The organism is Sphingobium sp. LMA1-1-1.1 (genome assembly GCF_040676365.1).
GTDB lineage: Bacteria > Pseudomonadota > Alphaproteobacteria > Sphingomonadales > Sphingomonadaceae > Sphingobium.
The window spans coordinates 686327-743997 of record NZ_JBEGHS010000012.1 but is presented as its reverse complement, the minus strand read 5'-3'; the positions used below and the strand labels follow the sequence as shown (position 1 = coordinate 743997).

Annotated in this window: 51 protein-coding genes (2 of these 51 running past the window's edge); 23 read left to right on the top strand and 28 right to left on the bottom strand. The window is 62.4% G+C overall.

What is annotated here, in order from left to right:
• Window positions 1-362 carry the end of a beta-glucosidase gene (locus MRBLMA1_RS10790; RefSeq protein WP_363736722.1) on the top strand. The gene continues 1798 nt to the left of window position 1, outside the view, so the window shows 362 of its 2160 coding nt (coding positions 1799-2160); its start codon lies off the left edge, out of view; its stop codon occupies window positions 360-362.
• Window positions 363-1009: 647 nt separating this feature from the next.
• Here MRBLMA1_RS10790 and MRBLMA1_RS10780 read toward each other — a convergent pair.
• The 4 genes from MRBLMA1_RS10780 to MRBLMA1_RS10765 form a co-directional block, all read right to left on the bottom strand.
• Window positions 1010-2233, bottom strand: a complete 1224-nt coding sequence (locus tag MRBLMA1_RS10780; protein WP_363736720.1) for a dipeptidase — start codon at window positions 2231-2233, stop codon at window positions 1010-1012.
• Complete coding sequence (locus tag MRBLMA1_RS10775; protein ID WP_363736719.1) at window positions 2233-4611, bottom strand: TonB-dependent receptor; 2379 nt, start codon at window positions 4609-4611, stop codon at window positions 2233-2235. Before MRBLMA1_RS10775 ends, MRBLMA1_RS10780 begins: the two co-directional genes overlap by 1 nt.
• Before the next feature lie 314 nt (window positions 4612-4925).
• Window positions 4926-5336, bottom strand: coding sequence for a VOC family protein (locus MRBLMA1_RS10770; RefSeq protein WP_363736717.1), 411 nt, complete (start codon window positions 5334-5336; stop codon window positions 4926-4928).
• A complete protein-coding gene (locus MRBLMA1_RS10765) occupies window positions 5333-5941 on the bottom strand; it encodes a pyridoxamine 5'-phosphate oxidase family protein (RefSeq protein WP_363736716.1) in 609 nt (202 codons plus the stop codon). Before MRBLMA1_RS10765 ends, MRBLMA1_RS10770 begins: the two co-directional genes overlap by 4 nt.
• Before the next feature lie 75 nt (window positions 5942-6016).
• Here MRBLMA1_RS10765 and MRBLMA1_RS10760 point away from each other — a divergent pair, with 75 nt between their 5' ends.
• On the top strand, window positions 6017-6910 hold the full coding sequence (locus MRBLMA1_RS10760) for a LysR family transcriptional regulator (protein WP_363736714.1): 894 nt from the start codon (window positions 6017-6019) through the stop codon (window positions 6908-6910).
• Between the two features lie 249 nt (window positions 6911-7159).
• Here MRBLMA1_RS10760 and MRBLMA1_RS10755 read toward each other — a convergent pair whose 3' ends face one another.
• The 4 genes from MRBLMA1_RS10755 to MRBLMA1_RS10740 all read right to left on the bottom strand — a co-directional run bounded on the left by MRBLMA1_RS10755 (window position 7160) and on the right by MRBLMA1_RS10740 (window position 14601).
• Window positions 7160-7669: a PepSY-associated TM helix domain-containing protein gene (locus MRBLMA1_RS10755; RefSeq protein ID WP_363736713.1), complete on the bottom strand. Its 510-nt coding sequence runs from the start codon at window positions 7667-7669 to the stop codon at window positions 7160-7162.
• A 148-nt stretch (window positions 7670-7817) separates the two neighbouring features.
• Complete coding sequence (locus MRBLMA1_RS10750) at window positions 7818-9434, bottom strand: GMC family oxidoreductase (protein WP_363736711.1); 1617 nt, start codon at window positions 9432-9434, stop codon at window positions 7818-7820.
• Window positions 9435-9463: 29 nt separating this feature from the next.
• On the bottom strand, window positions 9464-11056 hold the full coding sequence (locus tag MRBLMA1_RS10745) for a flavin-containing monooxygenase (RefSeq protein ID WP_363736709.1): 1593 nt from the start codon (window positions 11054-11056) through the stop codon (window positions 9464-9466).
• 20 nt (window positions 11057-11076) lie between these two features.
• Window positions 11077-14601, bottom strand: a complete 3525-nt coding sequence (locus MRBLMA1_RS10740; protein WP_363736708.1) for a thioester reductase domain-containing protein — start codon at window positions 14599-14601, stop codon at window positions 11077-11079.
• Window positions 14602-14806: 205 nt separating this feature from the next.
• Between MRBLMA1_RS10740 and MRBLMA1_RS10735 the strand changes: the two genes are divergently transcribed.
• From MRBLMA1_RS10735 to MRBLMA1_RS10715, 5 genes are all read left to right on the top strand, one after another.
• On the top strand, window positions 14807-15442 hold the full coding sequence (locus tag MRBLMA1_RS10735; protein ID WP_133654896.1) for a TetR/AcrR family transcriptional regulator: 636 nt from the start codon (window positions 14807-14809) through the stop codon (window positions 15440-15442).
• Between the two features lie 223 nt (window positions 15443-15665).
• Window positions 15666-15965 carry a hypothetical protein gene (locus MRBLMA1_RS10730; RefSeq protein ID WP_363736706.1) on the top strand — a complete coding sequence of 100 codons (300 nt, stop codon included), beginning with the start codon at window positions 15666-15668 and terminating at the stop codon, window positions 15963-15965.
• Between the two features lie 72 nt (window positions 15966-16037).
• A complete protein-coding gene (locus MRBLMA1_RS10725) occupies window positions 16038-16418 on the top strand; it encodes a tetratricopeptide repeat protein (RefSeq protein ID WP_363736704.1) in 381 nt (126 codons plus the stop codon).
• A gap of 247 nt (window positions 16419-16665) precedes the next feature.
• Window positions 16666-18321 (top strand): hypothetical protein, encoded by a 1656-nt coding sequence (locus MRBLMA1_RS10720; RefSeq protein WP_363736702.1) that lies wholly within the window; start codon window positions 16666-16668, stop codon window positions 18319-18321.
• 91 nt (window positions 18322-18412) lie between these two features.
• On the top strand, window positions 18413-21103 hold the full coding sequence (locus tag MRBLMA1_RS10715) for a TonB-dependent receptor domain-containing protein (RefSeq protein WP_363736701.1): 2691 nt from the start codon (window positions 18413-18415) through the stop codon (window positions 21101-21103).
• A 232-nt stretch (window positions 21104-21335) separates the two neighbouring features.
• Here MRBLMA1_RS10715 and MRBLMA1_RS10710 read toward each other — a convergent pair whose 3' ends face one another.
• Together MRBLMA1_RS10710 and MRBLMA1_RS10705 are read right to left on the bottom strand one after the other, a co-directional pair.
• Window positions 21336-21983 (bottom strand): prolyl hydroxylase family protein, encoded by a 648-nt coding sequence (locus MRBLMA1_RS10710; RefSeq protein WP_363736699.1) that lies wholly within the window; start codon window positions 21981-21983, stop codon window positions 21336-21338.
• 686 nt (window positions 21984-22669) lie between these two features.
• Window positions 22670-23164, bottom strand: coding sequence for a DUF983 domain-containing protein (locus tag MRBLMA1_RS10705; protein ID WP_363736697.1), 495 nt, complete (start codon window positions 23162-23164; stop codon window positions 22670-22672).
• A gap of 132 nt (window positions 23165-23296) precedes the next feature.
• Here MRBLMA1_RS10705 and MRBLMA1_RS10700 point away from each other — a divergent pair, with 132 nt between their 5' ends.
• From MRBLMA1_RS10700 to MRBLMA1_RS10670, 7 genes are all read left to right on the top strand, one after another.
• Window positions 23297-23617, top strand: coding sequence for a helix-turn-helix domain-containing protein (locus MRBLMA1_RS10700; protein WP_133655018.1), 321 nt, complete (start codon window positions 23297-23299; stop codon window positions 23615-23617).
• Window positions 23614-25275, top strand: a complete 1662-nt coding sequence (locus tag MRBLMA1_RS10695) for a SulP family inorganic anion transporter (protein WP_363736696.1) — start codon at window positions 23614-23616, stop codon at window positions 25273-25275. Before MRBLMA1_RS10700 ends, MRBLMA1_RS10695 begins: the two co-directional genes overlap by 4 nt.
• A gap of 109 nt (window positions 25276-25384) precedes the next feature.
• Window positions 25385-25690 (top strand): alkylphosphonate utilization protein, encoded by a 306-nt coding sequence (locus MRBLMA1_RS10690; protein ID WP_363736695.1) that lies wholly within the window; start codon window positions 25385-25387, stop codon window positions 25688-25690.
• 900 nt (window positions 25691-26590) lie between these two features.
• Window positions 26591-27508: a molybdopterin-dependent oxidoreductase gene (locus MRBLMA1_RS10685; RefSeq protein ID WP_363736694.1), complete on the top strand. Its 918-nt coding sequence runs from the start codon at window positions 26591-26593 to the stop codon at window positions 27506-27508.
• A gap of 19 nt (window positions 27509-27527) precedes the next feature.
• Window positions 27528-28949, top strand: coding sequence for a phospholipase D-like domain-containing protein (locus tag MRBLMA1_RS10680; RefSeq protein ID WP_363736693.1), 1422 nt, complete (start codon window positions 27528-27530; stop codon window positions 28947-28949).
• Window positions 28950-29016: 67 nt separating this feature from the next.
• Window positions 29017-29691: an FABP family protein gene (locus tag MRBLMA1_RS10675; protein WP_363736692.1), complete on the top strand. Its 675-nt coding sequence runs from the start codon at window positions 29017-29019 to the stop codon at window positions 29689-29691.
• On the top strand, window positions 29691-30254 hold the full coding sequence (locus tag MRBLMA1_RS10670; protein WP_363736691.1) for a mechanosensitive ion channel domain-containing protein: 564 nt from the start codon (window positions 29691-29693) through the stop codon (window positions 30252-30254). The genes MRBLMA1_RS10675 and MRBLMA1_RS10670 overlap by 1 nt, the downstream gene beginning before the upstream one ends.
• Window positions 30255-30603: 349 nt before the next feature.
• Here the strand turns inward: MRBLMA1_RS10670 and MRBLMA1_RS10665 are convergent, their stop codons facing one another.
• Genes MRBLMA1_RS10665 through MRBLMA1_RS10630 form a run of 8 tightly spaced genes read right to left on the bottom strand, consistent with a single transcriptional unit; the run spans window position 30604 to window position 37285 of the window.
• Complete coding sequence (locus MRBLMA1_RS10665; protein WP_363736689.1) at window positions 30604-30708, bottom strand: DUF2474 family protein; 105 nt, start codon at window positions 30706-30708, stop codon at window positions 30604-30606.
• Complete coding sequence (gene cydB, locus MRBLMA1_RS10660; protein ID WP_363736688.1) at window positions 30708-31706, bottom strand: cytochrome d ubiquinol oxidase subunit II; 999 nt, start codon at window positions 31704-31706, stop codon at window positions 30708-30710. Before cydB ends, MRBLMA1_RS10665 begins: the two co-directional genes overlap by 1 nt.
• On the bottom strand, window positions 31703-33097 hold the full coding sequence (locus tag MRBLMA1_RS10655; protein WP_363736687.1) for a cytochrome ubiquinol oxidase subunit I: 1395 nt from the start codon (window positions 33095-33097) through the stop codon (window positions 31703-31705). Before MRBLMA1_RS10655 ends, cydB begins: the two co-directional genes overlap by 4 nt.
• A 12-nt stretch (window positions 33098-33109) precedes the next feature.
• A complete protein-coding gene (locus MRBLMA1_RS10650) occupies window positions 33110-33895 on the bottom strand; it encodes a sulfite exporter TauE/SafE family protein (RefSeq protein WP_363736685.1) in 786 nt (261 codons plus the stop codon).
• Window positions 33896-33898: 3 nt separating this feature from the next.
• On the bottom strand, window positions 33899-35482 hold the full coding sequence (locus tag MRBLMA1_RS10645; protein WP_363736684.1) for a TIGR01244 family sulfur transferase: 1584 nt from the start codon (window positions 35480-35482) through the stop codon (window positions 33899-33901).
• Between the two features lie 41 nt (window positions 35483-35523).
• Window positions 35524-35931, bottom strand: coding sequence for a DUF6691 family protein (locus tag MRBLMA1_RS10640; protein ID WP_363736683.1), 408 nt, complete (start codon window positions 35929-35931; stop codon window positions 35524-35526).
• Entirely contained in the window at window positions 35928-36371 is a 444-nt protein-coding gene (locus MRBLMA1_RS10635) for a YeeE/YedE family protein (RefSeq protein WP_363736682.1), read from the bottom strand. The genes MRBLMA1_RS10640 and MRBLMA1_RS10635 overlap by 4 nt, the downstream gene beginning before the upstream one ends.
• Window positions 36368-37285, bottom strand: a complete 918-nt coding sequence (locus MRBLMA1_RS10630; protein ID WP_363736681.1) for an MBL fold metallo-hydrolase — start codon at window positions 37283-37285, stop codon at window positions 36368-36370. Before MRBLMA1_RS10630 ends, MRBLMA1_RS10635 begins: the two co-directional genes overlap by 4 nt.
• An 87-nt stretch (window positions 37286-37372) precedes the next feature.
• Between MRBLMA1_RS10630 and MRBLMA1_RS10625 the strand changes: the two genes are divergently transcribed.
• On the top strand, window positions 37373-37996 hold the full coding sequence (locus MRBLMA1_RS10625) for a peroxiredoxin (RefSeq protein WP_363736680.1): 624 nt from the start codon (window positions 37373-37375) through the stop codon (window positions 37994-37996).
• Window positions 37993-38385, top strand: coding sequence for an ArsR/SmtB family transcription factor (locus MRBLMA1_RS10620; protein ID WP_363736679.1), 393 nt, complete (start codon window positions 37993-37995; stop codon window positions 38383-38385). Before MRBLMA1_RS10625 ends, MRBLMA1_RS10620 begins: the two co-directional genes overlap by 4 nt.
• Before the next feature lie 641 nt (window positions 38386-39026).
• Here MRBLMA1_RS10620 and MRBLMA1_RS10615 read toward each other — a convergent pair.
• From MRBLMA1_RS10615 to MRBLMA1_RS10605, 3 genes are all read right to left on the bottom strand, one after another.
• Window positions 39027-40031 (bottom strand): oxidoreductase, encoded by a 1005-nt coding sequence (locus MRBLMA1_RS10615; RefSeq protein ID WP_363736678.1) that lies wholly within the window; start codon window positions 40029-40031, stop codon window positions 39027-39029.
• Between the two features lie 11 nt (window positions 40032-40042).
• A complete protein-coding gene (locus MRBLMA1_RS10610) occupies window positions 40043-41539 on the bottom strand; it encodes a TonB-dependent receptor (RefSeq protein ID WP_363736677.1) in 1497 nt (498 codons plus the stop codon).
• A gap of 159 nt (window positions 41540-41698) precedes the next feature.
• A complete protein-coding gene (locus tag MRBLMA1_RS10605; protein ID WP_363736676.1) occupies window positions 41699-41902 on the bottom strand; it encodes a type II toxin-antitoxin system ParD family antitoxin in 204 nt (67 codons plus the stop codon).
• 139 nt (window positions 41903-42041) lie between these two features.
• Between MRBLMA1_RS10605 and adh the strand changes: the two genes are divergently transcribed.
• From adh to MRBLMA1_RS10585, 4 genes are all read left to right on the top strand, one after another.
• A complete protein-coding gene (gene adh / locus MRBLMA1_RS10600; RefSeq protein WP_363736674.1) occupies window positions 42042-43562 on the top strand; it encodes an aldehyde dehydrogenase in 1521 nt (506 codons plus the stop codon).
• A gap of 130 nt (window positions 43563-43692) precedes the next feature.
• A complete protein-coding gene (locus tag MRBLMA1_RS10595; protein WP_414714708.1) occupies window positions 43693-44094 on the top strand; it encodes a DUF779 domain-containing protein in 402 nt (133 codons plus the stop codon).
• A gap of 45 nt (window positions 44095-44139) precedes the next feature.
• Window positions 44140-45282, top strand: coding sequence for an FIST N-terminal domain-containing protein (locus MRBLMA1_RS10590; RefSeq protein WP_363736670.1), 1143 nt, complete (start codon window positions 44140-44142; stop codon window positions 45280-45282).
• Window positions 45279-47501: a hybrid sensor histidine kinase/response regulator gene (locus MRBLMA1_RS10585; protein ID WP_363736668.1), complete on the top strand. Its 2223-nt coding sequence runs from the start codon at window positions 45279-45281 to the stop codon at window positions 47499-47501. Before MRBLMA1_RS10590 ends, MRBLMA1_RS10585 begins: the two co-directional genes overlap by 4 nt.
• 32 nt (window positions 47502-47533) lie before the next feature.
• Here the strand turns inward: MRBLMA1_RS10585 and MRBLMA1_RS10580 are convergent, their stop codons facing one another.
• The 7 genes from MRBLMA1_RS10580 to pedF all read right to left on the bottom strand — a co-directional run bounded on the left by MRBLMA1_RS10580 (window position 47534) and on the right by pedF (window position 54814).
• Window positions 47534-47689, bottom strand: coding sequence for a hypothetical protein (locus MRBLMA1_RS10580; RefSeq protein ID WP_363736666.1), 156 nt, complete (start codon window positions 47687-47689; stop codon window positions 47534-47536).
• Between the two features lie 129 nt (window positions 47690-47818).
• The gene (gene katG / locus MRBLMA1_RS10575; protein ID WP_363736661.1) at window positions 47819-50041 is read right to left on the bottom strand and encodes a catalase/peroxidase HPI; all 2223 of its coding nucleotides are present in this window, start codon (window positions 50039-50041) and stop codon (window positions 47819-47821) included.
• A 179-nt stretch (window positions 50042-50220) separates the two neighbouring features.
• Entirely contained in the window at window positions 50221-50685 is a 465-nt protein-coding gene (locus tag MRBLMA1_RS10570; protein WP_363736659.1) for an aminoacyl-tRNA deacylase, read from the bottom strand.
• Window positions 50686-50848: 163 nt separating this feature from the next.
• Window positions 50849-51625, bottom strand: a complete 777-nt coding sequence (locus MRBLMA1_RS10565) for a response regulator transcription factor (protein WP_363736657.1) — start codon at window positions 51623-51625, stop codon at window positions 50849-50851.
• Window positions 51626-51637: 12 nt separating this feature from the next.
• Window positions 51638-53380 carry a methanol/ethanol family PQQ-dependent dehydrogenase gene (locus MRBLMA1_RS10560; RefSeq protein ID WP_363736655.1) on the bottom strand — a complete coding sequence of 581 codons (1743 nt, stop codon included), beginning with the start codon at window positions 53378-53380 and terminating at the stop codon, window positions 51638-51640.
• A gap of 140 nt (window positions 53381-53520) precedes the next feature.
• Complete coding sequence (locus tag MRBLMA1_RS10555; RefSeq protein WP_363736653.1) at window positions 53521-54384, bottom strand: substrate-binding periplasmic protein; 864 nt, start codon at window positions 54382-54384, stop codon at window positions 53521-53523.
• Window positions 54385-54388: 4 nt separating this feature from the next.
• Window positions 54389-54814 (bottom strand): cytochrome c-550 PedF, encoded by a 426-nt coding sequence (gene pedF, locus MRBLMA1_RS10550; RefSeq protein WP_363736652.1) that lies wholly within the window; start codon window positions 54812-54814, stop codon window positions 54389-54391.
• 165 nt (window positions 54815-54979) lie between these two features.
• Between pedF and MRBLMA1_RS10545 the strand changes: the two genes are divergently transcribed.
• The 3 genes from MRBLMA1_RS10545 to MRBLMA1_RS10535 all read left to right on the top strand — a co-directional run.
• Entirely contained in the window at window positions 54980-55951 is a 972-nt protein-coding gene (locus MRBLMA1_RS10545) for a PQQ-dependent catabolism-associated beta-propeller protein (protein ID WP_363736650.1), read from the top strand.
• A gap of 126 nt (window positions 55952-56077) precedes the next feature.
• The gene (locus tag MRBLMA1_RS10540) at window positions 56078-57469 is read left to right on the top strand and encodes a porin (protein WP_363736648.1); all 1392 of its coding nucleotides are present in this window, start codon (window positions 56078-56080) and stop codon (window positions 57467-57469) included.
• A gap of 119 nt (window positions 57470-57588) precedes the next feature.
• Window positions 57589-57671 carry the 5' end (the start) of a TonB-dependent receptor gene (locus MRBLMA1_RS10535; RefSeq protein ID WP_363736646.1) on the top strand. 2233 nt of this gene lie beyond the right edge of the window, so only the first 83 of its 2316 coding nucleotides appear in the window; it begins with the start codon at window positions 57589-57591; its stop codon lies off the right edge, out of view.

Sequence of the window (57671 nt, the reverse complement as noted above, 5' to 3'; positions counted from 1 at the left end):
AAGGTTTGAGCTACACCAGATTTGCGCATTCCGGCCTGAAGATATCGGGCGGCTCCGATCCCAGTGTGACGCTCACGGTCAAGAATATCGGCGAGCGTAGCGGCTTTGACGTGCCCCAGGCCTATTTGGTGTCGATTAACGGCAAGCCCGTGCGACGACTGATCGGTTTCTCGCGCGTCGAACTGGCGCCGGGGCAAAGCCGCACCGTAACGATGAAGGTCGATCGCCGTCTCCTTGCCGACTGGACCGACAAGGGCTGGGCCATCGCCGGGGGCCAATACGACATCGCGACAGGGCAATCTGCACTTGATCTGGATGAGGTCATGAGCGTCAAACTCGCTGCGCAGATGGTTTCTCGCTGATAGCTCTATGATCCCGAGGCACCAGGAGCCTCATGGTCTTCATCTTGGACATCGCAAAAGCCGGGAATGGCTGAGAAGAGCAGGGGGCAGATTTTCGATCAGGGGACCCGACCGGCTGCCCTTGTCGCGATCGGTCGTTCAACCAGTGATGCGTGAATGGCCGGCTCTGGTCCGCTTTTGAGCGTTCTTCCTCCGGGCTATCGTGGCCCGAGGAGAAGTGTCATGGGATTATCGGAATTTGATCCCGCTGCACGCGAGCGAGTATCATGGAACGCGGGATGCAAAGTCGGTGCGAAACGCGCGCTAGAGCCCCGTCAGATATGGGCAATCCGCTTCTTTCTTGATCAGCATGGGTAAACCCTGGACCGGCGCTTTTTGCCCTTGCCATCGACAGCGAACTTCGCGGCTGTGACCTGGTGAAGATCAAGATCGGCGACATCCTTTGTGACCGAAAAGTTCGGACGCGGGCGATTGTCGTTCAGCAAAAAGCCGGGCGTCCTGTTCAGTTCGAATTGATGGACGATGCTTGCGCCAGCCTGCTCCGGTGGTTGGAGTTGCGGGGCGGATCACTGGAGGATTATGCCTTCGCGAGCCGCACTGATCATTCGGCCCACATGGGTAGCCCATGGGACAGGCGGAGCCTTCGGTCATTTTACCTTGCCGTCCTCCGCCGCCTTCAGCACGCGCAGCACATTGCCGGACCAGATTTTCTGGATATCCGCCTCCGAATAGCCCGCCTTCAGTAAGGCGTTGGTGATCTTCGGCAGGTCTACCACATCCTCAAGGCCGACCACCCCGCCGCCGCCGTCCCAATCGAGGCCGATGCCGACATGGTCCGGTCCCACCACCTTGAGCGCATGGAGCATATGCGCCATGAAATCATCGAAGGTCGCCTTATCCTTTTCAGGATAGAGCCGGTCGATCTCCTGCCGCTTGGACAGCAATTCGGCGCGCTTTTCGGGCGAGAGTTTCGCGTCTTCGCGCATCTGACCCATCAGCGCGGCCATCGCCTTCTGTCGTTCGGGATTGGGCTTGGATGCGCGCAGATAGGCGCCATAGGCGTTCATCTGGATGACCCCGCCCTGCGCCGCCAGCGCTTTCAGATGCGCGTCATCGATGTTGCGCGGATGATCATAGATCGCCTTGCAGCCAGAGTGAGTCAGCAGCACCGGCGTCTTGGACAGGGCCAACAGATCGTCCAGTACCTGATCCGAACTGTGCGACGCGTCGGGCACGATGCCGAGCCGGTTCATCTCCGCCAGCAATTGCTTGCCCAGTGGGCTGAGGCCGCCATAGCGCGGCCTTTTTGAAGGATCGGTGGAACTGTCGGCAAACTGGTTATGCGCGAAATGGGCAAAGCCCGACACCCGCACGCCGATGTCGTAGAAGGTTTTGAGCAGCGACACATCCTCGCCCAGCGGATAGGCGTTCTCGATCGAGATATAGACGATCCGCTTGCCCTTCGCCGCGATCGGCGCGGCGTCCTTCGCCGCCAGCGCAAGCTGGAAGTTGGCGGGATCGGCGGCCACCATCGACCGGATCGACATGCCGCGCAGCAGCGCGAAGTCACGCGCCTTGCGGAACCCCTCGACCGTCAGCGGTCCCTGCGGTGTGTAGATCGCCCAGAATCCGCCATCCAGGCCGCCCTTCTTCATCCGGGGCAGGTCGACCTGGGTATAGTCACCATGCACATCATGCTCCTCCTCGATCGACCAGCCGGGCAGGTCGAGCGAAGCGGGCGTGTCGAGGTGGCTGTCCAGTGTCAGCATCTTCTGGTGCAATTGATAGACTTTTTTCGGCACAGCCTGCGCTGATGCTGCGGTGGGGAGCAGCGCGATCAGCGCTGCTCCGGCAAGAAGGCAAACTCGCATCAAATCTCCCCGGAAATGGTGAACTGGAAGGTGCGCGGCGACAGCGGCCGGAACGCGCCGTCACCCGATACCGCGGAGGATATGAAGGACAGCCTGTCCTTGTCGAAGATATTGTCGACATTGAAACGCGCCTTCAGGCTCTTCAACGGGCCGACGCTGAAACCATCGCCAATGTCGACATAGGCGCTGAATACCGTATAGCCCGGCACGCTCGACCCCGCGCTGTTGGTGAAGGTCGACCAGCGCCGCGACGTATATTTGCCCGAGACATTGGCCACCAGCCAGCTGGCCGGTTCCACCGTCACGCCGCCGCCGACGATCCATTTCGCGCTGTCGGGCAGGAACTTGCCCGCGATCGGGATCACGGTCGATGCGATGATGTCGTCCTTGAACTTGGCGTTGTTATAGGTGACGTTCAGGTTGCCATAGGCAAGGCCGTTCAGGAAAGAGGGCTTGTAGGTGCCCGCAAATTCCACGCCATAGGCGCGAACGCGTCCGACATTCTGGTAGAATGTCTCGGTCGACGCGCCGCCGCCCGGGACAAAGGTGGTGATCGACTGAATGCGGTTGGCGAATTTGGTATAGAAGGCCGCGATGGAGGCATAAAGCTGCCCCTGATTGGTGCGGAAGCCCAATTCCATATTCTTCGACCGTTCAGGCTTGGGCTGCGGCACCAGAGCCGAAGTTCCGGGGCGGGTGACGGCATAGATGTCGTCCATCCCCTTGGGCAGTGCCATATTCTCGGCATAGGAGGCGAAGATCTGCGATCGGCCGTCCAGCTTGTAGAGCAGGCCCGCCATGGGCAGGAACATGTCGTTATAATGCGCGCTGTTGATCGACGGCCCCCAACCCGGCACGCCGACGCCATTCACAACGCGATAATAATCGTCGAAGTCGCGATACCCGCTCAGCCGGTAATCCAGCATCAGCCCCTTGAAGCCCAGATCGAGCACCAGCCTGTCATCGGCCAGCTTGATCGTGTCTTTCAGGAAGAGCTGCAAGGTGTCGCGCTGCGACCGATAGTCGCGGCGCAGATAGACCAGTTCGTCCAGATTGGGCGCGCCGTCGGGCGCGCCGTCGGTGGTGTTGTAGCGCGCCTGGGTGCGGTGATATTTGTCGACCTCTGCCCAGATGCCTGCTTCCAGCGCGTTGCTGCCAATCTCCCAGTGCAGCTTGCTGGTGATGCCATAGCGGTCGCCGCCAACGCCGGACTTGCCATATTGCACGCCCCTGGGGGCGGTGACGGCCAGCCCGGCCTGCAACTGCGGCCTGTAGCGGCCGAGCGAATTGGCGTAGCTGTCGGGCGACACGCCATAGCCGTCCTTATCCTCCCAATATAGGGTGGATTCCGCCCATACTCCGTCCGCAATCCCGGCATGGACGGTCGCGCCATAGAGCCGATCCTTGCGAACGTTGATGGCAAGGTTATAAACGGACGTGTAAGCGCTGTTGGAATAGTAGACGCCCGGTACTGTGGGATTGAATCCGGGGGTCGTGTTCGGCACATTTTCGATATAGGCATAGTCGCGCCCACACTGGCCCAGTGCATTTTTCACGGTGCAGTTATATTGGGCGCGGGTGATGGTGGGCGAGTCATAGTCGAGGAAATCGTTCGACACGAATTTCAACCGCGCCCAGCTGTCGCCACCCAGATCGGCGTGGATCTGTCCTTCCCAATGTTCGCGGTCGACGGTGCCGGGGCCGCGCCACAGGTCGCTGTTGAGCTTGGTGCGGCTGACATAGGCCTTGAACGGCCCGATCTGCCCGGTGCTGGCGCGGATGAAGGTGCGCTTCATGTCGAAATCGCCGAAGCTCTGCGACACGAACAGGCCCATCTCGTCCTGCGGGGCGATGCTGTTATACTGCACTACGGGACCAAGGGAGGAATAGCTGGGCAGGCCGACATCGCCCGCCCCGACCGAGGCGACGACCGCGCCCAGATTTTCATTGTCGACATAACGGAACACCGGGCTGCCGCCAAAGGCATCGCTGCGCCCGGTGGGGATGCCGTCGACCACGAAGCCGATCTGGTCGAGGTTGAAAGCGCGGGTCTGGACGCTGTTGCCGAATTCGTAAAGGCCTAGCGCGCCGTCGGTCTGCACGTTGAAGCCGGGTAGCTGCTCCAGCATCTTGAGGCCCGAAATGCCCGAAGGCGCCGATAGCAGCGCCTCCCGCGTCACCGCCACGACATTGCTGATCTTGTCCTCGCCAATCGCTTCGGACGATTGCGAGACGCGGCGCCCTGTGACGGTGATCGCGTTGCTCTCGTCGGCCGAAGCGGGATCCTGTGACCAGGCGGCGGAGGGCAGGCCTGCCACGCAACAGGAGAGTAGGAGTGCCGCATGAGATGCGCGGCGGAAAGCAGGAATCGAAGGCATATTGGCTCCCTGTTGGCCCGTCTGGGGGCGTCACGAGCCTCTCAGGAGCGCGTTCCCAAGGATGCGCCTTTCCACTCCAGTCGCTTCCCTGCTGGCGAACGCTCGGCCTGCCGGACGGGTCTATTGCATAGTTGCAATTTGAAACGAAGCGATGGGGAAAATCCGCTACTCGCTTATGCCTAATCCGAGGATACGGCCATCAGAACAGATCCGTCGGCAGGCAGAGCAATGACGGGTCGTCGCCTGACGAAGTGCGCATCATGCAGTGTACGACGATCATGGGCGACTGGTGGTCGCGACATCGTCGGGTCCTTTCAGGCAAAAGGCGTGGCGAACTCAAGACGAATGCCACCGGGAATGAAGATGAGGAAGTGGCGCGTCGAGGAAGTCGGGCTGATGGGGCCGGGCGCGGCATCGACCACCACTTCGGGATGCGCCGTTACTGCGTTCCACGCCGCATCCAGCGCGGCATCGTCGGCGACTGACAGCGAGAGATGATGGAGGCCGATATTGGCGCGCCGGTCGAAGGCCCGGGCGGTGAGCGGGTCAGCCGCGCGCCACAGCGTCAGCAGGATCGCGCCGTCGGACACGAAGATGGACGGATAGTCCGGAACGCCGCCCGTCTCCGCGAAGCCCAGCGTGCCGCAGAAGAAGGCGCGCGCCTGATCGAGATCGGGTACGGTGAGGCCGATGTGATGGACACCCTGGGTGAGCTTGCCGGTCATGATTCCTGTCCTTCCAGTTGGGTAATGCGGGCACGCAGCGCCGCGATTTCGTCGATGAGGGGTTGGGAAGCCCGCCGGACCTCTACCCCGGTGAAGCGCGGGGTGATGTGCTGCGGACAGTTCCAGTCGAAGCCGATGACATCGATCAGGAAGGCGCGCTCGGGCTCTGCCGCATAATCAGGCGGCATCAGCGCGGCGATGTCCGCCGGGTCTTCGCTGGCACGGGCATGTCCAATCATCTTGAGCCGACGGCGGTTTGGATAATCCATCAGGAACAGCGCGACGCGGTCGTCGGCGGCGACATGGGCGGTGGAGAGATATTGCCGATTACCGCGATAGTCCGCGAAACCGATACGATTGCCCGTCACATGCCGCAGGAAACCCGCCGGGCCGCCGCGATGCTGGACATAAGGCCATCCATCCTCGGAGACGCTCGCCATGTAGAAGCTGTCGCGGGCCGAGATGAAGTCCAGTTCGCGGTCGGTCAGCCTGTCGACCGGACCGGCACCGGCTTCCATACGGGCATAGGAAGCACGTGATCCGGCAGCCGCCTGCAAGGCTCGGGCGCCGGGATCGAAGAGGGTATGGAGGAAAGTCTGTGCCATGGGCTGGAAATAGCGCGTTGCTACAATGGCGATAATCCGCGATGATTGGTCTGCACTATTTCAATTTGAGGAATAATGGATCGTTTCGAGAGCCTTTCCGCCTTTGTCGCGGTGGCAGACCAGCGCGGCTTTGCAGCGGCAGCGCGGGCGCTGGAAATGTCGCCGCCGGCCGTCACCCGTGCGATCGCGGCGCTCGAACGTCATCTTGGTGTCACTCTGTTCCATCGCTCGACGCGGGCGGTGTCGCTGACGGACGAGGGGGCCGCCTTTCTCGACCGGGCACGGCGCATATTGTCCGAATTGCGCGAGGCGGAGCAGATCGCGATGGGAGGGCGGTCCGTGCCGCGTGGGCAGCTCTATGTGACCGCGCCGGTCATGTTCGGGCGTCTGCATGTGCTGCCTGTCATCAACGCGCTGCTGGCGACCCATGCCGGACTGACAGCACGCATGATGCTGCTCGACCGCAATGTCCGCATCATCGAAGAGGGGATCGACGTGGCGGTGCGGATCGGCGCGTTGACCGACAGCGCGCTGCGGGTGGTGACGATAGGATCGGTGCGGCAGACCATCGTGGCAAGTCCGGCCTATCTTGCCGAGCATGGTGTGCCCAAGGACCCTGCCGATCTCTCGAGGCATCGCTGCGTTGCGGGCAGCGGGGTGCGCGTCGGCAGCGCCTGGCCTTTTGGACCGCGAGGCGAGACAATCGCGGAGGCGGTTCCCCGGCTGACCGTCAATAGTATTGACGCGACCATCGCCGCGGCGGAGGCGGGCGTGGGGCTTGCCAATGTGCTGAGTTACCAGTCCGCAGCGAACATCGCGAGCGGGCGGCTGGCCGAGGTGCTGGCGGATCATGCGCCGCCGCCCATACCGGTGAGCCTGCTCTACGACCCCGGAAGGGCCGCCATGCCTGCGGTTCGCGCCTTCATCGAGGCGATGCGGGAGCAGGCAAGGCAGATGGCGTGGCGTTGATGAAGAATCGCTGTTGAAGCGCGGTTGAATCCCGCCAAAGTTGAGCGCTGCTAAATCCAGCTCATCGATGAAGGCCTCGAACACTCGCACCGAGTTATCCTCGGCGACATAATCATCAAGCGATACAGGCAGAAAACTATCCTGCCGCCGATCTTGCCCGTCGACGAAACGCCTCATGACCAAGTCTCCCGAAACGCCAGGAAACCCAATCACAAGCAGGCGTTTTTACAGAGCATCGGTCGATGTCCTTCAGCTTGCTCCCCCAATCGCCCCCGGCGTCAGGATCAGGGTGAGGAGAATGAGGGCGATGCCAATATATCCCCAGGCGCCCATGCCTTGCCAGGCGATCTTCATGCTGCCAGCGTTGGAGCGTGACGACCTGGCCAGCCGCATCGCGCAGATCATCGTGCCGGTGACGGCCATCGCCGTCAGCAATGCGCCGAAGAGGAACCAGACGGCTTTCGTCCACAGGCCGCCGAACGTGCCGAAATGCAGCGGATCGGCCATTTCGGAAAGGCGCTGATGCGCTCTCAGTGCGCGTCCATCCAGCCGCGCGACAACCCGCGACATCGCCGGATCGACCACCACCGCATTGGCGCGGTCGCGTACCAGCCAGGCGGATGATTGGCCCAGAAAGATGACGCCATTGTCGGGTGTGATGCGGATTTCCCGAATATCGAGCGCAGGATCGGCTCTGCGCGCAATGGCAACCAGCCGGTCCAGCGCGACACTGGTCGGCATCGCACGAGCCGCGATCACGCTTGCTCCCTCAGCCGACATGGCCCGGGCGGTGGCCCCCCATCCCTCGGGCGCCACCCGTGATGATGGCTACTTTTCCTTGCATCCGGCCCATTTCGACCACTCCCAATCTGCTCGGACGCGAGGGTCCACTCGTTGATGTCCCCGATCAGGCGTCGGCCAGGATCAGGTCCGACGCCTTTTCGCCGATCATGATCGCGGCGGCGTTGGTGTTCCCCGAGACGATGCGCGGCATGATCGAGGCGTCCGCCACCCGCAGACCCGCGATGCCCCGTACGCGCAGGCGCGGATCGACGACAGCATGCTCGTCGGCGCCCATCGCGCATGTGCCCACGCCGTGGAAGATGCCGTAACCGAAAGTGCGGGCATGTTCGAGCAGTGACGCCTCTTCATTCTCGTCCGGATGGTCGCCGGCAGGCCCTTCGATTATTGATGCGAGCGCAGGCTGGCGGGATATCTCACAGCTGATGCGAAGACCCGCGGCGATCTTCCGGCGATCCTCGGCAGCGTCGAGGAAGTTGAGCAGGATGCGCGGCTGACGGGTCGCGTCGGCGCTGGCGACATGGATCGAGCCGCGGCTTGCCGGACGCAATTGGCAAGCAGCGATGGTGACGCCGGGAAAGCTGTCGATCTCGCCCGTGGCGGGATCGGCCGAGGCGCTCACCATATTGACCTGTATGTCCGGGATGTCGAGCACCGCCTCGCTGCGGACAAACCCCATGACAGTGGCAGGCGGCGCGGATAGCGCCCCCTTCCGGGCGAACAGATATTTCGCCACCTCGCCCATCAGGCCGACGCCGCTCACCGCCGTGTTGATCGACGGGGTGCCCGGCCGCAGGCGGAAGCGCAGCATGGTGCACCAATGGTCCTGAAGGTTCTTGCCCACGCCCGCCAGCGGGTGGCGCACCTCGATGCCTGCCGCACGCAGGATCGCCGGATCGCCGATGCCCGAAAGTTCGAGCAACTGCGGGGAATTGACCACGCCTCCGCACAGGATGACTTCCCCCCGGCAGGCGATCTCGCGCGTCTCGCCGCCCTTGCGGACACGTACACCCTTCGCCCGGCCCTCCTCGATGAGGATGCCGGTCACCAGAGTGTCGGTTTCGACCTTGAGGTTCTTGCGGTGCATGATCGGGTGGAGATAGGCGACCGCGCTCGACCGGCGCCGCCCGCGCCGCTGGGTGGCCTGGATATAGGCAAAGCCCTCCGGATCGCCCCGATTATAGTCGTCGACCAGCCTGTGTCCCGCCTGCGAGGCGGCTGCGAGAACGGCGTCCGAAACGGGATCGCGGGGCACGTCGGAAACCGTCAGCGGGCCACCGGCGCCATGGGCGTCGTCCGCCCCCCGGCATTGGTCCTCGCTGCGCTTGAACAGAGGCAGGACATCGCTCCATCCCCAGCCGGTGCAACCAAGCTGCGACCACATGTCGTAATCCGCCGCCTGTCCGCGCACATAGATCATGCCATTGATGGAAGAGCTGCCGCCGAGGACGCGTCCGCGCGGGTACGGCGCGGACCGGCCCGCGTTGATCCCGCCCAGTTCCGACGTGTAGTTCCAGCTAAGCGGCGGAGCCTCCATCGTATAGCGGTATCCGGCGGGAATGTGGATCAGGCTGTTCAGGACAAACTGCCGGGGGTTGCGGAACGGACGATCATCGCCCCCGGCCTCGATCAGCAGGACGCGGTTGCCCGTCCGCGCACTGAGACGGTTGGCCAGGACGCAGCCCGCCGACCCCGCGCCGACTATGATATAGTCGAACTCCATGTCGTCCTCCCGTCCGTCCTGCGAATCTGTCAGGCGGCGACCGCGCCCATCGCCTTTTCCAGGCGGAAACCTTCATAGCCGCCGTCAGCCACTGCCGCGCACCTGTTGCGGTAGGCATCGAGACCGGCGAGATAGAAGGAAAAGACGCGCGGTTTGCCGGGAATATTGGCACCCATGGCCCAGGAGTCCGCATTTACCATCAGCGTGTAGTTGGCCACCTCGCCCACGTGCGCAACCCATTCTTGTTGGGCTGGTTCGCTGGCCTCAATTGTCGTGTAGCCGTTCCGACGCATCTGCTCGATGCAATCGCCGACCCATTCGACCTGCTGCTCGATCGCCAGGGGAGCGTTGACTATGATCGAAGGGCTCTGCGCGCCGTCGATCATGAACAGGTTGGGAAAGCCTGCGATAGCGATGCCGAGGTAGGTCTGCGGTCCGGACGACCACACGTCCCCGAGCGAAAGGCCACCCTTACCGGTGATCTTCAGCTTGAGCACGGCCCCGGTCACAGCATCGAATCCAGTCGCCAGGACGATATCGTCGAATGCATGGACTGCACCACCCGCGACGATCCCTTCGGCACAGAACCGTTCGAGCGGCGCTTTCCTCAGGTCCACCAGCTGGACGTGCGGGAGATTGAAGGTTTCATAGTAGTTGGTGTCAAGGCACGGCCGCTTGGCACCGAACGGATATGCCTGCGAGGTCAGGACAGCAGCCGTCTCCGGGTCGTTCACCTTGGCCCGGATCTTGCGCTTGATGAAATCGGCGGCAAGGTCGTTCGCTTCCTGGCTGAGCAGGATGTCACGGAAGGACTGGATGAAAGCGAAGCCGCCCAACGTCCAGCAGCGCTCGAACTCGGCCTCGCGCTCCTCGTCACTGACCTCAAGCGCACTGCGCGTGCCCAGCATCCAGCTCAGCCCTCCCGAAGAGGCGCGACGCACCTCGCGGTCCCTGGCGAACTGCCCGTGCTTCTGCCGAATCTCGTCCGCCGAGAGCGCGCGATTTTCGGCCGGCAGGCTGAAGGCCGGGGTGCGCTGGAAAACCGTCAGGCTGGCCGCTTCCTGGCCGATGACCGGGATGCTCTGCACGCCAGATGAGCCGGTGCCGATGATTCCGACCCGGCGGCCGGTGAAGTCGACAGGATCCTCCGGCCAGCGGGCGGTATGGAACAGGCGGCCCTTGAATTCCTCCATGCCGGCAAAGGGGGGCGTGTTCACCGAAGTCAGCGGTCCCACCGCGAGAATGAAGTAGCTGGCACGGAAGGTGCCGCCGCGATCGGTCTCGACCAGCCAGCTTTGCCTGTCCTCTTCGAAGGTAGCCGCCGTGGCCGTCGTCTCGAACAGGATGTCGCGGCGCAGGTCCAGCGTGTCGGCGACATAGGACAGATAGTTCTGGATCACGGGCCCCTTGGAATAGCGCTCCGGCCAGTCCCACCCGCGCTCGATCTCGTCCGAGAACTGATACTGGTAATCGGTCGATTCCACGTCACAGCGCAGGCCCGGATAGCGGTTCCAGTACCACGCCCCGCCCACGTCCTTGCCCGCCTCGATCAGCTTGGCCGACAAGCCCTTCTCCCGCAGGTTGTGCAGCATGTACAGCCCGGCAAAGCCGGCGCCGACCACGATCGCGTCTACTTCATTCGTCATTGGACACATCCTTTGGAAGCCGGTGAGATAAGACCATGCTGCTGCATGTCGGCGAGGTGCTTGTGCAGATACGCCTCCGTCAGGGCCGGTGGCGCTTCGCTGCCGTCGTTCCGCAGCGCGTGGGCGAAGGCCCCTCCCGCACGGACCTGGCTCCGCGTCATGGGCGCGGCGAAGGCGGAAAGAATCGGCAGGGCGCTGGACTGACGAGCCTGGGCGGGCAGGCGCTCCAGCCGTGCCTCAAGCTGCGCCAGCCATTCCGCATGGCTGCTTGCCCGATCGAGGGGGTAGCCGGCCGATTCGATCCAGTCGGCGACGCGATCGAGCGAGGCCGATCCCGTCTCTATCGAGGGAGCAACGTCGAAGCTGCGATAGCCTGGCTCGCCGGCCAGTGCGAGATCGACCATGGCGCGGGCGACATGGTCGACCGGCAGGCCTTCGAACCCCGCCGGGTCGGCGGCATCGGCATAGAAGGAAGGCGGGCGTACCCCCGCCAGCACGAGACTGGCCAGAAGGCGGATGAACAGGTCCGGGACGTTGATCTGCCCGACGAATCTTCGATGCGCCATCAGCATCCCGCACCGGAACACATTGACCGGCAGGCCGAACTGCTCATGCGCGTGGCGCAGCAGCACCTCGCCGGCCCATTTGCTGGCGGCATAGCCGACAGCATAGTCATCGCCGAGCGCAATCCGGGGCAGGGCGGCGCGTATGTCGGCCGTTTCCAGATCGGCCCCGCCGACGCCGGGCAATCCCGAGACCGCCCGGGAGGAGACGAAGTCGATCGGTTTGATCCGCCCGGCAAGCGCCAGTTCGATAAGGGCGAGAGTCCCTGCCACATTGGGTTGGAACAGGTCCTTGTAGGACATACGGTGGTTGACCAGTGCGCCGACATGGACGATCCGGTCCACCCGTTGGGCGAGATCGTCCCGAACGGCTGCATCGATGCCAAGGCCCCGCTCGCCCAGATCGGCGGCAATGACCTCGAGATGGTCGGCCGCAAGCTCGCTGAACCGCTTCGCAAGTTCGGCGTCATCTGCGCCGTAGGCGTCTTCGAGCCGGCGCCGCGCATCCGTCTCGTCCACGCCCCGGACCAGGGCGATCACCCTGCCGCCCAACGGGGCGAGGCGCTCCAGCCATTCGAGCGTGACGAAACGGCCCAGAAATCCGTTCGCGCCGGTCACCAGCACCACGCGCGTCAAGGCCGCATCCTTGGCGGGACTTGCGCCCCTGCCCACGCCGTCCGGCAGCAGGCGCGCGGGGTCGAGGTCCGCAGCGTCAAGCACCTGCGCATTGTCGCCATGGACGGCGGCGAAGGTCAGGCTGTCCTCCTCCTGGCCGCCGCGAAGCATTTCGGCCCAGCGCCGCGGACCGCCGCTGGGGCTGAGGATGGCACTGGCTGAGATGGCGGTGCCAAAGACATCTTCCAGCAGCATGGACAGGGTGATCGCGTCGAAGGAATCGCCGCCAAGATCAAGAAAGCTGAGATTACCCGACAAATCGATATCGTCACGCCCCAGCGTAGCACGCAGGGCAAGCGCGATGCGCTCCTCGATCGTCAGACCCGAGTCCGGATTGCGCAGCATCAGCACCTCTTCGCGCTGGCGCGCCGCAATGCCATCATAGAGCGATTCCAGGCGCTCCTGATATTTGCGGTTGAACGCGGCCCTGAGCGGCTTGCGAATGGTGGACAGCAGACCGCTTTCGATCGTGAAGGGTTCATCCTCGATGATGAAATCGCGCGGGATTTCGAACTTGCGCAGACCGGCCTTGTGCGCGGCCTCGGCCAGGCCGGCGTGAAGCAGGCTGCGCAGTTCCGTCTCGTCAGGGGCATGGCCCAGCCGCCCGGCCGCAAGGTCGCGGTCGGGCACGATCACCGCGACCAGATTGGGCCGGAACGAGGTGCCATAGAGATAGATCTGCCTGATCCAGGGAACCGACCCGGCATATTCGATCTCCAACTGGCTCAGCGCGACATATTCGCCCTGGGAAAGTTTCAGCACATTATTTCGCCGGTCGATCCAGACCAGTTCCTCGCCCTCGCGCAGTTCGAACACATCGCCGGTCAGGATCCAACCATTCTCGTCGCGGATCCCGGCCGTGGCCTTGGCATCCTTGTAATAGCCGGGAATGGCGCTGCGCGTCTTGACTGCCAGTTCGCCGCGCGGCCAGGGGCGGTCGGTATTTGAATAGCCGAGCTCCGGCACGTCGCGCAGCTCGAAATCCGTGACGAAGCGGCGGTCGAGTCGGCCGTCGAAGGTCACGCCCGAGGTTTCGGTCGAGCCATAGCCTACGCATAGCGGAACGCCGAACGTATCCATGAAGAATTGGCGCAGCTCTCGCGATATCGGGGCGCCGCCGACCACTGCAAAGACCAGCCGGTCGCCCAGGAAGGTCTTTGCCATGGCCTGGCGAACCGCGGTCTCCGCCTCGGTCCGGTCCTGGCCCCTGCTCACCCGGTGCAGGACCTCGCCAAGGAAATATTGGTAAATCTGCTCAATCACGCGAGGGAACAGGTTGAGGTGGGTCGGCCGGCTGATCCGCAGATCGTCGAACAGCGAGGACATGTCGCTCTTCAGGGTGAAAAACACCGTCCCACCCTGGGCGAGGGTACGGAAGACATGCGAGTAACCGAGCGAGTGGTTCATCCCCGCGAAGATGAGCGCGATATTGGCCTGCGGCTTTTCCACCTGAAGGATCGGCAGGCGCACGATCGCCTCGCTGTAGATCGCCCCCTTGGGCTTGCCCGTGCTGCCCGATGTGTAGAGGATCGCCAGCATGGCATCCTGGCCAGCGGGGTCCGCCGGGAGCGGTTCGAATGTCCGCTCCCGCCCAAAGGCGATCAGTTCGTCGATGGTGGCGAGGGCGATTGCGTGGCCGGCTTGGCCCAGGGCCGCGCGCGCGCGCGCGATGATTCCCGCATCCTCGTCGATGCGGAGATCGGCCGACAGCACGACGAAGCTGCGCAGGGAGGGCGTGGCGAGGGCGAAGGGGACCATCCGCTCCACATCGCGGATGTCGACCAGCATCGCTGCCGGCGCAATCTCGTCCAGGATCGTGCGGGTGTCCTCCGCCGCCTGGGACGCCAGCAGGGGCACGTGCACCGCCTGGGCGAAGATCGCCGCGAGTATGCCGGTGGTGATGTCAATTCCCGGCTGGCCGAACAGCGCAACGAATTCACCCGGCCGGACGATGTGCTCGTCATGCCGTCGCCAGGCTGTGGCAAGTCCGGTCACCCTTTGCCCAAGTTCGGCATAGCTGATCGTGGAGAAAGCATCGAGATAGTCGCGCACCCGCGTGGCTTCTTCCGTCTCCACCATGCGCCAGGCGCGCTCGCCCAGCGCGGGATGATTGGCATAGGCATCGAACAGCAGCGAATAGGCCTGGGTCAGCGGAAATCCTGGCTGGACGATCGCAGCTGTGACGCGATCGTCAGGCTGGATAGCCCGGAGCTGCTCATCGACTGGCGGGCTCTCCCCGGGAAGGGTTGCCACGTCCGCCCATTCGTCCACCTCTTGGGTCATCCTCTTCTCCTCTTGGGCCGACTGAAGGCGGCCCCTTTGTGAAGCATTCACTTCCTTTCATGTCAAGACGCAGACTGGACTATACGCCCGTGCCGGAATAACTGGACCAGGGGATGGCCCGCATATTCAGGCATTTTTCCAAGGCTTCCGGGCCGTCGAGACGAAGGCCGAAGCACGAAAAAAGCTATTGGAAGGACGTGAATGCATGAATCTTCGACCTTCAACAGCCGGCGAACCGCCAGCCACAGCACGGCGGCGTCGAAGGCCAACGGAAGAGGTCCGCGCCCTTATCCTGGCCGCCGCACGTTCGGAATTCGCTGAAAAAGGAATGGCCGGGGCGAAGACGCGGAAAATTGCGGAGCTGGCAGGTATATCCGAGCGGCTTCTGTTCAAATACTTCGTCAACAAGGCTCAATTATTTAGAATATCGATAGTGGAGCCTTTTCGTGACAAGATAAATGACCTGCATGCCGAACTGGATTCGATGGCGCCGGATATCAGGGAAAGGAACTTGCACGGCGCGCAGGAAACCTATCTTTTCCTCAGCAAGAATAGCGACCTTTTGAAGGCCTTGATAAAATCGAGCGAAATTGGTCGTGAGATAGGATATAGCCTGTCGGATTTATTATCCGGATCTGCCGACAGAATTCGGGAGCAGCACGTCAATTCTCAAACGGTCCCGATAGTCGAGCCGGGACGGGCAGTTCGTTATGCCTTTGCAATGGTGGCCGGTTCCGTCCTTCTGCACGACTGGCTATACCCGGATTCCGAGATCGGAACCGAGAATGACATGGCGTCAGTGACTGCAATCATACACAAGATTCTTCATCCGAACCTCTAATACCAAGTCCTCACCTGTCATCCATTCGTTATGGTGAAATTTCTACTATTGGCGTCATTCCCCCCGCCGCGGCCGCCGCGAATGTCGCCGGTGAGTAGCCAAGTGCAGATCTTTGCCCCCGCGAACACCGCATCCCAATTGCCTCGGCAGGGCCAACGAATATGCGCAACTCGTCGAAAGCCTCATCCCACCGGGACCGCGGATCACGGTTCCGGCAGGTTCCATGCTGTTTGCGGTCGACCTGAACCGACCGACCCACGATAATCTGGCGCCGGCGATAGCGGCGGCTGCTGTCGGCCTTGGCCGGGCTTGTTCCTTCGTTACTGCACGTTTGCCCAGCGAAAAGCAGTACCTGGCGTTTTTCTCTCCGCCTCCGGCAGCGGCACTTCTAACCAAGATGTCCGGCGATCGCCCGAATCATGAGTTATCGTCATTCATCATTATGTTACAGTATTATGACATTGGCGAGACAATGCAGTATGCTACTGTTTTAAAGACAAAAAAATATAGGACCGGAGGCTGAAGCGGTCTTGTTATGGTGTCATGATTCTGCAATATTCATCGCGATAATAGAAAGATTTTTTGGAGAATATCGATGAGGAAGGTGGCGGCGATCCTTGTTCTGGCCTTGGCGGCACAAGTCTCGACTGAGGCATTTGCTGCTGATGAGACGATTGTCGTGGGTGTTTCTGATCGTGGTCTTGCATCGGCAGCGCTGCTTTCAGGCGATTACCGTGATGCGGCCCGTCGCTTGGAGTCGCTGCGTTCTGATTTTGCTGATGATCCGGCGCGTCTCATCAATCTTGGGAATGCTTATGCTGGCATGGGCAGACTCAAGTCCGCGCGAAATGCTTATCAAGCGGCTAGCTTCGCACCGGACACCGTTCTGATTACGGCGGATGGGCGACAAAGCTATTCGCGCGAAATTGCGCGCAATGCTATACGGCGTCTGAAGACGAATTTCGCCATGCGTTGAGTCAACTGGCAAGGCGCGCCTATTTCGCAGTGGCGCGCATGTTTCATAGAAGCCACTTGGCGCTGAGTTGATCGAGCGTCATAAAGTTGTCATCTTAATTTCTCTGATCTGTCATTTCGGTGAAACCTCCTTGTCTTTTATGACGCCTAGGTGCTCCAGCCAGGGCGACAGGGGGCGTTGTCCGATTCGTTTTCCCCTTGCGCTCCGCAACCAATTTTAAACCGGCTCAAGCCGGAGCGGAGACCTCATGGCCAAGCATAACCGTTTTCACACCCTTTTAATGGCGAGCTGTGCGTGCGCCGCACTGAGCGCCTGTGGCGCCGATGATATCGCTTCGCCCGGTACCGGCGGTAATGTGATCATCAACCCGACGCCCACGCCGACGCCCACGCCGACGCCGACTCCCACCCCGACTGCGATCACAGCCGCCGCTGGCTGTCCGACAATCGCCGATCCCAAAGGGCTGGCTGACGAAGGCACCATTTCCGGTTCCAATGGCGATACCTGGCGCGTCTGCACGCTGCCTTCGATCATCGCTAAAAGCATCACCTTGCCGAAGATCGCCGGGCTCGTCTATCAGATCAAGGGCCGCGTCGATGTCGGCTGCGATAGCGGTTTCGCGGCGCCAACCGCATCAGCGCCGCTCACCAGTTCGACCGTCGGTTGCACTGCGGCCAATGGCTTCTCGTTGACCGGTGGTCAGCTGACCGCCGATACCAATGTAACGTTGACCATTGATCCTGGCGTCGTTCTTTATGGTGGCACCGGCACTAGCTGGCTGGCCGTCAACCGCGGCAACAAGATCAATGCAGTCGGCACTGCGAGCTTGCCGATTGTCTTCACCAGTCGCGACAATCTCAACGGTAACGCCACCGAAAACTCGATCGGTCAGTGGGGCGGCGTTGTTCTGCTCGGCCGTGCGCGTACCACTGATTGCAACAGCGGCTCGGTCGCTGCCGACACTTGCGAACGTCAGACGGAAGGCTCGGCCGATCCGGCAACTTTCGGCGGTCGTGACGACGCCTATAATGCGGGCACCATGAAATATGTGCAGATCCGCTATTCGGGCTATGTGCTTGGCGCCAATACCGAACTCCAGGCGCTGACCGGGGAAGGCATCGGCAGCGGCACCACGCTGGACTATATCCAAAGCTTCAATAGCTCGGACGATGGCGCGGAATTCTTCGGTGGCACCGTGCGCATGAAGCACTATATCGCGGCCGGGGCGGACGATGACAGCCTCGACGCCGACACGGGCATCCAAGGGCGTTTCCAGTACGTTCTGTTGGTACAACGCCCAGGCCAGGGCGACGCTCTGATGGAAATCGACAGCAATGGCCTGGAAAGCGACACGCCGCGGCAGAACACGATTGTGGCGAACTTCACAGCGCTTCAGCCCAATGTCAGCAGCAATAATGAAGCTAATGACCAGGCGTCCATTCTGAACCGCGGCAATAGTGACCTGACGCTGGTCAACGGCATTGTCGCCACCCCGAATAATGAGTGCGTCCGCTTGCACGGCACCGGGACGGCTTCCACCCGCGCTACGCTGACGGCCCGTTCGGTTCTACTGCAGTGCAATGCGACGAAGTTCATCGGTTCGGGCAGCGGTTCGACCGCCTACACCGCAGCCGACGTCGCGTCGCTCTTCACCGGCAACAACAACAATGTGTCCTATACCTCGTCGCTAAGCGCGGTGTTCATCAACGGAACGAACGAAACGACGGGCGTAACCGCGACCGACGCGAAGACACTGGACGCCTTCTTCGACACGACGACCTATGTCGGCGCGGTCAAGGATGCGAACGACACCTGGTTCGCGGGCTGGACCTGCAACTCGGCCTTCGCGCCGTTCGACAACACGAGCACCGCTCGCCGCGCCTGCACCTCGGTGCCGCTGTAAAACCGGCCTGAGCTAATGCGGGGCGGGATGAGGTCTTCACTGGCCGCATCCCGCCCCGATGCTTGCACTTGATAAAATTAGGGGACTTCCGATGGCGACGCCGCTCAACTTCGCGGGCCTGCTGCTTCTTTCTTCCGCGCTGGTTGCGCCGGCTGCTCTAGCGCAGGAAGCGACCGCGCCCGCCGATGCCACCACCAGCCAACCGGAATCGGCCGATCCGGCGGAACAGCCCGGCCGTTCCGCCGCCGAGGCGACGCCCGACGTTTCGATCCCCGGTTCGGACATCATTGTGACTGGGCGGCGCGGCTCCAACATCCAGAAGAGCGTCCCAGCCGTGGTGTCCATCCTGTCCTCGGCGGACATCGCGCGCACGGGCGACGGCAATATCGCGGGTGCGCTTGGCCGCGTGACCGGCATGTCCGTGGTCGGCAACGGCTTTGTCTATGTCCGCGGCCTTGGCGATCGCTATTCGCTTGCGCTGCTCAACGGTTCGCCCTTGCCGAGCCCCGAGCCGCTGAAGCGCGTCGTCCCGCTGGACCTGTTCCCGACCAATATCGTTTCCTCCTCGCTGGTTCAGAAGAGCTATTCGGCCAACTATCCCGGCGAGTTCGGCGGCGGTGTCATCAACCTGACCACGACCGTTATCCCGGCAGAAAGCTTCGTGACGATCAGCGGCGGCATTGGCGCCAATGACGAAAGCAGCTTCCAGCCGGGCTACAGCTATTTTGGCAGCAAAAGCGACTGGACCGGTTTCGACAACGGCAGCCGCGATCTGCCACCGGCACTTGCAGCTTTTTTCCGCAGCGGTGAGCGCATCAGTTCGGGCAATGTCGACACGTCTGAAATTGCCGGCCAACTCGTTCGCTTCAGCAATGCGACGGTGCAGCGAATTTCCGATCTCGATCCCAATTATTCGGCAACGATCGCGGGCGGCACCTCGTTCGATCTGGGCGGTTCCACGCTCGGTGTGATCGCAACCGCTGGCTATAGCAACAAGTGGGTCGTACGCGACCAGCGTCAGCAGAATTCGATTACTCCGGACCTTTCCGCGCTCAACTCGGATTTTCAGCGAGTCACGACCGACAACCGCATCATCGTCAACGCCCTCATGGGCTTGGGACTGGAGTTTGGCGACAACAAGATTCGCTGGACGAACCTCTATATTCGCGACACGTTGAAGCATACTCGTCTCGGCATCGGCAACACACAGACCCAGCCGACCTCCGACATCATGGAGCAGGACACGGCCTGGTATGAGCGGCAGCTGATCGATACTCAGCTGGTGGGCGAATTCAAGTTCAGCCCCGAATTCAGTCTGGACGTGCGCGGCGGCTTCGCCAATTCACAACGCGAGGCACCAGACGAACTGTCCTTTGAATATATTCGCACCAATTCGGATGCCGACCCCTTCGGCAACCTGTTTATCAACCGCCTGAACGGCAATACAGGTCAGACGGCCACCGTCAGCTATTCAGACCTCAATGAAGATCTATGGTCGGGTGGTTGGGATTTCACCTGGCGACCGTCACCGGCGCTGGGCGCGACGGTGGGCTACGCCTATGTCAGCACCAACCGCACCAGCTCGCGTCGCGACTTCCAGTTCCGCGCGTCGAGCGATATGCCCGAGGGCGTGGGGGTGTTGCGGCCCGATCTGCTGTTGGCGCCCGGGATCGTCGACTATTTCAATATCGGTTTGATTGAGACGAACGAAGGCAATCCGGCTTTCCGTGCGACACTGAAAAACCATGCGGGCTATGGCAAACTGAACTGGCAGATAACGCCGGAACTGTCGATTGATGCCGGCGTCCGCTATGAAACAGCAAAGCTAGCTGTCGCACCGTTACAGGTGTTCAGCACGCCTGGCGCCAGCACCGCCTCCACGCAGCTCAACAATGATTATTGGCTACCCAGCGCGACGCTGACCTGGCAGGTTCAGGCAGACATGCAGGTTCGCCTGAACGCTTCCAAGACTATTGCTCGTCCGCAATTCCGCGAGTTGATCTATCAATTCTATTTCGATCCGGACAGCAACCGCCGGTACCAGGGCAACCCCCATTTGCAGGATAGCGAACTTTTCAACGCGGAAGCGCGCTACGAATGGTATTTCGCGCGCGATCAGCGTTTCTCGATTGCAGGCTTCTTCAAGAAGATCGACAAGCCGATCGAGACCTTCATCACACTCAACGGAGACAATTTCGTCACCAGCTTCGCTAATGCGCCCAAGGCAAATCTCTACGGGGGCGAAGTCGAGTTGCAGAAATATATCGACTTGTCGGGCGTAGGAAGCGATCCCTTTTTCGCCTCCCGCCGATTGGTTGCCATCGCCAACTATACCTATACCAAGTCCAAATTGAAGGTCGGCCCGAATGACGCCGTGGCGGTTTTCGGCGCATCCTCGACTCTGGCGACCGACTATTTCCGAAACGGCGCATCGCTAACCGGGCAGTCGGACCATTTGGTGAATTTCCAGCTTGGCGTCGAGGATCAGGAAAGCCTCTCGCAGCAGACACTGATATTCTCCTATGCCAGCAAGCGCGTGACAAGCCGCGGCCTTGCCAATCAGAACCAGCCTGATGTTTATGAATATCCCGGCCTTAATCTGGACTTTGTCGCGCGACAGGGCTTGCGCGTGGCGGGTCGGCAGTTCGATGTGAAGTTTGAAGCCCGAAATATTCTCGGCAATAACTATAAGGAAACTCAGTCCAACGCGACTAACACCGTGATCTACAATAAATACCGTATCGGCCGAACCTTCAATTTTTCACTGTCGACCACTTTCTGATATTATTCGGTTCCTCATGGCGTGGCCGATCGGTGAGCGATCGGCCATAGCCTGTCAATCTTGCCTGCAAAGCGGCCTCCGTCGTGAGGCAAGCAACGCGGCTGGGAAAGGAAGTCGTCGTCCCTGCCCTGATGAGGGGCGGAGGGCGACCTACGCGGCCGAGCAGCTGCGCAAGCTGCATCGCTGTATTTCGGCGCGCGGGGACGATGTCGTCCTCCTCCTTCAGATGTAATCAGCGCCAAGGCTTCTCCCGATACCATTTGGTGATGATGTGCTTGACGCCGCTGCGCACCTTCATGCCGTGGTGCAGGCTGGCCGGATTATATGCGCCTTCCCTTAGCCGGTTGTTCCAGGCGAGCAGCTTGCCGGTTTCGGGTTGCACCGTCTTGCCAATCTTGGGGAAGCGGGTCGCGCCACCCGCGCCGGGTTCATTGAGGTAGACCATCAGCGTCCAGGTGCGGTTGCCAGCGACTGAGCAATATTTGTCGAAGTCAGGACCGTCCGGTTCGAAATAATCGGTATGCGCCTTGAATTCCTGACCCACGGCATAGCGCTGGCCCTGGATGGGCTCTCCATAAATAGGATTGATGCCGGCGAAGTCGGCCAGCTTGGCGTCGATGGTGGCGATGAAGGAATCGCCGTCGTCAAGGTCGCATGTCTCACTGGTGCGGAAGGCGCTGTCGCCATTGGCGTCCGCTATGGTGGAGGGACGACGGCAGGCTTCGATCCGGTCGATCAGATCGGCGCATTCCTGCTGCGAGAGGAAGCCGCGCTGGATGAACAGGGTGAGGTCGCGACTGGGCACGCGTTGTACACGCGCATGTCCGGCGATCCATTGCGGGTCTGCGTCGGGCGCAGAGGGAGGCATGCAGTCGGCCATATTCTGTCCTGAAGATGGGTGCGCCATGGCGCGAAGTCGGATTTGCTATTGCCCGTCGCGCGAAATGCAAGCCTTGATAATTCCCGCAGGGTGATTGTCATCATATAACCGCAAAAATGTTATCTTATAGTAACAGAAATTACCGAGCACTATTTTGGCAGAAGAGTGATTGAACTTGGGATACGTGCGTCATAGCAGAAAGCTGGCCGGCTGAACGTCCACCGTAGCGTTGCCAAGCCCACTTCAGCAGTTCCCTCACCTCGTTCTTATCATCGGTACGATCGGCGCTGTCCCAATCGGAACAGTACGGCGCGGCGAGTCAATTGGCTGCATTCCAAAGGGCGCAAGCGCGCTATAGCGGGAGTTGAACACGGGACAGAACTTCCACACTTGCGGAGCCTCTGTGGTTAGAGGTTCATCATGCGAAGCAAGCCACCAACGATTGGGATAGAAAACCAGCTTTTGCAGCTTCATATGGCTAATGCCGCCGCTTTCTGCGCCATGTTCCGCCAGGAACCTATTGGCTATGGCAAGTGGGGCGAATGGCATAATTGCTCTCCATTCCCCTTATGGTCTTCGCGAGTCGCTTGGCGGTTTCCCGGTCGCCTATGACGATTTCGGGACACGCGTTGCGTCGATAATCCAGTTCAAGGCACTGCCTGTCGAGGTCATCAACAGACATACCATCATTGAGGGATTTCGACGTCGGCTTCGGTCGTCTCCGGCCGCTCCCTTTGAAACCCGTGTATGCCAAGCCACCACTGGAGGGCCATGATGCCGCCTTTGGCGGGCTGGAGCAGCCCGATCATCAGGGTCAGCGATAGCGGCATGATGATCGCAAGGAGCATGGGCACGGATAGCTGCGCATCGTGCACCAGTGCGATGATCACTGGCGCCAACAGATGCCCAGTCAGGAAGATCGAGACATAGGCCGGGAAGTCGTCCGTCTGTTGATGCGACCAGTCCTGTCCGCAACGGGCGCAATTCGGAACGGGCTTGAGGAATCGAGAGAATAGCTTCTCATCCCCACATCGAGGACATCGGCCACGCAGTCCGCGCATCGTTGCTTCCCAACCCGTGACGGGCAGCGCCAGTGCCTCAGTCAGCACGGGCTCGGACGTACTCACCCGATCGGGATCGACTCCCATATTGTCGAAGGGCGACACCATGAAATCAGGCATTGATCATCACGGCCGCGGTTTCCGGGAATCGTTCAGGAAAGTTTGATCGCTTGGATTGCACAAGCCATATATACAATATTACTATTAATTGTTAACAATGATATTTGATGTATTAAACATCATGAGGCAAATATGATCACGTCGCAGCAAATGCGCGCCGCACGCGCTCTTCTCGGCTTGGACCAGCGTCAGTTGGCCGAATTGGCGGGATTGTCTCTCCCTACGATCCAACGGATGGAGGCGTCCGAAGGCCAGGTGCGGGGCGTGGTCGAGACTCTGGTTAAAGTGATCATGGCGCTGGAGAGCGCCGGTATTGAGCTGTTGGGCGAGAACGCGCCGAGCACAGGCGTCGGGCGCGGGGTCCGCCTTCGTGAACCTGCCAGTGGCGGCGTCAGGCGGTCGTCGTCCTCCATGCTGTACGACAAGATACCGGCTGAGGAAGCTGACAGGTGACGGCAGCCTCCTATACGCCCAAACTCCTCACAACGCTGCGCGAAGGCTATTCGGTCGCGAGCTTCCGGGCAGATGCCATAGCAGGATTGACTGTGGCCATTGTTGCGCTCCCGCTCGCGATGGCGCTCGGCATTGCCAGTGGAGCGACGCCCGACAAGGGATTGGTGACCGCTGTGATCGCGGGCTTCCTGATCTCGGCGCTTGGCGGATCGCGCGTCCAGATCGGCGGACCGACCGGCGCCTTCGTGGTCGTGATCTTCAACGTCATCGCCCAGCACGGCTATGATGGACTTCTGGTGGCCACGCTGTTGGCCGGGCTGATCCTCATCGCCGCCGGCGCCCTTCGCCTGGGGCGGATGATCAAATATATCCCGCACCCGGTTGTGACCGGCTTTACCGCTGGCATCGCGGTGATCATCGGGTCGAGCCAGGTGAAGGATTTTCTCGGCCTCTCGATCGAGCATGTCCCTGCCGAATTCATTCCGAGGTGGCAGGCCTATTTTGGCGCGATCGCCACCGTCAATTGGGTCACGCTTGGCATCGGCGTGGGCACGCTTAGCGTTATCGTCATGCTGCGCAAGCTTGCGCCGAAATGGCCCGGCTTTTTGATCGCCGTGGTGGCGAGTTCGCTCGCAGTTGCCCTGCTCAAACTGCCGGTCGACACGATCGGGTCGCGCTTCCCGGATATGTCGGCCGGTTTGCCGATGCCGTCGTTGCCGGAATTCTCCCTGGCCAAGGTCGCCGCAGTTCTCCCTTCCGCGTTCACGATCGCCTTCCTCGCTGGGATAGAAGCCCTGCTCTCCGCAGTCGTCGCCGATGGAATGGCCGGAACACGCCATCGCTCCGATCAGGAGTTGATCGGCCAGGGCGTGGCGAATTTGGGGTCGGCACTCTTCGGCGGCCTGCCGGCGACCGGTGCCATCGCACGCACGGCGACCAACATCCGTTCTGGAGCAAAGACGCCTGTTGCGGGAATGATGCATGCGGCTTTTCTGCTCCTGTTCATCCTCTTCGCCAGCGACCTGATGGCCTATGTGCCGATGGCGGCGCTCGCTGCAATCCTCTTCATGGTCGCCTGGGGCATGAGTGAGTACAAACGTTTCGTGGCCCTTCTGCGTATGCCGAACAGCGATCGTGCGGTACTTTTGCTGACTTTCGGACTGACGGTGCTGGTTGATCTGACAGTCGCAATCGGTGTCGGCGTAGCGCTCGCGTCATTGTTGTTCATGGCGCGCATGGCCGAAGCGGTCGAAGTTGACGCGGGGATCGCGCAAGAGTCCGAACTGGATGCAGAGGACATGCACCAACGCGATGCGCTTCCCCGCGGCGTCGAGGTGTTCCGGATCAACGGGCCGTTCTTCTTCGGGGTCGCCGGCGAACTGCTGGACACGTTGAGGCGGGTCGGTTCGTCGCCCAAAGTCCTTATCCTGCGCATGCGCCTGGTCCCGCTGCTCGATGCCAGCGGAGTGCAGGCGCTGGAGGAATTTGTCGAACAAGCCCGCATTTCCGGCGCGCGTGTAATCCTCTCCGGTATAAGGCCACAGCCGTTCGCCATGCTCAAACGCGCACGCCTTGGCCGGTCCTCGGGCAAGCTCATCTACACGTCGAACTATGCAGAGGCGCTCATCGCCGCCGCAAAGATCGTCGAGGAAGCCTGACATGCCGGGAACTTTCAACTCATGCGCATAACGCGGGAGGCAGGCTTGTGCGCTGTCGATCGAAATGCGCAGGCCCAACGTGACGACGGTCCATTATCAGGAGAAGCAGATGAACGACCAAGATTATGTCTATGACGAAGAAACCGGGGAATGGATGCCCGCAGCGGAACTGGCAGTGCGCCATGCCGAAGCCGAGAGGGTCGAGGTGCGTGATGCCGTGGGAAACATACTCATCGATGGCGATCAGGTCACATTGATCAAGGATCTGGAAGTCAAAGGTGCTGGGCAGACGCTGCGGCGTGGCACACTTATCAAGTCGATCCGACTTACCGGCGACGCACAGGAAATCGACTGCAAATATGATGGCATTAAGGGACTGGTGCTGCGAGCGGAGTTTGTTCGGAAACGTACCTGATCATGAAGCAAACTGTCCGACACAGAGCATCAACAGGAAGCCCACCGTGCTGGCAACGCCGCCGATATAGGGGAAGGCCCGGAACGGGATCGCCGCAGCCGGAGCGGGCGGAACACGCGGTGCAATGATGGCGCGATCGATCGGCAAAGCCTTGCCGCAACATATGCTGTAGCCGGATCATCAACTCGCCAAGCGCTGTGAGTGAATAAGCCGGGAGTACCGGCGCGCAATCGAACCCAATTAGCGGACCGTCTGGACGCAGGAACGAAAATCGGCGGTTGAACGGCTACAAAGGGTCGGTTTCGCCGAAGGTGAACGCCGGATCGTGGGACAATCCTGCCGTTCGCGGATATGAGCAGGAATGGCGGGTCTCGGCGACACCCGAAGTTCGATCCTTGACGCCAGTCATCCTCGTAATGGGTGAGATTGGCTGGGAACTCCTCCCAAAGATCTGCGGAATGCGGGATCGGGCCCTACTCGATAACCGCTAGCCAAGCCTGGGAGACTCTCATTCTTCAAGTTTCGGTCCGCTCAGACAGTATCAAAGCATCGTCCATGTCGATCCCTGGTGCGACCAAATCCTATCGCTCCAATAACATGTGAGCGGGATTTCATTGCGACGAATGAACATGATCCCCTAGTCTGTCAGTCGCACACCATCTGGAGCGCGCTCATGGCCGATGACCAGCCTCGTTACGAACCCTACGACAAGCCGGCAGGCGGTTGGGGTGCGGCCGCTGCTACGACAAAAGTCCTGATGCAGGAAAGCGTGGTCACTAAAGGATCGAAAGCGCTGCTCTCCATGAATCAGCCCGGCGGGTTCAAATGCCCGAGCTGCGCCTGTCCCGACCCCGACTGCACCCAGACGCTTGAATTTTGTGAGAATGGCGCGAAAGCGTCGTGCGCGCATTCGGGACCAACAACTTCCCCGACTGTTCGAACATGTGCCACGAACCGACCAGTCGGGGCCTCCCGCATTCGATCGGCGTCGGGAAAGGCACGGTCACCATGGCCGATTGGGCCAAGGCCGAAGCGATCTTCGTGATCGGCCAGAATATGGGGACCAATTCTCCCCGCATGATGACCGATCTCGTGCGCGTGTCCGGCATCGAGGAGGCACAGATCCGGCGTTGTGCCGAGATCTACATCCGGACCAGCGCGACGATCATCTGCTACGGCATGGGGCTGACCCAGCACCAGCAAGGCGCGCGGTTGCTCCAGCAGGTCTGCAACCTCCTGTTCCTGCGCGGCAACTTCGGCAAGCCCGGCGCCGGGATCGCGCCGATCCGGGGTCATTCGAACGTCCAGGGCGATCGCACCGTCGGCATCGACGAGCAGCCTGCCGCCGCATATCTCGATCGCGTCCGGGATGTGTCCGGGTTCGATCCGCCGCGCGAGCATGGCCATCACACCGTCGATGCCGTCAAGGCGATGAGGGCGGGGACGGCCAAACTGTTCGTCGGCATGAGCGGCAATTTCGTGCGCGCCGTTCCGGACACCGAGCGCACCTATGAAGCCATGCGCAATCTCGACCTGACCGTCGGCATTTCGACCAAGCTCAATCGCAGGCATGTGGTCCATGGCAAGGAGGCGCTGACCCTGCCGGTCATTTCCCGGTCCGAGCGGATCGAGACAGAGGCGGGCGAGCAGTTCGTCACGATCGAGGACGCCATGTCCAAGGTCACCGCTTCGCGCGGCGTGCTCGATCCGGCCAGCCCGGACTGCCTGTCCGAAGTGGAGATCGTCTGCCGCATGGCCCGTGCCACGCTGCCCGACAGTAGCATCAAGTCGATCCCGGTAAAGATCCGGCTGGCGTGAGAATGGCTCGGGCGGCCCGATGACGCTGATAAGCCTTGCCGCGCTGCTTCACACGGCGATCGTCGCGGCGACGCTGCTGCACATATTGGCGCGACCGGACATCAACGCAACCACACGGATCGCCTGGGCGCTGGCTCTCTTCGTACTGCCTGCACTCGGCGCGCTGGCCTATTTCCTGTTCGGTCGAATCCGGTTCGATGGCCCGCAAGGCGCTGCCCATCGCGAGGCCGAACTTGCGACCCGGCCAATGGTGCTGGACAGCGGCGAGCCGCATGACCTTGTCACCCAGGGACCGGCCAGCGGCTTTGCCAGCGCCATCAACGGGTTCGGCGTCACGCATGGCAACCGCGCGGAGTTGCTCGACAGCCCGGACGGGCAGCGCGCCCGCCTGATCGCCGATATCGATGCGGCACGGCGCTTCGTCCATGTCTTCTACTATATCTGGCTGGATGACGGCACCGGCCGGGCGGTCGCCGAAGCGCTGATCCGGGCGGCACGGCGCGGCGTACGCGTGCGCGCCGGGGTGGACGCGATCGGATCGGGCGCGCTCCTTAAATCCACCGTCTGGCAGGCGATGCGCGCAGCGGGCATCGAGACCATGGCGGCCTTGCCCATCGGCAATCCGTTATCGACGGTGCTCGTTCGCCGGCCCGATCTTCGCAATCATCGCAAGATCACGATCATCGACGGCGCTATCTGCCATTGCGGCAGCCAGAACTGCGCCGATCCGGCCTTCTCACCCAAGCCGCGCTATGCGCCATGGGTCGATGTCATGGCCCGGTTAGAGGGGCCGGTGGCGCGGCAGATGGACCTCCTCTTCGCGCAATCCTGGTTCGAACAGGGACCGATCGACCTGACCCCCTGGGACTACCGCACCGATCCTGTCGAAACCGGCGTCACGGCTCAGGTCGTTGGCACGGGTCCGACGACGGACAAGGGTGTGGCCGCCCAGCTCCTTGCCCGCATCGTGGGCGAGGCCCGCCGTGAAATCATGATGACGACCCCCTATTTCGTGCCGGGCGATGTCGTATCGGAAGCCATCATCGGAGCGGCCATGGCGGGCGTGGATATCACGCTGATCGTGCCGCATCGCAATGATTCCTGGTTCGTCGGCGCGGCGAGCCGAGCCTATTATCCGCGACTGCTCGATGCGGGTGTCAGGATCCAGGAGTTCGAGGGCGGCCTCCTCCATGCGAAGATCCTGACCGTCGATGGCGAGCTGACTTTCTTCGGGTCGACCAATCTCGATTTCCGCAGCTTCGACCTCAATTTCGAAAATGACATCATGGTGCGGGACAAGGAATTCACCGCCGCGATGCGGGCGCGCCAGCAGGAATATGGTCGTTCGGCGCGGCCGGTGACGCGAGGTCAGACAGAAGCCCTCCCTCTGCACATCCGCATCTGGCGCAATGCGCTTGCATCGCTCGGTCCGTTGATTTGACGTCCGGTCAGCTAGCGCTTCTCCCGGAATTTGGATCCCGATAGTATGGTTCGTCGAAGCACGGAGTATGACGCACATGGTTGGCACGCCGATCCCGAAGGACATCTTTACCGAACCGGAGAATGTCGATCCGGATACCCTCGCCAATCTCGGCCCCCTGCGTCGGCTTGCGGGAATATGGGAAGGCGACAAGGGCAATGACCTCAATCCGAAGGCGGACGGCCCGGAGCAGCGCCAATATTTTGAGCGGGTCGAGATGCAGCCGATCGATCCCCAGACGAATGGCCCCCAACTTCTCTACGGCCTGCGCTACCACACCCATATCGGCACGCGCGAAGAGGACATCACCTTCCACGACCAGATCGGCTATTGGCTGTGGGAGCCTGCAACCGGCCTCATCATGCAGACACTGGCTATCCCTCGTGGCCAGGTCGCGCTCGCATGTGGACAAGCCGGGAAGGACGATATGACGCTGAAAGTGAAAGCCGTTCGCGGCCAGACCGATTATGGCATCTGCTCCACGGACTTTCTGGAGCAGGCGTTCCGGACCGACAGCTACATGCTCGATATCGCTTTCGCCGCAGATGGCTCCTGGACATATACGAGCGAGACCATGCTGATGGTCAAAGGCCGCAACGAGCCGTTCACCCACCGCGACACGGGCAGCCTTAAGAAGGTGGGCGATGCCGATCTCAATCCCTGGCTCAGGATCGTTCGTGCCAAGGCCGGCGGGCCGGGCTGATGGGGGGAGCCGCGACGACGTTTCACTATTTCGACACCAGGACCTGGCTTGGCGCGGTGATTCTTGCGGCGCTGCTGATCGGAGCCGCGATCCTCATTTCCTGGCTGGTGCGACGCGCCTTCACGACGCTCATCGCGCATGACCGGTCCGAACGCATCGACCAGATCACGATCTCGTTTCTCAGCCACCTGGCAATCCTGATCATATGGCTGCTGATCGGCGCGCTGTACGCCCATCTTGTTCCGGCGCTTAACCGTCTCAGCACCGCCTTGCTCGCCGGGGTCGGGCTGATGTCGGTGATCGTCGGCTTCGCCGCCCAGACGACGCTGGGCAATCTGGTCTCTGGCGTTAGCCTTGTATTGTACAAGCCATTCCGCCGTGGGGACCGATTGCAGGTCGTCGCGCCCAATAAGGATCAATTCGACGTCGGTGTTGTCGAGGATATCACGCTGGGTTTCACCATCCTGCGCACGGATGATGGCCGCGAGATCATCATAGCCAATGGCACGATGGCGCAGCAGACAATGATCAAACTGCCACGCAGCGAGAAGGATGGCGCATGAGAGCCGTGATCGCCACCTCAGCTTTCGGAATAGTTGTGGGGGGCTTGGCCGATCGCCTAATTCACGATGAGGGAACGGGGGCGTCTGTCAGGAGCAGGCATTCGGACATCTACCCCGGAACGCCCGGCTCTGGTCGGCACAGGCTTCAAGGAAACTCCTCCGTCTTACATCGGCAAGCTGCGAAGTGAGTATGGCGCCCATTCACTTCGCCGGACGCCATTCACTTCGCCGGACGAAGGCGTCGATCATCTATAGGGCGACCGGGAACCTTCGTGCCGTCCAGATCCCTCTCGGTCATAGCAAGATCGAGAACATGGTTCGCTATCTCGGCTTCTTGGCGAGGGGCCATTCAGCGTAACCACAAGCGGAGCACTCCTCCGACCAGCGCCAACGCAAGAACGCTCGTCGCCCAAATTCCGACGAACCATCCAAGCCGGCACAGCCAAAGCGGCATCAATGATAGCCCTCCGTCCCTACCTTGCCGCGAAACACCCAATAGGACCACGCAGTATAGGCCAGGATGACGGGCACCATGATCGAGGCCCCCACCAGCATGAACATCTGGCTGCGGTGAGGCGCGGCCGCTTCCCAGATCGTCACCCGCGCTGGAATTACGTCGGGCCAGATCGAAATGCCAAGGCCGACGAGGCAAAGCCCGAACAAGGCAAGCGCCCAAAAGAATGGCTGCGCATCACGCTTCCGACGCAGGCTGCGATAGAAGAGCAATGTCATGATCACTGTGGCAAGCGGCACCTGCGCCGTCGCCACTATGCCGGGGAAGCTCAGCCAACGCTGATAATATTTTGTCTCCAGCCCCAAGGTCGCGAGACTGATTGCGCCGATCATGATCAGAAGGCCGATGCCCAGTCGACCGGCATAGGTCACCGCCTGCCGTTGCAATCCGCCCTCGGTTTTCCAATTTAGCCAGCAGGCACCGAGCAGGGCATAGCCCACCAGCAGACTAATGCCGGTCAGCAGGCTGAACGGTGACAACCATTCCCACCAGCCGCCGGCATAGCTGCGACCCTTGACCGTGATACCCTGAAGAAGCGCGCCAAGCGCAATTCCTTGCGCGAAGGTGGTAATGACCGAGCCGGTGGTGAACGCCTTGTCCCAGAAGGCGCGGTGCGCCGGATCGCGCCATCGAAACTCGAAGGCGACACCTCGAAAGACGAGTCCCAGCAGCATCGCGATCATTGGCGCGTAAAGCGCTGGCAGGATGATCGCATAGGCTAGCGGGAATGCAGCGAGCAGACCGCCAACGCCCATCACCAGCCAGGTCTCGTTTCCGTCCCACACCGGCGCGATGCTATTCATCGCGGTGTCACGGTCCTGGCCGACCTTGAAGAGAGGAAAGAGGATGCCAATGCCGAGATCGAAGCCATCCATCACGACATAGGCAATGATCGCAAAGCCGATGATGCAAGCCCAGATGACAGTGAGATCGATCATGCCGAAGCTCCCTCGATGATAGCTGGGGCGGGGGTGATGCCTGCGCTGCGGATCGGTGCGTCATCGGGCGGGGTTTCATGCGCTTGGGGCGGCTTCTTCATCAGATGCAGGAGATACCAGATGCCCATGCCGAAGACGGTGAAATAGACGATCGCAAATGCGAGCAGCGACGAGACGACGGCGGGAGCATCCAGAGGCGAAGCGCTCTGTGTCGTCCTTAGCAAGCCGTAGATCGTGAACGGCTGGCGCCCGACTTCGGTTACCACCCAGCCGGCCAGCACGGCGACAAGTCCGGACGGTCCCATCAGGACCGCGAACCGATGCAGCATCGGCCAGTCGTAAAGCGCCTTGCGCCAGCGCGCGATGAGGCTCCACAGCCCGATTGCGAGCATGGCAAACCCAATGCCGACCATGACGCGAAAGGCCCAGAAGACGATGCCGACGGGTGGTTGGTCGGCTTTCGGTACAGTGTCGAGACCCTTCAGGGGCGCGTCGATTTCGTGCCTGAGGATCAGCGACGAGGCCTTTGGTATCTCGATGGCGTAGTCGACCCGCTGTTCCTTGCTGTTCGGGATGCCGAACAGGATCAGCGGAGCGCCGTGCGGGTGACTCTGGTAATGGCCCTCCATTGCCATGACCTTCACCGGCTGATGCTCGAGCGTATTCAGTCCGTGCATGTCGCCGGCGAAGATCTGGATCGGCGCAACGATCGCTGCCATCCACATCGCCATCGAGAACATCTTGCGCGCGCCCGGATTGGCGCGGTCCTTGAGAAGATGCCAGGCACCCACCGCGCCGACGATGAAGGCGGTCGTCAGATAGGCCGCGAGGACCGTGTGGAACAGGCGATAGGGGAAGCTGGGATTGAAGATGATCGCAAGCCAGCTTGTCCCGGGCAGGAACTGACCGTTGGCGCCGATCTCATAGCCAGTCGGCGTTTGCATCCAGCTGTTGACCGCCAGGATCCAGAAGGCGGAAATAAAGGTCCCCAGCGCCACGGCTAGCGTAGCGACAAAGTGCAGCTTGCGCCCGACCTTGTTGATTCCGAACAGCATGACGCCGAGGAAGCCGGCCTCCAGGAAGAAAGCGGTCAGTACTTCATAGGCCATCAGCGGCCCGATAACTGGACCTGCCTTATCGGAAAACACCGACCAGTTCGTACCGAACTGGTAAGACATGACGATACCCGAGACGACGCCCATCCCGAACACGACAGCGAAAATCTTGAGCCAATAGCGGAACAGATTGGCATAAACGCCCTTACCGGTCTTCAGCCACAGGGCCTCCAGTACCGCCAGATAGCTTGCCAGCCCGATGGAAAAGGCGGGGAACAAGAAGTGGAAGCTGACCGTAAAGGCGAATTGCGCCCGCGCAAGAATGATGGCGTCCATGGATGTCCCCGTTCAGCTGGCGAGTGCGGACCAGCTCTTGAATAGCATGTAGATGGCGACAATGAGCACGAAGATCGCGAACAGGCTGTTCAATCGGCCCTTTTCGGCAGCCATCACTTGGGATGTGCGTGTGCCGATGATGCTTCCGACGATGCCGCCCGCGATGAAAACGCTGGCGAGGCCCCACAGGACATAGCCAGAAACAGCATAGTTGAGCGCGGTGGTCAGGCCGAAGGCGGCGACCGCCACCAGCGAAGTGCCGATAGCACGCAGGATCGGCATATGTGTCGACGCAATCAGGCCTGGTACGATGAGGAAACCTCCGCCAATTCCGAAAAAGCCGGAAAATGCCCCGGTGCCGAGACCATAGCCAACCACCTTGCCAACGTTCTCCCGGTTACATTGCGCGCCTTCTATGCCCTGATCGCCGCGTCCGCGGAACATCAGCAACGCCACCACGACCATCAGGATAGCGAATAGAAAGAGCAGCCTGTGCCCGTCGATGCTCTTGCCGAGGGTCGAGCCGCCGAGCGCGCCGATGACGCCAGCCGCCGCATAGATCCCGCCGCACCGCCAGTTCACCGTCCGGGCATGGGCATGGTTCCAGAGACCGGCGAGCGCGTTGACCGCGACCGCCAGAGCGCTGGTGCCGATAGCCTCGTGCGGATTGCGGATCCCCACGAGATAGAGCAGCAAGGGCACGGCGAGGATCGATCCGCCGCCGCCGACGAGCCCGAGCACGAACCCGACGAGCGCGCCCGAGAGACCGCCAAGGGCATATTGCATCGGCTCCAGCATGGCTCAGTGCGCCGCCCCGATTGCATGCGGCGCGACCATCCATTCGCGCCCCTTGAGCATGCCGTGCCAGTAGACCGGCGGAAGGATCGTGTCTTTCAGCAACCACGACAGGCGGGAGGGACGCGTCCCGTCGATCAGCCAGTTGGGGAAGCTGGGTAAGAGTTTGCCGCCATAGCCGAATTCGGCGAGGACGATCTTGCCTGCCTCGACCGTCAGCGGGCAGGAACCATAGCCGTCATAGTCCGCGACCGGTTCCTTGCCTTCAAGAGCAGCGAGAACGTTTACCGCGACGACCGGTGCCTGCTTGCGTGCGGCGGCTGCGGTCTTGGCGTTGGAGGCGGAGCAGGCGTCGCCCAGTGCGAACACGTTGGGATAGCGCAGGTGCTGAAGTGTCGCCTCGTCAACCTCGATGAAGCCGGACGCGGCCGCGAGCGGACTCGACCGGACAAAATCCGGAGCGACCTGGGGCGGTACGACATGGATCATGTCGAAGCGTTCATCGACCCGTCGCGTGCCATCGCCATCCTTGCGCTCGAAGGTGGCGACCTTCGCCGCGCCATCGATGGCAACCAGCTTCGATTCGAAATTCAGGTGCGCGCCATAACGCTCGACATATTCCATGAGCGCAGGGACATAGGCTGCGACGCCGAACAACACCGCACCGGCAGTGTGGAACTGCACGTCGATGTCCTTCAGGACCCCGGCCTTTTCCCAGCGATGACAGGAGAGATACATGGCCTTTTGCGGCGCGCCGGCACATTTGATCGGCATCGCAGGCTGGGTGAACAGCGCCCGCCCGCCCTTGAATTCCTTGACAAGCCGGTTGGTATAGGGCGCGAGATCGTAGCCGTAATTGGAGGTGACGCCGTTCTTCCCGATCGTTTCGGCCAGACCTGGTATGGCATTCCAGTCGAGCGTGATGCCGGGACAGGCGACCAGGACCCGATAGCCGACGTCGCGACCGTCACAGAGGATCACCTTGTTCTCGTCGGGGGCGAAGCCGGAGGCGGCGGTGCGGATCCAGGTGACCTGCCTGGGCATGACCCGCGCTTCGGCGCGGCGCGTGAATTCCTTGTCGAACACCCCTGCGCCGACCATCGTCCAGCCCGGCTGGTAGTAATGTACCCCCGACGGCTCGATGACGGCGATATCAAGTTTGGGATTGCGCTTCAGGAGGCTGGACGCCGTTGCAATTCCGGCAGCACCGCCACCGACGATCACGACATCGTGAATCCTGGGAGAGGAAGCCGAGTTCTCCTGCGATTGGGCAAGCTCGTAGAGCTTCGTCGATCGAGCGCCGGAGCGACAGAAGGCCAGGATCGGCTTGGGAAGGACCGCAATCGCCTCCGCCATGGCGTCGACATTGGCGTTGGCGATCGCGCCTGAAGCTGCGGGCACGTGGGCGAAGCGCAGGCCCGCTTGCTGGGCAGCCTCGCGGATCTGGTCTGCCGCAATTTGCCCCGGTTCCTCGCCGTCGGGCCGGTTGCAGATGATGGCCTTGAACCCCTGGGCTGCAATCGAGGGGATATCGGCGATCGTAAGCTGGGGCGATACGGCGAAGTCTGCGTTCAGCGGTTTGATGTCCATGATTGCTCCTCCACCCGCTGCCGCGCGGGGCTGTTATCTCATTATGTGGTGATGCGGTGGATGGTCATGCCGGCCAGCATGGCGACCACGAATATCCCGGCCTCGAATGGGGCGATCAGCAAGTCAGCCAGCGCCGGTCCGGGGCACAGGCCCCCGATGCCCCAGCCGATGCCGAACAGAGCTGCGCCCGCCAGCAGCTTCCCGTCGATCAGGCGGGTGCCGGGCAGGTCAAAGGCGTTGCACGCGACGGGCTTCGTCATGCGTTGCTGGATCAGCCAGGCTATCGCCATCGGAACCATCGCCCCCGCCATCACAAAAGCGAGCGTGGGATCCCATGCGCCGAAGAGGTCAAGAAAGGCACGCACACGTGCAGGGTCGGCCATGCCGGAAACGGCAAGTCCAGCGCCGAACAGCAGGCCAGACGCGAGCGCGAGCGCAACCTGCCTCATAGCCAGCCTCCCAGGCGCATCACGCCAACCGTTGCAAAGCCGCTGGCCATGAAAGTGAAGGTTGCCACTATCGACCGCGGCGACAGCCGCGAAAGGCCGCATACCCCGTGGCCACTGGTGCAGCCCGACCCGAGCCGGGTGCCCAGGCCGACAAGCAACCCCGCCCCGATGAGTTGCAGGATGCCCGCGCCGAAGCGGGTTTCAACACCACCGCAAACCAGTGTTACCAGCATCGCGCCCAGTGGCAGTCCGACCACGAAGGCGATGGCAAGCGCACGCGGCGCCCCAGCGGTGGCGATGGCGGTCGCGCGGGCCAGCATGCCGCTGACCCCCGCGATCCGGCCAAGGCCCAGCAACATGATGGCGGCGGCAAGGCCGATCATCAGGCCGCCCAGAAATCCGGCAACGGGCATTGCATCGGGAAAGCCGGGCAAGGTCATAGCGCGTTGACCGGGATCTTGAGGTAGGTGATGCCGTTGTCCTCAGGCGGCGGCAGGTGCCCGGCGCGCATGTTGACCTGGACCGAGGGCAGGATCAGGCGCGGCATCGCGAGCGTCTTGTCGCGGGCCTCGCGCATCGCGACGAATTCGTCTTCGCTCACGCCGTCGTGAATATGGACGTTGGAACTGCGCTCCGCCTCGACCGTGGTTTCCCACACATAGTCCGTACGCCCTTCAGGCAGATAGTCGTGGCACATGAACAGCCGGGTTTCCGGCGGCAACGACAGGAGCCGTTTGGCAGACTGGTAAAGGGTACGGGCATCCCCGCCGGGAAAATCGGCGCGGGCCGTGCCATAGTCCGGCATGAACATGGTATCGCCGACAAAGACGGCGTCACCGATCACATAGGCAATGCAAGCCGGCGTGTGGCCCGGCACATGGAGCACGGTGACGTCGAGATTGCCAATGCGGAAGTGGTCGCCATCCTTCCACAGATGATCGAAATCGGAGCCGTCGCGCTCGAAGTCCGTGCCGGCATTGAACAGCTTGCCAAAGGCTTCCTGCACGGTGACGATATGCTCGCCGATGGCGATCTTCCCGCCCAGCTTCTCCTGCAGATAGGGCGCTGCCGACAAGTGATCGGCATGGGCGTGGGTCTCCAGGTGCCAGTCGACCAGCAGTCCCTTCTCCCCAACATAATCGAGAACTGCATCTGCCGCGCAGAAGGATGTCCGACCCGAAGCCGGATCATAGTCCAGCACGCTGTCGATGATCGCGGCGCGTCGGCTTTCGGCATCGTGAACGACGTAAGTCACCGTGAACGTCGGTTCGTCGAAGAATGCCTTGATCTGCGGGACGCCAGTCTGCGCGGCCGAGATTTGCAACGATGCAGCTTCAAGTGAGGAGTCGATCACGGAAAACCTCATAAATTCACATTTACATATATTGTGTAATCTAATAATTCTGTTGCGTCAAGAAACTAGAGTGTCGAAGGAAGCACTATGGAAACCAGTCAAAGGATCGAGGGCAGGCCCCCGCGTATCGGAGAACCCGCGCCCGATTTCCGCGCGCGCTCGACAACCGGCGAAATCCAGCTCTCCAAGCTGCGCGGACGATGGGTGATCTTCTTCTCTCATCCCGCGGATTTCACGCCTGTCTGCAGCACGGAATTTGCCGAGCTCGCCCGGCGCCAGTTGGAGTTCGATGCGCTCGAAACCTCGCTATTGGGGCTGTCTGTCGACAGCCTTTACGCGCACATGGCGTGGGTCAGGGCGATCCGCGAGACGCTGGGAGCCGATGTCCGATTTCCCATCATAGAGGATCCGAGCATGGCGATCGGGCGTGCCTATGGCATGATCGATGAACAATCGGCCGACAGCATGGCGATGCGATCGACATTCTTCATCGACCCGGAAGGAGTCATTAGAGCGATCACTTGCTATCCCCACAATGTGGGGCGTTCGGTGGACGAGATGCTGCGGCTGCTCAAGGCATTGAAGGCGGTGGAAGGAGCCGACACGCTGGCGCCTGAAGGATGGCGGGATGGACAGCCGCTGCTCTCAGCACCCTCCGACGTCTCCGGAGATCGTCAGGACTGGTTTTGCCGTTTTGTGGACGCGCCATGAAAGCGGCATTTTACGAAGACCGCGACACTGCGACCATCGCTGCTGAAAAGCTGAAGGTCTTTGCTCAACCGCAGCGCCTTATGATTCTGTCGTGCCTGTTGCGCGGGGAACGCAACGTCTCGGAAATTGGCGAAGCGACCGACATCGCGCAACCCGCGCTCAGCCAGCAGCTGGGCGAGTTGCGCCGCGCCAACCTCGTTCAAACGCGCAAGGAAGCTAAATTGGTGTGGTATGCGCTTGCTGACGAGGATGTCGCCCTATGTGTCCGCACAATGGAAGCGATTTTCGGAGGCATAGGCAAAATAGACGATGTTCGCGGCGCTGCGAAGCCGGCCCGCGGCCAGCCGCTGTCGGGCGGTGTCGCTGGTTTCGCTCAAATTTTGGATTGAAAACTTTCTGTCGCTAGAACGATTTCCAAGCGATCGGAACCGATTGCTGGTTAAGAAATCGCGGAAAACAAGGAATCCAGGGCGGCGATCCGATTCAATCAGATCGAAACCCGCTCTAGCGCCCAGGCGCCTGACTCTTGACTCTGCTGACTCCGCAAAAATCACATCGGCAGTCGGTGCAGGAGCCAGGGATTATCGAAACGGACACACCGTCAGGCTTCAGAGGGATACGGCGTATATCGTGCCGATCATCGGCGCAGCGATTAGGCCGGGCGGTCTTGCACCAGCCGGAGCGGCACGATTGCTGTGAACTGACATATTCGCACCCGGACCGGAACGGCGCATGTTGGGTCCGCGTCCGCGCCGAGCCCCCTACCGGTTTGCTTTGGAACAAAGCCCTCGTTCCCGCCCACGTCGCTAAGCGTCGCGTTGTACCGAGAGCCGACATCTACCGTTTGGCCACATCGGTGTCGTTTGAGGAACGGGAAGGCGCAAACCATTTTCTGAAATTACATGACTTCAGACATCTTCTTGCGTTGCGGGCCAGCATGCCCCAACCTGCCTCATAATTCACGATACCACTTGAGTTTGGATAACGAGCCTAAGCTTTCGCTCAATCGCTGGCACCTTCATCATCTTGCTCAGATAGAAACTTCGTGTCTGCCACGATGGCTCTGCTTCGCCGCCGCCATGACCTGCATGACATTGAGGGCCTCCTCAACTGGGACAGGACCAGGTCCTCCCATCGCGATTGCGTCTCTGATTGCTGCATAGAACTGTCGATAGTCTCCCGGAATTGATGCGACGGGCATCCCGCCCTGTTCACATTCCGCCACTTCAAAAAGCGTGCCTGGTTCCCGGTCCACGCCAAATTCGGGGTATGATGGGTTGCCCCCTGCCTTTAATTGCTGCTCTTGGGGATCCATGCCGCGCTTGATGAAACTTCCCGATGTGCCATGGACGGCCATGCGCAAGCTGTTGTCGAGTGTCAGCTGGCTGGCATGCAAGACAACACGAAGGCGCGGATAACGCAGCAGGATGTGGAAATAGTCATCGGCCAGACCTCCGTATTTCTGGATCCCCAGATCGGCGTAGACTGCTGCTGGCATACCAAATAGTAACAAGGCCTGATCGATCAGATGTGGGCCAAGATCGTTGAAGATGCCTGCGCCGGGTCGTTCGCGCCACCGGTCGCGGAGTTCGGGACGAAAGCGGTCGAAATGGCTTTCGAACTGCATGATTTCACCCAGCCTGCCTGACGCAATCAGCGATCTCAGAGTGAGAAAATCGCTGTCCCAGCGACGATTGTGGAACACCGACAGGAGCCGATTGGCCTGCCGTGAATGTTCGGCAACGCTCCGCGCGTCTTCGAGTGTGAGAGCAAAAGGTTTGTCGATCACGACATGTTTGTTGGCATCGAGAGCGGCATGGGCTTGCGGCGCGTGGAGCGGGTCGGGAGTGGCGATCACGACCAGATCGATGTCAGGATCGGCCAGAGCTTGATCAAGCCCCTCGAACACTCTTGCCGCGGGAAGATCCGTGTGGACCTTGGCGGGTCTTGTGGAGACCACCGCGGCGAGTTCGATCCCCGGCGTGGCCGCAATCAAGGGCGCGTGAAACGTCCTGCCGGCATAGCCATAGCCCACCAGAGCGACCCTCACGACTGGATGAACCACAAGCACGCCCTCCCACAATATGATCGGCACTCGATCCCCGGAATAAGAAACCCGCAGCCAGGGAAGTTCCCCGACTGCGGGCATAGGTGCTCCCCGGCAGGGTTTCTACATCTTGACGCGAACCCCGACGTGAACGCCTGGCCAATCGTGTCATAGGCGCCCGAATAGGGGATTGAGAAGGTCGTCGTTGGCTTCGGCGAGGGCGGCGGATCCTTGTCGAACAGGTTACTGATGGTGAGGAAGGCCTCGAAGCGCTCCATGACCTTCGCCGTGAGGGTCACGTCGGTATAGGCCACAGCCGGGATATCGTTCTCGGGAATGCCGATCCCTTCGACCAGGTTGGCATCGATCAGCGATTTGCCGATGATCCGTTCCTGCAGGAACACGCCGAAGCTGTCCGAATTGTAGTTGATCTGGAAGATCCCGCGCCAGCGCGGATTGGTCGCAGCGCCGCGCTGGTTGATCACGGACCCCACGGCGGGACGGATGTAATCGGCGCTGTTGATGTTGACAAAGCCGCGCAGGGCTAACTGGCCCGATCCCAGATTTGTGCGATATTGCGCTTCGATGTCCCAGCCTTTGACCCGCTGCGGATTGAGGTTGAACGGCGGCGTGATGACCGTGAGCGCACCGTTTGACAGGCTCTGCAAGGCGCAGAAGGTCTGATCACCGGCCGCGCAGAGATTGACCTGCTGCTGGGCCAGCAACCCGGCAATCGCGTTGTTCACGTCGATCTTGTAGTAGTCGATCGATGCCTGGAAGCCGGGAAGGAAGCCGGGCTTCAGTACCACCCCGGCAGTAAGAGTATCCGCCTTTTCGGGAGTCAGGTTCGGGTTGCCGCGGGTCAGCTGGAACAGTGGAATCGTGTTTCCGCCGAAGGTGATGGTGGCACTCGAGAACTGGCTGCCGTTATGGAGGTCGATCATCGAAGGCGCCCGAATGTCGCGCGAGCGGGTCAGGCGGAAACGGATGTCGTCGACCGGCGCCCAGTTGGCGCCAGGCTTCCAGGTCGTCGCATCGAATGAGCTGGACGAAGGCGCCGACGTGGAGACACCTCTGGCGAAGGTGTAGACCCGGCCATCTGCGCTGTACCTCGCGTGGCGGACGGCTCCGTTGAGATCGAGCTGATGGAAGAACGGCTTGCCTTCGACCAGCGGAACCGCCACCTCCAGATAGCCCTCAACCACCTTGATCGCGCCGCTGAACGGCTGCGGATTGAAGAAGCGGAATGCGCCTTGGCGCCGTTCTGGGCCGATGGCGCGCCAAGGATGCCGGTGAAGCTGTTGACCGTCTGCGACAGGGCATCCGATGTCTGGTTGGCCTTGTCGCTGCGAATATTCGATACCTGTTGCCAGTGAGATCGGCGAGTTGCTGGCAAGGAAGGCACCGCCGAGTTCACCGCGCAGGTTCAGAGCGATGTTGTGCTGGGATCCACTCGTCGTGATGCTTCCCGTTCTTCCATCCGGCCTTCTGTTCAATGTGAACCCTGAGGGCCGCCGCCTTGAAGGTCAGAATTGCCGGATTTCACTCCCATTCTTGCGGGGCCACTGCGGTTCTGCAAGCAGTAGGGCAATTAACGTGATGCCTCACTCTGAGAGAGCTTCGCAACAGCCGAAATATGGCGTCGCATGGAAATGTCACGGGGATAACCGACCGGCCGGCTTGTACGACCGGGCTTCGTCCACGAGGCTCTGCATCCGGGCGATCTTGTCCTTGCGTACCTGGTCGCGGCGGATCAGGTCGCGCACATAATCGCTCGCATTGCTGTAGCGGCCGGTTTCGGCCTGCGCCTCGACCCATTGCTTCATCGGATCGGGAAGGGAAATGTTCATGGTGGCCATGGGCGGACTCCTTGTCCAGAATATGCCAAGGACCGCCAATTCTTGTTAAATTCACCAGTCCCGACCCAAGGTCTAATTGTCCCTTTCCGCAAAAGGTTCATCCTGTTCCCAACTTTCAGACGAGTCCGGGAGAGGATGGATGTTACAGCAGGCAATGGCGCGGTTCGCGGGGAAGACGCTGGTTCGCGACACCTATGACAATTTCATCGGCGGCCAATGGGTGAAGCCGGTTCGCGGGGAATATTTCGACAATCTTTCGCCGGTGACGGGCCAGAGCGTGTGCAAGATCGCTCGCTCGACCGCCGAGGATATCGAGCTGGCGCTCGACGCGGCGCACAAGGCGAAGGAGGGTTGGGGCCAGCGATCGGCGACCGAGCGGGCCAACATCCTCAATCGCATCGCGCAGCGGATGGAGGAGAATCTCGACCTGCTCGCCATGGCCGAGACGATCGACAACGGCAAGCCGATCCGCGAGACGACCGCGGCCGACATTCCGCTCGCCATCGACCATTTCCGCTATTTCGCGGCCTGCGTGCGGTCGCAGGAAGGTTCGATCGCGGAGATCGACCATGACACGGTCGCCTATCATTTCCATGAGCCGTTGGGCGTGGTGGGGCAGATCATCCCCTGGAACTTCCCGATCCTGATGGCGGCGTGGAAGCTGGCCCCGGCGCTGGCGGCGGGTAATTGCGTGGTGCTGAAGCCTGCAGAGCAGACGCCGATGTCGATCATGGTGCTGATGGACCTGGTCGGCGACTTGATCCCCGAAGGCGTGCTGAACGTCGTCAACGGATTTGGCGTGGAGGCCGGCAAGCCGCTGGCCACAAGCAAGCGGATTTCGAAGATCGCCTTCACCGGGGAGACCACCACCGGGCGGCTGATCATGCAATATGCCTCGGAAAACCTGATCCCGGTGACGCTGGAGCTGGGCGGCAAGTCGCCCAATATCTTCTTTGCCGACGTGATGGAGGCGGACGACGACTATTTCGACAAATGCCTGGAAGGCTTTGCGATGTTCGCGCTCAACCAGGGTGAGGTCTGCACCTGTCCGAGCCGGGCGCTGGTGCAGGAAAGCATCTATGAGAAGTTCATCGAGCGCGCCGTCGCCCGCGTGCAGAAGATCGTGCAGGGCAGTCCGCTCGACCCCGCGACGATGATCGGGGCGCAGGCGTCGAACGACCAGCTGGAGAAGATCCTTTCCTATATCGACATCGGCAAGGATGAGGGTGCCAAGGTGCTGACCGGGGGTACGCGGGCGCATCTGGGCGGCGAGCTGGAGCAGGGCTATTATGTGACGCCGACCGTGCTGGAGGGGCACAACCGGATGCGCATCTTCCAGGAGGAGATTTTCGGTCCGGTGCTGTCGGTCACGACCTTCAAGGACGAGGCGGAGGCGCTCGCCATCGCCAATGACACGCTGTACGGCCTGGGCGCGGGGGTGTGGAGCCGCAACGGCAACACCGCCTATCGCATGGGCCGCGCGATCCAGGCCGGGCGCGTGTGGACCAATTGCTACCACGCCTATCCGGCGCATGCGGCCTTTGGCGGATACAAGCAGTCGGGCATCGGGCGCGAGACGCACAAGATGATGCTGGATCACTATCAGCAGACCAAGAACCTGCTGGTCAGCTATTCGACCAAGGCGCTGGGGTTCTTCTGAGGCGCGTGGCGGGTCGCATGCCGAAGGCGGATTGTTTCCCCCTTCACGCCTTCGGTTCCGGCGGGCGCCTCTCCCGGGCGCCCGCCTTTTCGTCTCCGTGCCGATGGTGGGAGGGAGAAGGGAGATCATGATGAACCTGCCGCCCCGCGTCCTGGCCACGCCCGGCGCCGAGGCGCTGATCGCGCGGCTGACGGCGCGCCACGGGCCGTTGATGTTCCATCAGTCCGGCGGCTGTTGCGACGGGTCGGCGCCGATGTGCTTTCCGCGGGGCGAGTTCAGGGTCGGGGGGCAGGACGTGCTGCTGGGCCATGTGGCGGGCGAGGTGGACGGGGGGGTGCCGGTGTGGATCGGCGCGGCGCAGTTCGAATATTGGCGGCATACCCAGGTGACCATCGACGTGGTGCCGGGCCGGGGCGCGGGCATGTCGCTGGAAAGTCCGGAGGGGGTGCGCTTCATCGTGCGGTCGCGCGTCTTCAGCGATGAGGAGAATGCAGCGCTGGAAGCGGCGGGAGAACCCTTGCGCGGCGGATGATTAGGCATAGACAGTAAGAACAGGAGAACAGGCGGGGAGAGGAACATGACGGTGCTGGCATCGGAGATCGCCTTTGCGTCGAGCCATGCGGGCGATCCGGCCAGGGCCATGGCCGAAGTCGCCGGGCAATTGGGAAAGGAGCCGCTGGCCGGGATGCTGCTGTTTTGTTCGCACCGTTTCGACCGGGAGGCGCTGGCGCGGGCGGTCAATCGCAGCGCGGAGGGCGTGGTGGCGATCGGCTGCACCAGTTCGGGCGAGCTTACCGAAAATGGGTATGACGAGGACAGCCTGAGCGTCATCGGCTTTCCGGCCTCGGCCTTTCACATGAGCTCGCTCTGCTTCGATGACATAGAGAATTTCGATCCCGCCGCCGCGCGGCAGGCGGTGCGGGGGCTGGCGGCGCGGGCGGAACGGGAAAGCCGACATCTGGGCGATAAGGTCAATCATGTCGCGCTGTTCCTGGTCGACGGGCTGTCGCACCGGGAAGAATTGCTGACGATGACGATCCAGGACGCGCTGGGCGATATCGCGCTGATCGGCGGGTCGTCGGGCGACGGGCTGGTCTTTCGCGAAACGGCGGTGTTCCATGGCGGGCGCTTCCACGCCCATGCGGCGGTGGTGGCGATCCTTTCCACGCCGCGCCCGATCCATGTGTTCAAGGCGCAGCATTACCAGCCGAGCGCGGCGAAGATGGTCGTCACCGGCGCCATCCCGCAGGACCGGATCGTGACCGAGATCAATGCGGAGCCGGCCGCGCAGGAATATCTGAAACTCGCCGGCCATGGGGGCGAGGCGCTGGGCGTCGCCTTCTATGCCGCCCATCCGCTGATGGTGCGGGCCGGGGGCGATTATCATGTGCGGTCGATACAGAGCGCCAATCCGGACGGCAGCCTGACCTTCTATTGCGCGATCGACGAGGGGATCGTGATGACCGTCGGCGAGCCGGTGGACCGGATTGCGCGGATGGACGCCCTGTTTGCGGACATCGCGGCGCAGGTGGGGCCGGTGGACCGGATCATCGCCTTCGATTGCGTGTTGAACCGCATCGATGCCGAACAGCGGCAGATCAGCCGCGCGGTGTCGGAACTTTACGGGCGGCATCGGGTGATCGGCTTCAACACCTATGGCGAGCAATATCATGCGCTGCACGTCAACCAGACATTCAGCGGCCTGGCCATCGGACGGTGAGGGAGGTCGCCCTCTCTTCCGCCGAGCTGGAGGCGTTGCGGGAAGAGAACCGCAAGCTGCGCAAGATCAACGCGGCGCTGATCGACCGGGTCGAACGGTCGAGCGACATGGCGGGCAATGCCTTTTCGATGTTCGAGACCGCCATCTCGCTGGAAGCCATGGTGCGCGAGCGGACGGCGCAGCTGGAGGAGGCGCTGGCGAAGTTGGCGGAGGTCAATGCCGACCTTGCCGCCGCCCATGGTCATGCCGATGCGGCGCGGATGCGGCTGCGCGATGCGATTGATTCCGTCAACGAGGGCTTTGTGCTGTTCGATGCGGAGGACCGGCTGGTCCTCTATAACGAAGCCTATCTGGGTTTCTGGCCGGAGATTGCGGCGCACATCCGCGAGGGCATGAGTTTCGACGAGATCGCCCGGCTGGCCGCGGCGCATCATCGCCCGGTGGGGCAGGACCGCTGGGTGTCCGACCGGCTGGCGCGCCACAGCGTGGCGGAGGGCGGCCATGTCCAGGCGCTGTCCGACGGACGCTGGGTGCAGATCAATGAACTGCGCACCAGCGAGGGCGGCATCGTCGGCATCTATACCGACATCACCGAGGTGAAGACGGAGGATGCCCGCGACCGGGCGCGCGAACTGGCCGAGCGCAACATCGTGTTGCAGGCGACGCTCGACAATCTGTCGGAGGGCGTCTGCCTGTTCGACGCGGAGGGGCGACTGGCGGCGTGGAACGAGGCGTTGCAACGGCTGCTGGAATTGCCGGAGGAGTGGGCGCAGGAGGGCGGCACCCACGCCGCGCTGCTGGATTGGTGCCGGGGCCGGCTGGGCATGGACGACAGGGGCTGCCTCGACCGGGGCGGCGCGCGCCATCGCAGCGAGCTGGTTCATGCCGGGGGACGCAGTTTCGAGATCCGCAGCAACGCCATGGAACGGGGTGGGCAGGTGATCGGCTTCACCGAGGTCACCGACATGCTGCGCGCGCAGGCGGCGCTGCGCGAGACGGCGGAGACGCTGGAACGGCGCGTGGCGGAACGCACGTCGGAACTGGAGGCGGAGGTAGCGGAGCGGCGCCAGATCGAGGCGCAGCTGATGGATGCCAAGACGGCGGCGGAAAAGGCGAACCTGTCCAAGACCAGCTTCCTTGCCGCGGCCAGCCACGACCTGTTGCAGCCGTTGAACGCGGCGCGGCTGTTCGTCGCGGCGCTGGGCGACCGGCGGCTGGCGCTGCCCACACGGGCGCTGGTCAACCAGACGTCGACCGCGCTCGATTCGGTGGAAGACCTGCTGGAGGCGCTGCTGGAGATTAGCCGCCTGGATGCTGGCGCGATCCAGCCGGAGATCAGCGATTTCCGCATCGACCGGCTGCTGGACACGCTGCGGACGGAATTCGCGCCGATGGCCCGTTCGGCGGGGCTGACGCTGACGGTCGAGGGTCTGGCCGACGAAGGAGGGCCGATCTGGGTACGGTCCGACATTCGGCTGTTGCGCCGCATCCTCCAGAACTTCCTGTCCAACGCCTTGCGCTATACCCAGCGCGGATCGGTGCGCGTCACCTGCGTGGCGGAGGGGGAGGGGATAAGGCTGAGCGTCGCCGACAGCGGCCCCGGCATCCCCCCGGACAAGCAGCAACTGATCTTCGAGGAGTTTCGCCGCCTCGAAACGCATGGGGGCAGGGGCGCGGGTGGCAAGGGGCTGGGCCTGGCCATCGTCCGGCGGGCGAGCGACATGCTGCGCCATGAGGTGACGCTGGAATCCGTGCCGGGGCAGGGTTCGACCTTTTCGATCCGCGTGCCGCGCGGCGGGGCGGTGGTGGAGGAAGGGGAGGGCGGCGCCGCGCAGCGCAGCGACCGTTCGATGCGCGGGCTGAAGGTGCTGGTGGTCGACAATGAACGCGCGATCCAGACCGGCATGGCCACGCTGCTGGGCGGCTGGGGCTGTGCCGTGGCCACGGCGGCGGGATTTGAGGAGGCGGTGGCGGCCTTCGCGGACGAGGACGCGCCCGACGTCATCTTGGTCGACTATCATCTGAACGACGGCGAGACCGGGGATGGCGTGATCGAGCGGCTGCACGGCCATTTCGGGCGGGCGGTACCTTCGGTGATGATCTCGGCCGACCGGGGTGAGGCGCTGAAGGCGCGGATGGACGGCTGGGGCATTCCGCTGCTGGGCAAGCCGGTGAAGCCGGCGCAGTTGCGCGCCCTGTTGCGGACGATGTTGAAATAGGGCTGAAACAGGGCCGTGCCCGGCGATCGGATTCAGGAAGGGCGCAGGTTTCGGCGCTTCATTTCGTCCAGCACCGCCTGTTCGAAGCCGCTGGGCCGTTTCGTGTCGCCGATCCTGCGGCGGATGGCGAGCAGTTGCTGGTCCGTCAGATCGGCCGCGTCGGCAGCGTCTTTCAGATGATCGTGCACGGCGAATCTCCGGATCACGGCGGTGAGAAGTGTCGCACGAAAGCCGGGCAGGGGCAATTTACCGGAAAGTTCTAGTACGATCGGAGAGCAGGGGGAGGCCGCCCCGTCCGGGGAGCGGCCCGCCCATCTTCATGCCGCCAGGTCGAAGCGGTCGGCGTTCATCACCTTGGTCCAGGCAGCAACGAAGTCGTTCACGAACTTGTCGCCCGCATCGGCGGAGGCATAGACCTCCGACAAGGCGCGCAGTTGCGAGTTCGATCCGAACACCAGGTCGACGCGCGTGCCGGTCCATTTCTGTTCGTTGGACGTGCGGCAGGTGCCGGTGAAGATGTCCTTCTGCCCCTCTGCTTCCTTCCAGGCCGTGCCCATGTCGAGCAGGTTGACGAAGAAGTCGTTGCTGAGCGTGCCGGGACGGTCGGTGAACACGCCATGCCGCGCACCGCCATGATTGGCGCCCAGCACGCGCAGGCCGCCGACCAGCACCGTCATTTCCGGGGCGCTGAGCGTCAGCAACTGGGCGCGGTCGATCAGCAGTTCCTCGACCGGGACATTGAACGGCACGGGCAGATAGTTGCGGAAGCCGTCGACCTTCGGTTCCATCACCTCGAAATTCTGCACGTCGGTCTGTTCCTGCGACGCGTCGGTGCGGCCCGGAATGAAGGGCACCTCGATCGAGCGCCCGCCATCCCTCGCCGCCTTCTCGATCGCCGCCGATCCGGCCAGCACGATGAGGTCCGCGAGCGAGACCTTCTTCGCCCCCGCGATGTCGAACTCGGCCTTGATCTTCTCCAGCGCGGAGAGGACGCGGCCAAGCTGCTCCGGCTGGTTCACATCCCAGTCCTTTTGCGGGGCAAGGCGGATGCGCCCGCCATTGGCGCCGCCGCGATGGTCCGACCCGCGATAGGTGGAGGCGGAGGCCCAGGCGGTCGTCACCAGTTCAGCCACGCTGAGGCCCGACGCCAATATCTTCTGCTTGAGCGAGGCGATGTCCGAAGCGTCGACCAGCGGATGGTCGACCGCCGGGATCGGATCCTGCCAGATCAGGTCCTCGGCCGGTACTTCGGGGCCGAGATAGCGCGCCTTGGGCCCCATGTCGCGATGGCACAGCTTGAACCAGGCGCGGGCGAAGGCATCCTCGAACGCGGCGGGGTCATTGCGGAAGCGTTCGGAGATCTTCCGATATTCCGGGTCCATCTTGAACGCCATGTCGGCGGTCGTCATCATCGTCGGCACGCGCCGGTCGGGGCTGTGCGCGCCCGGCGCCATATCCTCCGGCTTCTGATTGACCGGCTGCCACTGCTTGGCGCCCGCTGGGCTCTTCACCAGTTCATATTCATAGTCGAGCAGCATGTGGAAGAAGCTGTGGTCCCAGGTCCGGGGCGTGGGCGTCCACGCGCCCTCGATGCCGCTGGTGATGGTGTGGTCGCCCACGCCGCTTTCATAGCCGCTCTGCCAGCCCAGGCCCTGCTGCGCTATGTCGGCGCCCTCGGGTTCCTTGCCGACCTTGGACGCGTCGCCCGCGCCATGCGCCTTGCCGAAGGTGTGGCCGCCCGCGGTGAGCGCGACGGTTTCCTCATCGTTCATGCCCATGCGCAGGAAGGTTTCGCGGATGTCGCGCGCCGATTGCAGCGGGTCGGGATTGCCGCCCGGTCCTTCGGGATTGACGTAGATGAGGCCCATCTGGATCGCGGCGAGCGGGCTTTCGAGGGCCATGTTCTTTTCGGGCTGGATGCGGGTCTCATTGCCCTCCTGCCCGACCCAGAATTCCTCCGTGCCCCAATAGACGTCCTTTTCCGGCTCGAACACGTCGGCGCGGCCGCCGCCGAAGCCGAAGACCGGGCCGCCCATCGATTCGATGGCGACATTGCCGGCGAGGATCATGAGGTCGGCCCAGCTCAGCTTCTGCCCATATTTCTGCTTGATCGGCCACAGCAGGCGGCGGGCCTTGTCGAGATTGGCATTGTCCGGCCAGCTGTTGAGCGGGGCGAAGCGCTGCGAGCCGGAGGAGGCGCCGCCGCGGCCGTCGCCGGTGCGATAGGTGCCCGCCGAGTGCCAAGCCATGCGGATGAAGAAGGGGCCGTAATGGCCGTAATCCGCCGGCCACCAGGGCTGGCTGTCGGTCATGAGGGCCGTCAGATCCCTTTTCAGCGCGTCATAATCGAGCGTCTTGAAGGCTGCGGCATAATCGAAATCGTCGCCCAGCGGATTGCCGGACAAGCCGTTCTGCTGGAGAATGTCGAGCGAGAGCTGGTTGGGCCACCAGTCGCGATTGGTGCGCCCCAGCAGGGATCGAAGCGCCGCCGGCTCCTTCATGGGGCAGGCCAACGGATCATTGCTCGTCTTTGCGTCCATTGCACGGGTTCCTTTCAGCTTCTCCGGATGGGGGGATTTTAGGCCATGGCCGGCAAAGGGGGAACTGCGACGGCCATGTTATTTTTCCGATGACTGTATGGAATTTATTGCATGAAAGGGGAGGCGCCCGCCCCTGATCCTTCAAACGGGGTGAACGACTCCGCCCGATGGCCGCTCGCCTAGATGCTGAATGCGAAATGGCTGGCGCCCTTTTGCAGCCGCCGCCAGTTTTCCGCATTCATGTGCACCAGCGTGTGATGGTCGCCGCCCTCGAACCAGACATCCTGACCCATCAGCATGTCGTCGTCGATGATGGTCTTCAGCCCGTAGGCCGCGCCGACCGGGGGCAGCGCGCCGAGGTCGCAATCAGGAAACAGCGCCGCGGTCGTATGCTCCTCCGCCAGGGACACGTCGCGGGCCAGCCATTGCTGCAGGAAGTTGAAGCTCACATGTTTGGAAGAGGGGAGGACGGCCAGCAGATATTCGTCGCCCGCCTGCACCAGCACGGCCTTCGCCACCTGCCGGCCGGGGACATGCGCCGCCTGCGCCGCCCGCGCCATCTCTGTCGAGGGTTCATGCGGCCATTCGTCGAACCTGGTGCCGCAGCGGTCCATATAGCCGCGCAATCTCTGGGAAATCGCCATGACATCCTCCATCGGCCTGTGCCCGGGGGCATGGTCAGCGGGGCGTCGTGCGCGGTGCCGGAAATGGGGGCCGGCACAAGGGCGGGCGGCGAGTCTGGCCAATGCCGTCTATAGGTGAAGAATAGCAGATTTGCCGGCGACAAGCGATCCCGCCCTGGAACCCTCAATCGGCGCGGAAATGCACCCGATTGGCCTTGATCACCGCCTGGGTGCGGCTGAGCACGCCCAGCTTCTGGAGAATGGCGGAGACATGCGCCTTGATGGTGGTCATCGACACGCCGAGATCATGTGCGATCTGCTTGTTCAGCCGGCCGCGCACCAGATGCGCCAGCACCGTTTTCTGCTGCGGCGTGAGGCTGTCGATACGGCGGGCGATTTCATCCTCCTCCGCGGTGGGAGCGATCGTCTCGCCCATGGCCTCCGGCAGGTAGATCTCGCCCGAGACCACGCGATGGAGCGCGTCGACAATGGCGCTGCGCTTCAGTGACTTGGGAATGAAGCCCGCGGCGCCGGCGGCCAGCGCCTCCTGCACGATCGGGCGGTCGAAGGCGCCCGACACCATCACCACGGGCAGGATCGGAAAACGATCGCGCAGCAGTTTGAGGCCATCCAGGCGGCGGACATCGGGTATGTTGAGGTCGAGCAGGATGAGGTCGAAATTGTCCTGCTTTTCCAGCAAGGCGACGGCCTCTTCCATGCTTGCCGCCTCGAAGATCTCGCAATTGTCGAAGCTGATCGCGATCACGCTGCGCAGCCCGTCGCGCACGAGGGGGTGATCGTCGACGATCAGTACCCGCTCCATGATTGCCTCGCCACCCATATACTGGCCCACCCCTTGCCCCGGATAATCGGACAAGTCATGGGCCGTGGCAAGCCGCATCGCGCCAGGCGGGACCGCCCGGATGGAGGGGATGTGGTTGCCGCGGCCCATGACGATCATCGTGCTTATCCCTTATTTAGGCAGCTTGAACACCCAGAGCGAACCGCCCTGGTTGATGTCCTTGAAGCTCTTGGCGACTTCGCCGCCCCAGAGCGGCACCGCGCCACCCCAGCCGGACATCACCGCCACATATTGCTCGCCATCCTGTTCCCAGGTGACGGGGCTGCCCACCACGCCCGATCCGGTCTGGAACTTCCACAGTTCCTGGCCCGTCTTGGCGTCGAAGGCCTTGAGATACCCCTCCGGCGTGCCGGTGAAGACGAGGTTGCCCGCGGTCGAGAGCACGCCGCCCCAGAGGGGCGCCTTGTTCTTATATTCCCAGACGATCTTGCCCGTCTTGGGGTCCATGGCGCGCAGCGCGCCGATATGATCCTCCGCAATGGGCTTGATGGTGAAGCCGGCGCCCAGATAGGCTGCGCCCTTCTTGTAGGCGATCGGCTCGTTCCAGATGTCCATGCCCCAGTCGTTGGACGGGATGTAGAAGAGGCCGGTGTCCTGGCTGTAGGCCATGGGCATCCAGTTCTTTCCGCCCAGGAAGCTGGGGCTGGCGAAGACCGACGATCCCTTGGCCGCCTCGCCCGGTGCGCCGGGGCGATTGGCGTCGTTGTAGTTGGGCCGGCCGTTCTTGTTGAAGCCATTGGCCCAGGTCGTCTGCATGACGAACTTGTTGGCGCTGACGAACTTGCCGTTGGTGCGGTCGAGCACGAAGAAATAGCCGTTGCGGTCTGCCTTCGCGCCCAGCTTCATCGCCTTGCCGTTGACGGTGGCGTCGAAGGGGATGAATTCGTTGACGCCGTCGAAATCCCAGCCGTCATGCGGGGTCGTCTGGAAATGCCATTTGATGACGCCGGTGTCGGGATCGATCGCCAGCGTCGAGCTGGTGTAGAGATTGTCGCCGGGGCGCAGATGGCTGTTCCACGGCGCGGGGTTGCCGGTGCCAAAGAAGAGCAGGTTGGTTTCCGGATCATAGGTGCCGCCCAGCCAAGTGGCGCCGCCGCCGGTCTTCCACAGGTCGCCCTGCCAGCTGGCGTTGGTCTTGCCGGTGATGCCGTTGTCCTTGCCATTGAGGGTGCCCATATGCCCCTCTATGGTCGGGCGGCGCCAGACCAATTCGCCGGTGTTGACGTCGCGCGCCTCGACCGCGCCGACAATGCCGAATTCGCCGCCGCTATTGCCGTAGATCACCTTGCCCTTCACCACCATGGGTGCGGCGGTGGCCGAATAGCCGGCCTGATAGTCCGCGATCTGCTTGTTCCAGATGACCTTTCCGGTGTGGCGGTTGAGCGCGACCATGTGCGCGTCCAGCGTCGCGAAGATGATCTTGTCGCCATAGATCGCCGCGCCGCGGTTCACCACGTCGCAGCAGGGCATGATCGCTTCGGGCAGGCGGGCGTCATATTGCCACTTTTCCTCGCCCGTGCGCGCGTCGAAGGCGAACACGCGCGAATAGCTGCCGGTGACGTAGATGGTGCCGTCATAGACGATCGGCTGCGCTTCCTGCCCGCGCTGCTTTTCCCCGCCGAGCGAGGAGGCGAAGGCGGGTACCAGTTTCGCGACATTGGAGGCGTTGATCGCCTTCAGCGAGCTGAAGCGCTGCGCCTGCGGACCCATGCCATAGGTCAGAACGTCGCCCGGCGTCGCCGCGTCGTTCATGAGGTCCGCATCGGTTGGACCTTCGGCCAGCAATGGCGCGGCGGCAACCGCCAAGCCCAGGATCGCGGCGCCGGACAGGGCTCGCGTCAAACGTCCTTTCATTCTTTCCTCCCTCTGTTGAAAGGGCGTGCTCGGCGCCCCCGACCGTTGCAGATTATTGCACCTGTTGTGCGCAGCAATTGGACCTTGGGTCGGCCCCTTCCCCCCGACTCTCCGGAACGGGGAGGGGCAGGTGCCCGATCTCAACCCGCCGCCAGCGCGGGTGTCCATTCCACGCCATAGGGGGCGAACAGTGCCTTCATCTCGCCGCTGGCGGCCATGGCGACGACGATCTCCTCCACCGCGTCGCCCAGGGTGCGGCTGTTTTCCCTGACCGCCATGCCGATGTCCCATCCGGGCGAGGTGAAGGCGGGCAGGGGCCCCTTGCGCAAGGCAAGGCCCTTCGCGCCGCGGTGCAGCCCTTCCTCGATCTGTGCGCGGCTGGCGAGGACGGCGTCCGCCTTGCCCGCCGCGACGGCCGCGACCGCTTCGGCGCCGCTGGGATAATGCGCGACATCCTTCGCCAACAGGCCGCCGAAGGAACCGATCAGGTAGAAGTCGGGAATGGAGTCGAGTTCAGCCGCCAGCCTGTGCCCGCGCCATCCGGTGGGCGGCGCTTCCAGATCAATGGCGTCCGGCATGCCGGCAAGACGGAAGCTCTCGCGATAATAGGGCGCGATGATCGCCACCTGGTCGTTGCGGGCGGCGAAGGTCCGGTCGAAGGGGATGTGCAGCATCAGGTCGCCCGGCGCGAAGCCGAGCAGTCCGCCCTTCCACACGCCATGGCGCAGATCGTCGTCCACGCTTTCGTCCGCGACGAGCTGGGCGAGGTCGGCGCGCACGCCCAGTTTCCCGGCGATCGCATGCGCCAGATCGACGTCGAGGCCGACGAGCTTCCCGCCTTCCTCCCAGGACCAGGGGCGATTGTCCCTGTAGACGACCACCCGCAGCACGCCCAGGTCCTTGACCTTGCCCAGCGGTGCCGCATGCGCCATGCCGGGCCTCATCCCTAGCCCCAGCGCCATCGCCGCGCCCGCTGCGCCGATCAGGCCACGCCGGCTGAACATGGCCTCAGCCCTGGAACTTGGTTTCGAGCCAGGCGCGGATCGCCCAGCCGGCCTTCTGGCCCAGCACGTCCCCGAAGGGCGGCATATAAACCTTTCCATCATGGCTGGAGCCGTGGCGGAAGCGTTCGACGAACCATTGATCGCCCGATTCGCCCTGTTCCAGATAGCGCAGGTCCGGCGCGATGCCGCCGCTTTCGGCGTCGAGCCCGTGGCAGCGGGCGCAATTCTGGCCATAGGCGGACTGGCCGATCTCTATGGCCTTGGCATTGCCGCTATAGGGGTTTTTCTGAAGCCATTCCTCGCCAATGTCCGGCAAGGCGGAGGTGTCGACCGCCTGCGGCGTCACATTGCCGTGCGCCATCAGGCCGGTTGCCGTGGTCGCGCCCAATATGGCGACGGCGCCCAGCAGCGAAATGCGTCCCAGATTCATGCTCGAAATCCTCACCCGAATTGATTGGGGCAAGTGTAGGGCAGCGGGCTTTGCCGCCCTATTGGCCGTTGGTACTATCCCGGTGGAGGCGCGCGCGCCTTAAAACTCGCGGGTGCCATACAGGAACATGGAATATCCATCGGGCGGCGGAGAGGATCAGGGCGGATGAAGCGCATCATTCTGGCGGGGTTGGTACTGGCTCCGGCGAGCGCGCAGCCAGTGAGCGCGTGGGCGGAGACGCTCTATGTCTCCAACGAGCGCGGCAACAGCGTCACGGTGATCGACGCGGCCAGCGCGAAGGTGGTCGCGACATGGGCGGTCGGCGGCCGGCCGCGCGGGATCACCGTGTCGAAGGACGGGAAATATATCTATCTGTGCGCATCGACCGACCATGCCGTGCAGGTGATCGAGCGGGCCACGGGCAAGGTCGTGGCGGAGTTGCCGTCAGGGGAGGATCCGGAGCAATTCTTCCTCTCGCGCGATGGCGGGACGCTGTTCGTCGCCAATGAGGACAATGCGGCGCTGACCGCGATCGACCTTGGGACCAGGACGGTCGCCTTCCAGGTGGATGTCGGCGGGGAGCCCGAAGGCGTGGCGCAAAGTCCCGACAGCCGGTGGGTCGCGGTGACGTCGGAGGAGGAGAATGTCGTCAACTGGGTCGACGTGGCGAAGAGGGAAATGGTCGAGGCGACGCCCGTCGACCTGCGCCCGCGCCATGTCGAATTCACCCGCGACGGCGCCCAGCTCTGGGTCGCGGCAGAGGTAGGCGGGACGGTGCAGATCATCGATATGGCCTCCCGCAAGGTGGTCGAGACGCTGCATTTCGCCATTCCGGGCGTGGCGGAGCATCGCATATTGCCCTGCGGGATCCGCTTCACGCCGGACGGCAGGACGGCGGTGGTGGCGCTGGGTCGGGCGGATCATGTCGCGCTGGTCGACGTGGCGAGCCGCAAGGTGCGCGCCTATGTGCCGGTGGGTAAGCGGGTATGGCATGTCGCGGTGAGCGGCGATGGCGCGCGGGCCTATGCGGCCAATGGCCTTTCGGACAATGTGAGTGTGATCGATCTGGCCAGGGGAGAGGTCACGGGAACGATCCCGGTGGGGACGGCGCCCTGGGGAATCGTGGCGGTCCCCTGACTGTCCGCAGATAGGTTACCCCCTCATCCCAAGGGAGGAAGCCCTAAGTCCAATTTTCCTGCCGGGGCGTCCGCCTCACTCTCTCTTCAGCCGGGGGCATTGACCGGCACAAAGAGGGAGGATGTTATGAAAAGGACGCTGCTCCTCGCGAGCGCGGCCATGGGGCTGCTTTGCGCGACTGCCACGCCGGCGTTGGCCGGGACCACCGCCGATCTGCTGAAGCGGCTGCATGAGAAGAGAATCCTCTCCGATGAGGAATATCAGGAGCTGCTGAAGAATGAGAGCGCCGAGGCGGCTTCGGCGCCTGCCGCCCCGCCGGTGACACCCGACGCGTCGGGCGGCGGCCGGACCGTGCGCATGACCGACAGCGGCGTCGGCTTCGAAATGGGCGACGTCACGCTCAAATTCTCCGGCTCGGTCAACGGCTTCTACGTCCATGATAATGGCGAGGCACCCAGCGCCACCAACAGCGTGGTCGGCGGCGTGGCGACGGTAGGCGGCAAGAGTTCGGCGATCCGCAACGGCCTGCTGCCAGGCTTCCTGAAGGTCGAGGTCATGACCCGGCAGGGCGGCTGGGATGTGGGCGCGCATTTCGGCATGTATCCGGGCATTAATTCGGTGAACTATGCGGCGGGCGGTGGCGCGAACAGCCCCGGCAATCCGCGCGGGCTGCAGACGGCGGGCATCGATTTCCGCCAGACCTACCTGACCTTCGGCCGGTCGGGCTTTGGCGAGGTGAAGATCGGCCGCGACATCGGCCTGTTCGCCTCCGAGCAGATACTGAACGACATCACCCTGCTGTCTTCGGGAACGCCGGCGGGCAATGTCGCGCCGTCCAACACCACGCTGGGGCGGATAGGCGTCGGCTATATCTACACCGATTTCCAGCCGCAGATCACCTATACCACGCCCAGCTTCAGCGGCTTTACCGCCAGCCTCGGCATTTTCGAGCCCTTGTCGTCGCTGACCGGGCCGGACGAGGCCAACAAGGAGCCGGGCTTCCAGGGCAAGCTGGTCTATGACGGCAAGTTCGGCGGCGTGGGCACGCGCCTGTGGGCGGCCGGCATCCGGCAGAAGCATAATGTGATCGCGGGTCCGGACTATACCAGCTGGGGCTGGGACGCGGGCGCGAAGGTGACGGTGGGTCCGCTGACGCTGGTCGGCACCTATTATGATGCCTCGGGCCTTGGCACGACGGCGCTCAACCTGTTCGACACCGATGGCCTGGGCAACAAGCGCGACAGCCATGGCTTCTACCTGCAAGGGCTGGCGACGTTCGGGAAAGTCTCGGTCGGGGGCAGCTATGGCGAGAGCAGTCTCGACTATGCCAACGCCGCCGACGCGCTGGCCAATCCGACGCTGGTGGACAAGAATTCGAGTTGGGTCGGGCAGCTCCGCTACGGCCTTACGAGCTGGGTGACGCTGCTCAGCGAATATGTCCACACCAAGTCGGAAGCGCATAACGGCAACCAGGCTAGTTCCGACGCCGTCGCGGCGGGGGCGATCCTGTTCTTCTGATGCCGACCGAAGGAACAATGTCACGGGGCGGGGCCGCATCCTAACAGGGATGCGGCCCCATTTTTTCATGGCTGGACAATGGCCTGGCGGTCGAGGAACAAGGAAGAAGAGGCAAGGGGATGAGGAAGGGCATGCGGCTGGTCGGCGCGGCATGGGCGATGCTGGCGGGGCAGGCCATGGTCCTGGACGCGCGGGCGGAGAC

Excerpts from the sequence above, each read along its gene's own strand:
- MRBLMA1_RS10780 (WP_363736720.1), bottom strand. The coding sequence starts at position 2,233 with ATGCGAGTTTGCCTTCTTGCCGGAGCAGCGCTGATCGCGCTGCTCCCC.
- MRBLMA1_RS10775 (WP_363736719.1), bottom strand. The coding sequence starts at position 4,611 with ATGCCTTCGATTCCTGCTTTCCGCCGCGCATCTCATGCGGCACTCCTA.
- MRBLMA1_RS10770 (WP_363736717.1), bottom strand. The coding sequence starts at position 5,336 with ATGACCGGCAAGCTCACCCAGGGTGTCCATCACATCGGCCTCACCGTA.
- MRBLMA1_RS10765 (WP_363736716.1), bottom strand. The coding sequence starts at position 5,941 with ATGGCACAGACTTTCCTCCATACCCTCTTCGATCCCGGCGCCCGAGCC.
- MRBLMA1_RS10760 (WP_363736714.1), top strand. The coding sequence starts at position 6,017 with ATGGATCGTTTCGAGAGCCTTTCCGCCTTTGTCGCGGTGGCAGACCAG.
- MRBLMA1_RS10750 (WP_363736711.1), bottom strand. The coding sequence starts at position 9,434 with ATGGAGTTCGACTATATCATAGTCGGCGCGGGGTCGGCGGGCTGCGTC.
- MRBLMA1_RS10740 (WP_363736708.1), bottom strand. The coding sequence starts at position 14,601 with ATGACCCAAGAGGTGGACGAATGGGCGGACGTGGCAACCCTTCCCGGG.
- MRBLMA1_RS10735 (WP_133654896.1), top strand. The coding sequence starts at position 14,807 with ATGAATCTTCGACCTTCAACAGCCGGCGAACCGCCAGCCACAGCACGG.
- MRBLMA1_RS10730 (WP_363736706.1), top strand. The coding sequence starts at position 15,666 with ATGCTGTTTGCGGTCGACCTGAACCGACCGACCCACGATAATCTGGCG.
- MRBLMA1_RS10725 (WP_363736704.1), top strand. The coding sequence starts at position 16,038 with ATGAGGAAGGTGGCGGCGATCCTTGTTCTGGCCTTGGCGGCACAAGTC.
- MRBLMA1_RS10720 (WP_363736702.1), top strand. The coding sequence starts at position 16,666 with ATGGCCAAGCATAACCGTTTTCACACCCTTTTAATGGCGAGCTGTGCG.
- MRBLMA1_RS10715 (WP_363736701.1), top strand. The coding sequence starts at position 18,413 with ATGGCGACGCCGCTCAACTTCGCGGGCCTGCTGCTTCTTTCTTCCGCG.
- MRBLMA1_RS10710 (WP_363736699.1), bottom strand. The coding sequence starts at position 21,983 with ATGGCCGACTGCATGCCTCCCTCTGCGCCCGACGCAGACCCGCAATGG.
- MRBLMA1_RS10705 (WP_363736697.1), bottom strand. The coding sequence starts at position 23,164 with ATGCCTGATTTCATGGTGTCGCCCTTCGACAATATGGGAGTCGATCCC.
- MRBLMA1_RS10700 (WP_133655018.1), top strand. The coding sequence starts at position 23,297 with ATGATCACGTCGCAGCAAATGCGCGCCGCACGCGCTCTTCTCGGCTTG.
- MRBLMA1_RS10690 (WP_363736695.1), top strand. The coding sequence starts at position 25,385 with ATGAACGACCAAGATTATGTCTATGACGAAGAAACCGGGGAATGGATG.
- MRBLMA1_RS10680 (WP_363736693.1), top strand. The coding sequence starts at position 27,528 with ATGACGCTGATAAGCCTTGCCGCGCTGCTTCACACGGCGATCGTCGCG.
- MRBLMA1_RS10675 (WP_363736692.1), top strand. The coding sequence starts at position 29,017 with ATGACGCACATGGTTGGCACGCCGATCCCGAAGGACATCTTTACCGAA.
- MRBLMA1_RS10670 (WP_363736691.1), top strand. The coding sequence starts at position 29,691 with ATGGGGGGAGCCGCGACGACGTTTCACTATTTCGACACCAGGACCTGG.
- MRBLMA1_RS10665 (WP_363736689.1), bottom strand. The coding sequence starts at position 30,708 with ATGCCGCTTTGGCTGTGCCGGCTTGGATGGTTCGTCGGAATTTGGGCG.
- cydB (WP_363736688.1), bottom strand. The coding sequence starts at position 31,706 with ATGATCGATCTCACTGTCATCTGGGCTTGCATCATCGGCTTTGCGATC.
- MRBLMA1_RS10655 (WP_363736687.1), bottom strand. The coding sequence starts at position 33,097 with ATGGACGCCATCATTCTTGCGCGGGCGCAATTCGCCTTTACGGTCAGC.
- MRBLMA1_RS10650 (WP_363736685.1), bottom strand. The coding sequence starts at position 33,895 with ATGCTGGAGCCGATGCAATATGCCCTTGGCGGTCTCTCGGGCGCGCTC.
- MRBLMA1_RS10645 (WP_363736684.1), bottom strand. The coding sequence starts at position 35,482 with ATGGACATCAAACCGCTGAACGCAGACTTCGCCGTATCGCCCCAGCTT.
- MRBLMA1_RS10640 (WP_363736683.1), bottom strand. The coding sequence starts at position 35,931 with ATGAGGCAGGTTGCGCTCGCGCTCGCGTCTGGCCTGCTGTTCGGCGCT.
- MRBLMA1_RS10635 (WP_363736682.1), bottom strand. The coding sequence starts at position 36,371 with ATGACCTTGCCCGGCTTTCCCGATGCAATGCCCGTTGCCGGATTTCTG.
- MRBLMA1_RS10625 (WP_363736680.1), top strand. The coding sequence starts at position 37,373 with ATGGAAACCAGTCAAAGGATCGAGGGCAGGCCCCCGCGTATCGGAGAA.
- MRBLMA1_RS10620 (WP_363736679.1), top strand. The coding sequence starts at position 37,993 with ATGAAAGCGGCATTTTACGAAGACCGCGACACTGCGACCATCGCTGCT.
- MRBLMA1_RS10605 (WP_363736676.1), bottom strand. The coding sequence starts at position 41,902 with ATGGCCACCATGAACATTTCCCTTCCCGATCCGATGAAGCAATGGGTC.
- adh (WP_363736674.1), top strand. The coding sequence starts at position 42,042 with ATGTTACAGCAGGCAATGGCGCGGTTCGCGGGGAAGACGCTGGTTCGC.
- MRBLMA1_RS10595 (WP_414714708.1), top strand. The coding sequence starts at position 43,693 with ATGAACCTGCCGCCCCGCGTCCTGGCCACGCCCGGCGCCGAGGCGCTG.
- MRBLMA1_RS10590 (WP_363736670.1), top strand. The coding sequence starts at position 44,140 with ATGACGGTGCTGGCATCGGAGATCGCCTTTGCGTCGAGCCATGCGGGC.
- katG (WP_363736661.1), bottom strand. The coding sequence starts at position 50,041 with ATGGACGCAAAGACGAGCAATGATCCGTTGGCCTGCCCCATGAAGGAG.
- MRBLMA1_RS10570 (WP_363736659.1), bottom strand. The coding sequence starts at position 50,685 with ATGGCGATTTCCCAGAGATTGCGCGGCTATATGGACCGCTGCGGCACC.
- MRBLMA1_RS10565 (WP_363736657.1), bottom strand. The coding sequence starts at position 51,625 with ATGATCGTCATGGGCCGCGGCAACCACATCCCCTCCATCCGGGCGGTC.
- MRBLMA1_RS10560 (WP_363736655.1), bottom strand. The coding sequence starts at position 53,380 with ATGAAAGGACGTTTGACGCGAGCCCTGTCCGGCGCCGCGATCCTGGGC.
- MRBLMA1_RS10555 (WP_363736653.1), bottom strand. The coding sequence starts at position 54,384 with ATGTTCAGCCGGCGTGGCCTGATCGGCGCAGCGGGCGCGGCGATGGCG.
- pedF (WP_363736652.1), bottom strand. The coding sequence starts at position 54,814 with ATGAATCTGGGACGCATTTCGCTGCTGGGCGCCGTCGCCATATTGGGC.
- MRBLMA1_RS10545 (WP_363736650.1), top strand. The coding sequence starts at position 54,980 with ATGAAGCGCATCATTCTGGCGGGGTTGGTACTGGCTCCGGCGAGCGCG.
- MRBLMA1_RS10540 (WP_363736648.1), top strand. The coding sequence starts at position 56,078 with ATGAAAAGGACGCTGCTCCTCGCGAGCGCGGCCATGGGGCTGCTTTGC.